The organism is Anaerocolumna jejuensis DSM 15929, assembly GCF_900142215.1.
Taxonomy (GTDB): Bacteria; Bacillota; Clostridia; order Lachnospirales; family Lachnospiraceae; genus Anaerocolumna; species Anaerocolumna jejuensis.
This window is the reverse complement of record NZ_FRAC01000023.1, coordinates 1-57,671: the sequence shown is the minus strand read 5'-3', so window position 1 is coordinate 57,671 and position 57,671 is coordinate 1. Positions and strand designations below refer to the sequence as shown.

General features: G+C 40.8%; 37 protein-coding genes, 7 tRNA genes, 1 rRNA gene and 1 pseudogene (1 of these 46 running past the window's edge). 10 read left to right on the top strand and 36 right to left on the bottom strand.

What is annotated here, in order from left to right; translation table 11 throughout:
• Positions 1 to 169, top strand: the 3' portion of a protein-coding gene (locus BUB77_RS20400) for a YaaL family protein (RefSeq protein ID WP_073278695.1). 53 nt of this gene lie to the left of the window's left edge; only the last 169 of its 222 coding nucleotides appear in the window; its start codon lies off the left edge, out of view; its stop codon occupies positions 167 to 169.
• A gap of 203 nt (positions 170 to 372) precedes the next feature.
• Here the strand turns inward: BUB77_RS20400 and BUB77_RS20395 are convergent, their stop codons facing one another.
• From BUB77_RS20395 to malQ, 6 genes are all read right to left on the bottom strand, one after another.
• A complete protein-coding gene (locus BUB77_RS20395; protein ID WP_084124518.1) occupies positions 373 to 2,148 on the bottom strand; it encodes an alpha-amylase family glycosyl hydrolase in 1,776 nt (591 codons plus the stop codon).
• Between the two features lie 262 nt (positions 2,149 to 2,410).
• Positions 2,411 to 3,286: a sugar ABC transporter permease gene (locus BUB77_RS20390; protein WP_073278694.1), complete on the bottom strand. Its 876-nt coding sequence runs from the start codon at positions 3,284 to 3,286 to the stop codon at positions 2,411 to 2,413.
• Positions 3,286 to 4,674, bottom strand: coding sequence for a carbohydrate ABC transporter permease (locus BUB77_RS20385; RefSeq protein WP_073278693.1), 1,389 nt, complete (start codon positions 4,672 to 4,674; stop codon positions 3,286 to 3,288). Before BUB77_RS20385 ends, BUB77_RS20390 begins: the two co-directional genes overlap by 1 nt.
• Before the next feature lie 109 nt (positions 4,675 to 4,783).
• On the bottom strand, positions 4,784 to 6,097 hold the full coding sequence (locus BUB77_RS20380) for an extracellular solute-binding protein (RefSeq protein ID WP_073278692.1): 1,314 nt from the start codon (positions 6,095 to 6,097) through the stop codon (positions 4,784 to 4,786).
• Positions 6,098 to 6,344: 247 nt separating this feature from the next.
• On the bottom strand, positions 6,345 to 8,678 hold the full coding sequence (locus tag BUB77_RS20370) for a glycogen/starch/alpha-glucan phosphorylase (protein ID WP_073278690.1): 2,334 nt from the start codon (positions 8,676 to 8,678) through the stop codon (positions 6,345 to 6,347).
• Positions 8,679 to 8,693: 15 nt separating this feature from the next.
• Positions 8,694 to 10,196, bottom strand: coding sequence for a 4-alpha-glucanotransferase (malQ, locus tag BUB77_RS20365; RefSeq protein ID WP_073278688.1), 1,503 nt, complete (start codon positions 10,194 to 10,196; stop codon positions 8,694 to 8,696).
• 582 nt (positions 10,197 to 10,778) lie between these two features.
• Between malQ and BUB77_RS20360 the strand changes: the two genes are divergently transcribed.
• A complete protein-coding gene (locus BUB77_RS20360; RefSeq protein ID WP_073278686.1) occupies positions 10,779 to 11,777 on the top strand; it encodes a LacI family DNA-binding transcriptional regulator in 999 nt (332 codons plus the stop codon).
• A gap of 207 nt (positions 11,778 to 11,984) precedes the next feature.
• Here the strand turns inward: BUB77_RS20360 and BUB77_RS20355 are convergent, their stop codons facing one another.
• The 4 genes from BUB77_RS20355 to BUB77_RS20340 form a co-directional block, all read right to left on the bottom strand.
• Positions 11,985 to 12,464 carry a flagellar export chaperone FliS gene (locus BUB77_RS20355; protein WP_073278685.1) on the bottom strand — a complete coding sequence of 160 codons (480 nt, stop codon included), beginning with the start codon at positions 12,462 to 12,464 and terminating at the stop codon, positions 11,985 to 11,987.
• A gap of 78 nt (positions 12,465 to 12,542) precedes the next feature.
• Positions 12,543 to 14,003 (bottom strand): flagellin N-terminal helical domain-containing protein, encoded by a 1,461-nt coding sequence (locus BUB77_RS30725; RefSeq protein WP_073278684.1) that lies wholly within the window; start codon positions 14,001 to 14,003, stop codon positions 12,543 to 12,545.
• A gap of 17 nt (positions 14,004 to 14,020) precedes the next feature.
• Entirely contained in the window at positions 14,021 to 17,374 is a 3,354-nt protein-coding gene (locus BUB77_RS20345; RefSeq protein WP_073278683.1) for a DUF6240 domain-containing protein, read from the bottom strand.
• A gap of 514 nt (positions 17,375 to 17,888) precedes the next feature.
• A complete protein-coding gene (locus BUB77_RS20340) occupies positions 17,889 to 19,184 on the bottom strand; it encodes a M18 family aminopeptidase (RefSeq protein ID WP_073278682.1) in 1,296 nt (431 codons plus the stop codon).
• 162 nt (positions 19,185 to 19,346) lie between these two features.
• Here BUB77_RS20340 and BUB77_RS20335 point away from each other — a divergent pair, with 162 nt between their 5' ends.
• The gene (locus BUB77_RS20335; RefSeq protein WP_073278681.1) at positions 19,347 to 20,084 is read left to right on the top strand and encodes a DUF8091 domain-containing protein; all 738 of its coding nucleotides are present in this window, start codon (positions 19,347 to 19,349) and stop codon (positions 20,082 to 20,084) included.
• A gap of 454 nt (positions 20,085 to 20,538) precedes the next feature.
• A complete protein-coding gene (locus BUB77_RS20330; protein WP_073278680.1) occupies positions 20,539 to 21,039 on the top strand; it encodes a hypothetical protein in 501 nt (166 codons plus the stop codon).
• A gap of 116 nt (positions 21,040 to 21,155) precedes the next feature.
• Here the strand turns inward: BUB77_RS20330 and BUB77_RS20325 are convergent, their stop codons facing one another.
• Together BUB77_RS20325 and BUB77_RS20320 are read right to left on the bottom strand one after the other, a co-directional pair.
• The gene (locus BUB77_RS20325) at positions 21,156 to 22,322 is read right to left on the bottom strand and encodes a DUF3810 domain-containing protein (protein ID WP_073278679.1); all 1,167 of its coding nucleotides are present in this window, start codon (positions 22,320 to 22,322) and stop codon (positions 21,156 to 21,158) included.
• Between the two features lie 21 nt (positions 22,323 to 22,343).
• A complete protein-coding gene (locus tag BUB77_RS20320; protein ID WP_073278678.1) occupies positions 22,344 to 23,225 on the bottom strand; it encodes a sigma factor in 882 nt (293 codons plus the stop codon).
• A 347-nt stretch (positions 23,226 to 23,572) separates the two neighbouring features.
• Between BUB77_RS20320 and BUB77_RS20315 the strand changes: the two genes are divergently transcribed.
• Positions 23,573 to 23,959 (top strand): hypothetical protein, encoded by a 387-nt coding sequence (locus BUB77_RS20315; RefSeq protein ID WP_073278677.1) that lies wholly within the window; start codon positions 23,573 to 23,575, stop codon positions 23,957 to 23,959.
• 89 nt (positions 23,960 to 24,048) lie between these two features.
• Positions 24,049 to 25,023, top strand: coding sequence for a S1 RNA-binding domain-containing protein (locus tag BUB77_RS20310; protein ID WP_084124514.1), 975 nt, complete (start codon positions 24,049 to 24,051; stop codon positions 25,021 to 25,023).
• A gap of 134 nt (positions 25,024 to 25,157) precedes the next feature.
• Here BUB77_RS20310 and BUB77_RS20305 read toward each other — a convergent pair whose 3' ends face one another.
• The 3 genes from BUB77_RS20305 to BUB77_RS20295 are packed head-to-tail and all read right to left on the bottom strand — an operon-like array spanning position 25,158 to position 28,559.
• Positions 25,158 to 25,673, bottom strand: a complete 516-nt coding sequence (locus tag BUB77_RS20305; protein ID WP_073278676.1) for a PTS sugar transporter subunit IIA — start codon at positions 25,671 to 25,673, stop codon at positions 25,158 to 25,160.
• Between the two features lie 30 nt (positions 25,674 to 25,703).
• On the bottom strand, positions 25,704 to 27,164 hold the full coding sequence (locus BUB77_RS20300; protein WP_073278675.1) for a family 1 glycosylhydrolase: 1,461 nt from the start codon (positions 27,162 to 27,164) through the stop codon (positions 25,704 to 25,706).
• Positions 27,165 to 27,167: 3 nt separating this feature from the next.
• On the bottom strand, positions 27,168 to 28,559 hold the full coding sequence (locus tag BUB77_RS20295; protein WP_073278674.1) for a PTS transporter subunit EIIC: 1,392 nt from the start codon (positions 28,557 to 28,559) through the stop codon (positions 27,168 to 27,170).
• A gap of 383 nt (positions 28,560 to 28,942) precedes the next feature.
• Here BUB77_RS20295 and BUB77_RS20285 point away from each other — a divergent pair, with 383 nt between their 5' ends.
• Positions 28,943 to 29,935: an AraC family transcriptional regulator gene (locus BUB77_RS20285; RefSeq protein ID WP_073278672.1), complete on the top strand. Its 993-nt coding sequence runs from the start codon at positions 28,943 to 28,945 to the stop codon at positions 29,933 to 29,935.
• 499 nt (positions 29,936 to 30,434) lie between these two features.
• On the opposite strand, the pseudogene BUB77_RS20280 reads toward BUB77_RS20285, so the two are convergent.
• The 3 genes and pseudogenes from BUB77_RS20280 to BUB77_RS20270 form a co-directional block, all read right to left on the bottom strand.
• Positions 30,435 to 31,076, bottom strand: a pseudogene (locus tag BUB77_RS20280) (GTP pyrophosphokinase); the annotation flags it as partial.
• A 325-nt stretch (positions 31,077 to 31,401) separates the two neighbouring features.
• Complete coding sequence (locus BUB77_RS20275; protein WP_073278670.1) at positions 31,402 to 33,774, bottom strand: YhgE/Pip family protein; 2,373 nt, start codon at positions 33,772 to 33,774, stop codon at positions 31,402 to 31,404.
• Positions 33,761 to 34,282, bottom strand: coding sequence for an Rrf2 family transcriptional regulator (locus tag BUB77_RS20270; RefSeq protein WP_073278669.1), 522 nt, complete (start codon positions 34,280 to 34,282; stop codon positions 33,761 to 33,763). The genes BUB77_RS20275 and BUB77_RS20270 overlap by 14 nt, the downstream gene beginning before the upstream one ends.
• Before the next feature lie 775 nt (positions 34,283 to 35,057).
• On the opposite strand from BUB77_RS20270, the gene BUB77_RS20265 reads away from it, so the two are divergent.
• Both BUB77_RS20265 and BUB77_RS20260 read left to right on the top strand, forming a co-directional pair.
• Entirely contained in the window at positions 35,058 to 36,791 is a 1,734-nt protein-coding gene (locus BUB77_RS20265) for an ABC transporter ATP-binding protein (protein ID WP_073278668.1), read from the top strand.
• A 43-nt stretch (positions 36,792 to 36,834) separates the two neighbouring features.
• Positions 36,835 to 38,607, top strand: coding sequence for an ABC transporter ATP-binding protein (locus BUB77_RS20260; protein WP_073278667.1), 1,773 nt, complete (start codon positions 36,835 to 36,837; stop codon positions 38,605 to 38,607).
• Positions 38,608 to 38,697: 90 nt separating this feature from the next.
• Here BUB77_RS20260 and BUB77_RS20255 read toward each other — a convergent pair whose 3' ends face one another.
• From BUB77_RS20255 to BUB77_RS20230, 5 genes are all read right to left on the bottom strand, one after another.
• Positions 38,698 to 40,233: a response regulator gene (locus BUB77_RS20255; RefSeq protein ID WP_073278666.1), complete on the bottom strand. Its 1,536-nt coding sequence runs from the start codon at positions 40,231 to 40,233 to the stop codon at positions 38,698 to 38,700.
• The gene (locus tag BUB77_RS20250; RefSeq protein WP_170866700.1) at positions 40,214 to 42,046 is read right to left on the bottom strand and encodes a sensor histidine kinase; all 1,833 of its coding nucleotides are present in this window, start codon (positions 42,044 to 42,046) and stop codon (positions 40,214 to 40,216) included. Before BUB77_RS20250 ends, BUB77_RS20255 begins: the two co-directional genes overlap by 20 nt.
• A gap of 186 nt (positions 42,047 to 42,232) precedes the next feature.
• Positions 42,233 to 44,029 carry an extracellular solute-binding protein gene (locus BUB77_RS20240; protein ID WP_073278663.1) on the bottom strand — a complete coding sequence of 599 codons (1,797 nt, stop codon included), beginning with the start codon at positions 44,027 to 44,029 and terminating at the stop codon, positions 42,233 to 42,235.
• An 89-nt stretch (positions 44,030 to 44,118) separates the two neighbouring features.
• Complete coding sequence (locus BUB77_RS20235) at positions 44,119 to 45,036, bottom strand: carbohydrate ABC transporter permease (RefSeq protein WP_139241255.1); 918 nt, start codon at positions 45,034 to 45,036, stop codon at positions 44,119 to 44,121.
• 20 nt (positions 45,037 to 45,056) lie between these two features.
• Complete coding sequence (locus BUB77_RS20230) at positions 45,057 to 45,998, bottom strand: ABC transporter permease subunit (protein ID WP_073278661.1); 942 nt, start codon at positions 45,996 to 45,998, stop codon at positions 45,057 to 45,059.
• 304 nt (positions 45,999 to 46,302) lie between these two features.
• Here BUB77_RS20230 and BUB77_RS20225 point away from each other — a divergent pair, with 304 nt between their 5' ends.
• A complete protein-coding gene (locus BUB77_RS20225) occupies positions 46,303 to 49,113 on the top strand; it encodes a glycoside hydrolase family 2 TIM barrel-domain containing protein (RefSeq protein ID WP_073278789.1) in 2,811 nt (936 codons plus the stop codon).
• 165 nt (positions 49,114 to 49,278) lie between these two features.
• On the opposite strand, the gene BUB77_RS20220 is transcribed toward BUB77_RS20225, so the two are convergent.
• The 13 genes from BUB77_RS20220 to BUB77_RS20160 all read right to left on the bottom strand — a co-directional run.
• Positions 49,279 to 50,721: a sensor histidine kinase gene (locus BUB77_RS20220; protein ID WP_073278660.1), complete on the bottom strand. Its 1,443-nt coding sequence runs from the start codon at positions 50,719 to 50,721 to the stop codon at positions 49,279 to 49,281.
• Positions 50,711 to 51,394, bottom strand: coding sequence for a response regulator transcription factor (locus tag BUB77_RS20215; RefSeq protein WP_073278659.1), 684 nt, complete (start codon positions 51,392 to 51,394; stop codon positions 50,711 to 50,713). The genes BUB77_RS20220 and BUB77_RS20215 overlap by 11 nt, the downstream gene beginning before the upstream one ends.
• A gap of 315 nt (positions 51,395 to 51,709) precedes the next feature.
• The gene (gene tkt, locus BUB77_RS20210) at positions 51,710 to 53,695 is read right to left on the bottom strand and encodes a transketolase (RefSeq protein ID WP_073278658.1); all 1,986 of its coding nucleotides are present in this window, start codon (positions 53,693 to 53,695) and stop codon (positions 51,710 to 51,712) included.
• A gap of 21 nt (positions 53,696 to 53,716) precedes the next feature.
• Complete coding sequence (gene fsa, locus BUB77_RS20205) at positions 53,717 to 54,370, bottom strand: fructose-6-phosphate aldolase (RefSeq protein WP_073278657.1); 654 nt, start codon at positions 54,368 to 54,370, stop codon at positions 53,717 to 53,719.
• Between the two features lie 369 nt (positions 54,371 to 54,739).
• Complete coding sequence (gene namA, locus BUB77_RS20200; RefSeq protein WP_330392645.1) at positions 54,740 to 55,777, bottom strand: NADPH dehydrogenase NamA; 1,038 nt, start codon at positions 55,775 to 55,777, stop codon at positions 54,740 to 54,742.
• Between the two features lie 912 nt (positions 55,778 to 56,689).
• Positions 56,690 to 56,762: transfer RNA gene (locus BUB77_RS20195), tRNA-Lys, on the bottom strand.
• A 33-nt stretch (positions 56,763 to 56,795) separates the two neighbouring features.
• Positions 56,796 to 56,868, bottom strand: a tRNA-Phe gene (locus tag BUB77_RS20190).
• Positions 56,869 to 56,918: 50 nt separating this feature from the next.
• Positions 56,919 to 56,992, bottom strand: a tRNA-Met gene (locus BUB77_RS20185).
• A 22-nt stretch (positions 56,993 to 57,014) separates the two neighbouring features.
• A tRNA-Tyr gene (locus BUB77_RS20180) sits at positions 57,015 to 57,096 on the bottom strand.
• A gap of 30 nt (positions 57,097 to 57,126) precedes the next feature.
• A tRNA-Thr gene (locus BUB77_RS20175) sits at positions 57,127 to 57,199 on the bottom strand.
• An 11-nt stretch (positions 57,200 to 57,210) separates the two neighbouring features.
• Positions 57,211 to 57,283: transfer RNA gene (locus BUB77_RS20170), tRNA-Val, on the bottom strand.
• 13 nt (positions 57,284 to 57,296) lie between these two features.
• Positions 57,297 to 57,370 (bottom strand) — tRNA-Asp (locus BUB77_RS20165).
• Between the two features lie 51 nt (positions 57,371 to 57,421).
• A 23S ribosomal RNA gene (locus tag BUB77_RS20160) occupies positions 57,422 to 57,671 on the bottom strand; the annotation flags it as partial.

Genomic DNA, 57,671 nt, shown 5'->3' with positions numbered 1-57,671 from the left:
AATCCAAATGACAAAGCTTGCTCTGGAATCAGCTTATTCCAATTTTGAGAATGTGGTAGATCCTGATTTAATCGACTGCTATATTTATGAAGTGAATGCTGTCCAAAAAAGATATAAATTTCTCTTAAAACAGGCAAAAATAATGGATGATGAATACAGTGCCATCTAGAAACATAATTTTAGGACGTAAGAGGAAATCAGATGAGACAAAATATTTTATGGTAACAGCATGGCTGATATGTCATGCTGTTTATTAAATTGCAAAGAACCCTGTATGATAGGAAAATCAACATCTTTCATACAGGGTTTTTATATTAGGAAACTGTTCAGACAGTAAGATGAAAAATGCAGCGCATTTTTCAAACCATTCCTTTATTCCAATATGCCAATAGAATAGGCCGGCAGTGTAACCACCCCATCCTTTAGCTCTGTTCTTGCCCCTTCCGTATCCAGGGAGCCAAGAAGCTTACTGACCTTAAGCGGCCTTACATCTATCTGCTTTGCCTCCTGCGAAAAATTATACAAAAGCAGAATCCTGCTGCCTTTATATGTCTTTGTAACAGCCGTAACGTCCATGTCCGTTACGGAGGTTACAACCTCAACCTCACCTCTTGCAATACCGGGAATGGCATTTCGTAAGGCAATGGCCTTCTTATAATAATTGTACAAAGAAGCATAATCCTTTGCCTGTTCTTCCGCACTTCCAAGGGGATAGGAGGGTTCATCCATTCCCGCAGGGCCCTTGGTCATTCCGGCAGAATCGGTATCCGACCAGTACATGGGAGCCCTTTTATCCTCATCTTTTCTGCTTCCCGTCATACCAATCTCTTCTCCGTAATACACAAAGGCATTCCCTGTCATTGTCAGATTCATACCGGCTGCCAGCTTTAGCTTATCCAGACTGCCTGCAAAATAGCCATAGGCCCTGGCAGTGTCATGGTTGGTGAAAAAGGGAGCATCAATGCCATTGGGATTATATTTTTTAATACTGTCCTGTACCTGCTCTAAAGCCTGTGCAAAATAGATACCTGGAGAAGACGTTGCCCTTCTGTTAACCGTCTTTGCAATGATTCCGGCTTCTGTCGCAAAGTCAAAGTCAAATACACTGTCAATCCCGCTCTTGTAATACTGGGAATACTGGGATAAGTTCGTCCAGACCTCTGCTACTATGTAATTGTCTTTCTTTTTATTCTTAACAAAGGTATTTAACCAGGAAAGGACCTCATTATTTTTACCCGTATTTTCGGAAAAATAATGAAGGGCGGCATCCAGCCTGAAGCCGTGAACTCCCATCGCAAGCCAATAGCTCATTATGTCCTCGATATCTTTTCTTAAGGCCTTATTATCCAGGTTTAAGTCCGGCATATTCCTGCTGAACTCTCCCTCATAATACCAGTCCCCTGTTCCGGTACTGTGATAGTTCTTTTTAGCAGAGCCGCCTTCTATAAAGTTATAATATCCAACATAGGGATTGTGCTCTCTGCAAAGCTCCTTATGAGTACACTTTTTCTTCCCGCAGGGCTCTATACCAAGACTTTTTACTGCGGACTGAAACCAGGGATTCTGAGTGGATGTATGATTGAGCACCAGGTCCAGAATGACCTTGATTCCCCTCTTATTGCACTCTGCTATCAGACGCTTGAAATCATCCATAGTACCATATTGGGGGTCAATGTTATAATAGTCTTTAACATCATATTTATGGTAGCTGTCGGAGGGCATTACCGGCATAAGCCAGATTCCGTTCACTCCCAGATCCGTTGTTGTCTTTGGGTCTCCGTCATTGAGATAATCCAGCTTATCGATCAAGCCATTGATATCTCCAATTCCATCACCATTGCTGTCATAATATGAATATAGGAACACCTCATAATAGGTTCCGTAATTATCATTTAGTTTTACCGGCGTCAATGCTGCCAAATCCTCTGCTGCCCCTTCCTCAGCCTTTTGGGTACCGGAGTTTGCAGGATTACCGGAGATCTTATCCGTCCCTTCCCCGGTACCGGCCTTTTCCTTTGTTCCTGATTCCTCTCCCTTTTCAATAACAGGATTGTTACTTTCCTTGACAGCAGCCTTATTTCCGGAACAGCCTGTCAAAAAAAGTGCCATTAGTAATGTAATACAAAGTCCATATATAATTCTCTTCATTTAACCCCTTTCCAAATATTAGCCCATTAAATTAATATCTATGAATTCATCTTCAATTTGAAAAATACATTGTATTTTTCAAACTATACCCCTGCAGACCTGGCTGAGCCAGGCTGTTCATACCAAATAACACAAAAAGCCGCTGTAAAACTATTTCAATTTACACAGCGGCCTTCCATGATGATATCTTATTAATAATGATTTTGCTCAAGTTAAACAGTATCCATTTACATTCTTTCGAACCAGGTAAATGCTATCAATACTATCCCTTAACGGCCCCCGACATTCCATCCACATAGAACCTCTGGGCATATAAGAACAGTATTGCAATCGGTATGGAGATAATTACACAGCCCGCAAAGAAAGTTGTGTAATAATACTGGATAAACTCTTTCTGGAGCATTGTCCATAAGCCGATAGCGATGGTATAATATTGCCTGTCCTGACCCAGAATTACCTTTGCGAAAATATAATCCACCCACGGAGCCATAAAAGAAGTCAGCAGGGTGTTTACTATAATCGGCTTTGACAACGGAATGGTAATCTTTTTAAATACCTGAAATTTCGTTGCACCATCAATATAGGCGGCTTCATCAATTGTTTTAGGTATTGTATCAAAGAAGCCTTTGGCGATATAAAAGCCCAGACAGGAGCCGGCCGAATATACCAGAACTAATGCAAACAATTTAAAAGGACCGTTTTCCAGGAGGCCTAGCCCCTTTAGAATATAATAAACGGCTATCATTGACATAAATCCGGGGAACATTCCCAGTATCAGTGCAATATTCATAAGCTTTTTACGCATTTTAAAACGCAATCTCGATAATACATAAGAAATCGAAAGTACGAAAAATGCTGATATCAGGCAGCTTGCTATTGCTACCAGGAGGGTATTCATAAACCATTTTGTAAACACAAGGCTCCCTGCCTGGGAAAATAACTTATGGTAATTATTCAGTGTATAGTTTTTAGGAAAGATATAGCTTGTATAAGTACCTTTTTCCGCACGGAAGGAGGTCAGTATAACAAAAAAAATAGGGAGGACCCAGATGAATCCGGTAATAGCAAGAAAGATATGAACAATTAAATTCTGAATAACCTTTTTCATTGAACGGGCCGCATTTATTTGTCTGCTCATTATTGGAACGCCTCCTCATCTTTATAGGACCCCGTACGGCGGTATGTTAACAAGGATGTTACCGCAAGTATGATAAATACGATAATACCGATAACTGCTCCATAGCTGTACTCCTTATTCGTAATCGTCATCTTATAGAGCCACGTAACCAGCAAATCTGTCTTGCCCGCATAATAATAATCCAGTGTTTGCGGGCCTCCTCCTGTTAACAGGAATATAACATTAAAGTTGTTGATATTACCCGTAAAAGCAGTAATCAGACTTGGAGTTGTTACAAACAGCATATACGGTAAGGTAATTTTCATGAAAGTAACAAAGGCATTTGCACCGTCAACCCTGGCTGCCTCATATAAATCCTTTGGGATATTCTGCAATATACCCGTCGTACTAAGCATGGTAAAGGGAACGCCAATCCATATATTAACACAGATTATTGTGATTTTTGCCAAAGTCGGGTCCGTCAAAAATGGAATTGGCGTACTGATTAATCCCAGGGTCCGCAGAAATGAATTTACGGGGCCATTTGTATTAAAAATTGTGCTCATAGTCAGTAAGGAAACAAATTGAGGAACAGCAATTGACAATACAAACAGGAACCTCCAGAAGCTTTTAAAATGTGTTCCCTCGCGGTTAATAATAAGTGCCAGCAGCATTCCCAGAATATAACAGGAAAAAGTAGCAATTACTGCCCATATGATCGTCCAGGAAAATACCGGCCAAAAAGTTTTCGCTAAATCTCCTCCGGTCTTGAACATTGCAATAAAATTATCAAAGCCTATCCAGTCAAATAAATTGCCCGGCGGCTGATGCTTCTGGTCATAATTTGTAAATGCAATGAGAATCATAAAAATCAGCGGTATAATGGTAAAACATAAAACACCTAAAATAGGAATAAACAAAAGCGCTTTATGCAGATTTTGCTGTCCTAAAGATTTCAGATCATCACCAAAGGTGGGAACAGGTTTCTCAAGTTCTATTCTCTTCTGTGTATTATAAGCACTTTTTACAGAAGAAACCAAAACAAATAAAAATGTCACTGTCAAAACAAAAGTTATAACGCCGTATAGAAGGCAGAGCATGGAGTTATCTCCCACAGCGTACTCATATATCTGCTTCTTCTCATTAAAAACTTCTTCCTGCAGATTCGTTCCAAGTGTTATCATGTCACCAATTGCCTTAAATCCTTTATTAAGCATATAGGACAGATAAGCAGCTTCCATGCCCAATAACAACAGACCGCGTATAATCTGTTTGTGAAGGATATTTCCCAGACCAAAGACAACAGCAGATAATTTTGTTATTATATTGCCCTTCATAAATGCAGTACCAAAGCTGGTATCATTATAAGAGGCTGATTTCTCAGTTGTTTTATGCTTTTTGCCGGCCATCTTCTTCCTCCTTATTTTCATTAACCTCTTCCGGTTTACATATCAGAAACGGAATGCCCGGTTACCAGGACATTCCGTTTCTGCATAACATCTTAATAATTCCGTATAATTATTCTACCTTTAAGGTCTTTACGAAAGTATCAAGCTTTTCCTGCGCATTCTTTTTATTAAAATCACCACTTCTGATTTCCGTAGCAAAGCCAGTGATATTCGGCCAGAATCTTGATGTAAATTCAGCAGAGTTTGGCTGTAATACGGACGCCATATTGGATTCCTGTACAAGAACTGATGCAACCGGATCTGCCTGTACTTCAGCTGATTCACTTACTGCCTTGTTGGTAGGAACCTGTGCTGTTTCTACAAAGCGCTGTTTCTGCATTTCTTCACTGCCTAAGTATGCTGCAAAGGCTACCGCTGCCTCAGGGTACTTCGTCTGAGCATTGACGCCGATACATTTTGAACCATAGAAGCTCTTTAACTGATAATCTTTCCCATCAGGATTGAAGGTAGGAATAACGGCAAGACCTAAATCATCCCCTAAAGCATCCTTGTATAACTGGTAGTTCCAGGAACCGTCAAACCAGGCACCAAGTTTATGAGCTCCTGCTAATTCAGATATGTTTACATCGTCTGCATAAGCACATTTCGGATTCTTAATTAAATCAATCATGTAATTTGTTACTGCCAATCCTGTTGCATTATTCCAATTGCAGCCTGCTGCAAAATCAGTAGCACTGTCACCATAGATTGATAAGCCTGCACCATAATACCAGGCAGCTAATTTCCATCCTCCGGCTGAATCAAAGCAGAAATTATATACGCCATCGGAGGTTTTCTTTGCCATAATACTCTCCAGTGACTTAATATCGTCAGTTGACAGGAGGGACTTATCATAATACATAAAGAAGGTGTTATGTGTGAAAGGAATTGCATAGACAGCATCATCAATGGTAACCGTATTTACTACCTGCTCAGTCATAGTGGTTTTTACCATTTCTTCTGTTGAACCGCCAAGTCTTGCAATAGCACCTGCATTTTTAAGCTCCTGTAACTGGTCATTTGCGAAAAAGAATACATCACCAGCTGCCGTAACATCCTTTAAGATCTCATCTTTTGCTGTATCTTCTCCCTGAGTCTCTACCGTAAATTTGATATTCCATTCAGGATGCAGAGCCTGGAAGGATTTGCACATGGAATCAATGGTGCCCGGCTGAATCTGATTTTCAGGAGCCCACACTTTTAAAGCTACATCCTCAGCTTTGGCAGGAGCCTTCGTTTCATCAGGGGCTTTCGTAGCCTGTGCGGAATCATTGGTACCCGTTGAGCCGGTATTTTTCCCCTCATTCTTACCGCATGCTGCAAAATTACTGATTACTAACATGGTAACCATAAGTAACGCAAGAAGTCTTGATACTTTTTTCATAATTCTACCTCTTTCCTTTTTTACATATTGCCAAGTTAATAAATAACTCAGCCTTATTATAGATTAGGCAATCAAATGCCATATATCTGCAGGAATTATACCTTCTCCCTGCTGAATCAATATGCCTTAAGACATATAAATTCCCCTTTTCAATGCCATACATAACCCAGGCAGGCTTAATATAGTGCATAATAAACTTTCAAAAAATTAAAATTCAATTACGCACGGTATTATTAAAGCCACTACCTTATTTCCATATCTCGTTGTAATATTCCTTTATGGTTCTGTCACTGGAGAACAAGCCTGCATTGGCCGTATTGATGAAACATTTTCTGTGGAAATGGAACGTATCCTTATATTCCCTGTTAACGCGGAGCCTTGTGTCTGTGTAGTCATCAAAGTCCAGAAGGAGGTAATAATGATCCGGCTTATGCCAGCTTGCTCCCTCTAAGATAGCACTGTAGAGCTCCTTAAACATTCCCGTTCCGTTATCCTCAAAGGTTCCGTCAATTAAAGTATCCAGCACCCTCTTGATTCTGGGATTGGCTTGATAAATCTTGGCAGGATTATAAGTATTCTTAACAGCCTCAATATCTTCGACCCTTGCACCAAAGATGTAATTATTTTCTTCTCCGGCCTGCTCTACTATCTCAATGTTGGCACCATCATAGGTTCCGAGGGTAACGGCACCGTTTAGCATAAACTTCATATTACCGGTTCCTGAGGCTTCTGTGCCTGCGGTTGATATCTGTTCCGAAATATCAGCGGCAGGTACCAGCTTTTGTGCATAAGAGACATTATAATTGGATACGAATACCACCTGCATCAGGTCCTTTACTTCGGGATCGGAATTAATGAGCTTTGCAATTTCATTAATGTATTTGATAATTCCCTTGGCCCTGAAATATCCGGGTGCTGCTTTCGCACCAAACAGGAACAGTGTAGGAGTAAAATCTTTTATGCTTCCATCCTTAATACCAAAATAAATATCCATAATGGAAAAGGCGTTAAGGAGCTGGCGCTTATATTCATGAAGCCTCTTAACCTGAATATCGAAAATAAAGTCAGGATTAATCTGGATGTTCTCCTGTTTCTTTATATAATCAGCAAGCTGCTGCTTCTTAATATGCTTTATATCTGCAAACTGCTTAATAACCTGCTTGTTATCCTTAAATTCTTCCAGCTTCTTCAGGCTATCCAGATTCAGAATCCATGAATTTCCTATCCTGTCGGTAATGAAGCCGGACAGCTCCATATTGGAAAGGGAGAGCCATCTTCTCTGGGTAATTCCGTTGGTCTTATTCTGAAAACGTTCCGGGTAAATCTCATACCATTCCTTTAATACATCCTTCTTCAGGATTTCCGTATGTAGTCCTGCAACACCGTTGGTGGAGTGGCTTGCAAATACTGCAAGTCTTGCCATATAAATCAGGTTTCCGTCAATGATGTTATAAATCCTTTGCTCTGCTTCCGCTGTCTTGCCAAAGGTTTTCAACTCCTTTATCAAGGCTTTCTGCAACAGCTGAACATATTTATAGACCCCTGGAATTACGGAACGGAATAAGGAAATGCTCCATTTTTCCAGCGCCTCCGCCATAACCGTATGGTTCGTATAGGCAAAAGTCTCTCTTGTAATGCGAAATGCCCTGGCAAAGGATAGCTTTTCTTCTTCCATCAGGATTCGAACAAACTCCGGTATTGCCACCACGGGATGGGTGTCATTTAGCTGAATCGCATATTCATCCTGGAAATGGCTGAAATCATCCCCGTATTTCTCTTTATATCTTTTTACCATGTCTCTTATGGAAGCGGCTGCAAAGAAATACTGCTGCTTTAAGCGAAGCTTTTTGCCGGCATCGGTAGAATCATTGGGATAGAGAAGACTTGAAATTGCCTCCGCTTCATCCCTGTTTTTTACTGCCTTCTCATATTTCTGCTCATTAAACAGTTCAAAATCGAATTCTTCTATAGGCTCTGCCTGCCACAATCTTAAATAATTTACGGTATTGCCGCCGTATCCGATTACCGGCGTATCATAAGGGACTGCATAGACCGACTGGTTCTTAAAATCAATCCGTATCTTCTCCTTATCCTTTCTGACAGACCAGGGATCCCCGAATCTCTGCCAGTCATCGGGCATTTCCCTTTGGAAACCATCTTCAAAATACTGCTTGAACAGACCGTATCTGTAACGTATTCCATATCCGTTTAAGGGAATCCCAAGCGTTGCGCCGGAATCCAGAAAGCAGGCTGCCAGTCTTCCCAGTCCTCCGTTGCCCAAAGCGGCATCCTCAATATCTTCAAAAATCCCGATATCCAGGTTATTCTCACCCATCATTTCGGCATAGGTATGATAGAGGCCGCTGTTTAAAAGATTGCTGTATACCAGTCTTCCTACCAGAAATTCCGCAGAGAGATAGGACACCTTTTTACTGCCTGCATCCTTATCCCAGTCCTTTTTGATCATCTGCATTACTGCTTTGGAAACAGCGTGGTAAAGCTCTGTGGTATCTGCTTCCTTAATCGTCTTACGGTAATCCAGTTCCAGTATGGTGCTTACATATTGTTTAAAATTTTCCATGCTTTTACCTCGTAATTATTTTGCTCTGGCATAAAGACAAGCCAGGCAATAAAGTTTCTTACAATCAATTTCCTGATACTGTTCCTTCTTAAACCGCCACTTCCAATTGCCTCCCACAGTGGAAGGGAAGTTCATTCTGGCAGAATTATCAAGCTTTAAGAAATCCTGCATCTGTATAATGGCTGCATCCGCAACACTTGCATATGCCGCACGGATAATTGCGTCCGGCAGCATTCTAAAATCCGTGACCTGAAAATACGTCAGAAGCTTCTCTAATTCCTTCCAGCTTTTCTTCTGCAAAAACCCTACAAGGGTTTCATTATCATGAGTACCTGTATAAACCGCAAGGTTAGAGGTTTTATAATTGTGGGGAAGATAGTCATTGTCCTCCGGTCCGTCCAGACCGAATTCCAGGACCTTAATTCCGGCAAAGCCGGTTTCCTGAATCAGCTTCTTTACCGGCGGAGTCAGTACCCCCAGATCCTCCGCTATAATCCTGGCATTTCCAATGGATTCCGTGAAAACATCTGTAAGCTTCTTCCCCGGTCCGGTTTCCCATTTCCCTTCCACTGCCGTGGGACAGCTTACCGGTATTGCATAATAATTCACAATTCCAATGAAGTGGTCCACACGTATCACATCATAAAGAGCCGCAAGGCTCTTCATTCTTTCTCTCCACCACTTAAAATCCTGCTTCTCCATAACATCCCAGCGGTATAAAGGGTTTCCCCAGCGCTGCCCCTCTGCAGAAAACATATCCGGCGGCACTCCTGCAACATGAATGGGTTTCTTTCTCTCATCCAGCTCGAACAGATCACCATGAACCCATACATCGCTGCTATCCATGGAAACATACAGGGGAATATCCCCAATAATAGAAATTCCGTTATCGGCAGCATATTTTCTTACCTGCTTCCATTGCTCCTTGAACTTAAACTGTACAAACTTCCAAAAATCAATTTCTTCCGATAACTGCTTTTCATATCTCTCAACCGCTTCTTTTTTTCGAAATGCGATGTCCTGCTCCCAGAGCTGCCATTCCCTGTTCTGGAAATGGTTTTTTAATGCCATATAAAAGCTGTAATCATGCAGCCAGAATTCATTTTCCTTCAGGAATTCAGAGTATTCCCGGCTTCCTCTGTGCCTGCTGTTATGAAAGGCTTTCTTAAGAACTTTAAAGCGGGCATTGTAAATTCTGGCATAATCTACTTCTTCCTCTTTCTCTCCCCACTCTGCAGAAACCACCTCTTCCTTTGCCAATAGTCCTTCTTCTATCAACATATCCAGATCAATAAAATAAGGATTTCCTGCAAAAGCTGAAAAGGACTGGTAGGGGCTGTCTCCGAAGCTGGTGGGTCCCACCGGGAGGACTTGCCAGTATGTAAATCCGGCTTCCTTTAAAAACTCAATAAATTCAAAACTTTCTTTACCCAATGTACCAATACCATAAGGTGATGGAAGCGCACTTACCGGCATCAGCACCCCGGCTCCCCGTTTTAAACCACTATAATCCGTCATGTCTGCTCCTATCAATTCGGTTATGTATCCTGGAAAGTGGGTTCCATATGGCATTACAATAACCCTATTGTACCTAATTCCATATTTCCATCCACCCAGGCTGAGCTGTACCGCTCATAGTTCATCCAATTATTTTCGATAATTTTCGAAAATCTAAATATAGATTAGCATTACTGACTGGTTTTGTCAATAACGTTTTTTATATTTATGGTCAATATTTATATTTTTTTAAGCATAATCCTAATTCCATTTGTCAATTTTTCTTGACATCTTTATTTTTAACTCTGTTTTTACAGGTAAAACCATTGATTAAATATAAAATTCTGCTTCTTTACTCCATTATTTTCGAAAACTTACTTTTGTCTAACCGATAGTCTTAAAAAATGAGGTTATATTTTATTTGTATAAAAATTCAGAACAGCTACATGATAATTCCCAAAAATCAATTGCCTATTGAAATGTACAATTTTTGGGGTTATACTTAGGCTATTAGTGCGAATTATTGAAAAGCATAATTCACAGCATACATGTAGCTAGTATGTACAATAAAGTAATCAATATTACTGAACTGGAGAGAGATAAATGGCAACTATCAAGGACATCGCCAATAAACTTGGAATAGCAGTCAGTACCGTTTCAAAGGGGTTAAATGGTGCCAGCGACATCAGCGATGACATGCGTCAGCTTGTATTAGATACCGCTGTTGAGATGGGTTATGCATCTAAGAAAATGAGAACCACCACCACTCGTAAGGTATGTATATTTATCGAAAATATGGACTACGAAAACATCGACCAGTTCGGTTATGATATTATCGTAGGCTTTAAATTATCTGCCGCCAGACGTCACTGGGAGGTTACTGTTGTCCCCTCCAGCCTGACTCTCCAGACAGAGGAAAAATATGATACCTACATGCTGAAAAACGGCTACAGCGGTGCTTTTTTTCTGGGCTTTACCTTACATGACGACTGGGTAATGCAGCTGAATAAGACTACTGTCCCTTCGGTGCTTCTGGACAATTACATAGAGAGAAATAACCATGTGGGATATGTAGGTACGGACAGTGATGAAGGTATTGACCTGGCAGTTGACCACTTAAAGGAGCTTGGCCATAAGAAAATTGCATTTCTTAACGGTTCCAAGAATTCCATGGTATCCGACCAGCGTTACAGCGCTTATGTAAACAGTATGAAAAAGCATGGCCTTTCCCTGGATGAAAATCTCATAGAATTTGGTTACTATGTACCGGACTGCGCCAAATATCATGTGCCCTCCTTTCTAAAGAGCGGAGCCACAGCCATCATCTGTGCCAGCGACTTAATAGCTTCCGGTGTTATTGCAGAGGTTAAAAAGCACGGGTTAACGGTTCCGGATGATATCAGCGTCATAGGCTTTGATGACCTACCGATTGCAGCACAGCTTTCTCCGCCCCTTACCACCATAAGACAGGACCGTATTGATCTTGGGAAAAGTGCCTTTTTGCTGTTGGACGGTTTAATCCACAATGTGTCAATAAGCAAGCTCCTTCAAAGAGCGAAATTTATTAAACGCCAGTCCACCGCTCCCTGTAAAATCAAATAAAATATCATCAATTTTTAGATACTATGAAAAAAGTGCACCAGCAAATGTTAGCCGTTAATATCTAACATTTGCTGGTGCACTTTAAGTTATCTGTCCTTATATATTTATTTCAATTAATCTTCTAAAATAAAAGAATATTGCTCTACTTGATCTCCTTAATCAGGTGTCATCCTCTCCGGTCTTCGGGAATACTCATCTACTTTACAGCTATGCCATAAATCCCCTGTTTGCCTGGTTAGGATCCACATAGGTCTCATTCAGGGTGCCTCTTCCATAGGTCAGGCCGGCATATATCTGCCCCGTATTAGCCATAACGGGCCCCGATTTATCCTGGGGGGCAATCTTGGAAAAGCCATCCATCAGAGTTCTTAATACTTCCTCTGCGTCATCAAGAGCTTTTACATCTTTACCATAGTAGGCGTCCGTCAAAAGCTTATTGACAAAAATATAAAGACTCATCAGATTTAAAGATATCTCATACTGAAAATCAAGGGAACCCATAAGCTCATTTAAGAACTTTTGCCCATGTTTTATATCATACAAGGCTTTTTCGTCATCGCCCTTGCGAAAGTATTCTCTGGCTGCTGTAATATCCGTTAATAATACCTCATACATAATAACCACCAGTTCTGTCTTGGAAGCCTGCGTAATTCTGGCGGCAAAGGTTTTCGCCAAATCTTTCTCCATTCTCCATTATCTCCTTATCTATCAGAACAGCAGAGCACAATTTCTCCTGGAAATCACGCTCTGCTATCTTAAATTCTATCAGCTCTGCAGAAGTGTTAATACTGTCTGAGGTCTTTGATTTGCCTGGGCAAGCATGGAAGTTCCCGCCTGTGCAAGTACATTCAGCTGGGTATAGGTTGCCATTTCCTTGGCCATATCCACATCCTCGATGCGGGAAAGGGCTTCTGTCATATTCTCTGAGGTAGTATCCAGATTGGATATGGAGTGCTCCAAACGGTTCTGATAGGCTCCGAGCTTGGCACGGATGCCAGTAACCATATTGTTGGCATCCTCAAAAGTACTGATAGCTGCTTCCGCTCCCTCCTGGGTACAGATATTTACCAGGCTGATGCCAAGAGTTTCAGGATTTACCTTGGGAAGTCTTACTTCCATTGTCTGGTTTTCATTGGCACCGATTTGCAGTTTCATAGGACCGGAATTAAGAACAGTGGCAGTAACCGTTACATTGCTGCCTGTTACTTTTTGTGTATCAAATATCATTTCAAATCCATTGGAATCCGATACGGTCACCAGATTTCCTTTTACGGAGGCTGTTGCTGTAGATGAAAAACCGGAATCCGTCACACTTGTTAACGGCGATGTCACTACAGCATCCGTTCCGATGTACTTTGTACCTGTGGCAACTGAACCTAATCCCAGTGCCGTCGCCAATGCCGGATTGTCGCAATTAATACTAATGTACTTGTCAGAACCGTATTCTTTTGTAGTAAATTCCAGGTGTTGACCTGCGGCAGGAGCATTACTGACTTTGGTACAATCAATATTTGCCGAATCACAAACATCGCGGATTTTTTGGTATACATCATCTAACGAATCAGTGCTTTTTATTTCAATCTCATTCCCGTTGATATTAATCTTACCTTCAGGGGTCTTTGTGGTCGGTGAAGACGGGCTGTAAAAGGAAGTATCTACTGTTCCTGTTGTAGCAGGTGTGGATCCGGTATTTATAGTTGCCTTACTGGCAGGTGTGGCAATTTGAATTTTGTAGTATTTACTTGGAACCGTATCGGATACGGAAATCAATTGAACATTGGGATTATTCGTAAAAGACTGTCTGTCAATACTTCCGTCTAAGAGGGTCTTTTTATTGAATTCCGTTGTATCGGAAATTCTCTGGATTTCCTGTTTTAACTGGTCAATTTCCGCCTGTATGGATTTTCTGTCTTCAATTTTATTTGTACCGTTGGATGCCTGTACGGATAGTTCTCTCATTCTTGCTAACATGGCATTTACTTCGTTCAAGGCACCTTCTGCTGTCTGAATAATGGATATACCATCGGAAGCATTTCTGGAAGCCTGGTCAAGGCCGGCAATCTGAGTTTTCATTTTCTGGGAGATGGCAAGCCCGGCTGCGTCATCAGCTGCCTTATTGATACGGTATCCGGAAGAAAGCTTTTCCAAGCTTTTATCGAGATTTTTATTTGTCCTTACTAAATGGTTATTTGCCTTTAATGCTGAAATATTATGATTGATTCTCATTCGTTTCTCCTTTTCCCTTAGTATTCATTTTCTATATTTTTTATCTGTAAAATAAATGTCTTCGCAAGTTTTAGCAGAGTCTTTGTATCGGCTGCTTCTACCTCATCTTTTGGCTTGTAATTGTTATATCGGCCGTTTTCGTTAAAAGAATTACCTATTCCATAATTGATTTGCCTGATTTTTGTATCCTGGCTAGCAAAAGCTTCCCTCAGTTCTGCGTCATTATTCTGAACAGCATCAAGTCCGGATCTGTTTTCACAGGCAATAAAGGCACTTACCTCATTATTCTTGACCGACAGGCTCAGTTCCAGCTGTCCAAGCTTATCAGAGGGGATGCTTACTGCCAGCTTTCCCGTATCTCCTGTGTTCTTTAAAAGCGTCACATTTACACTGGTTATACCTTCCGCAGTCATAAGAGGTATCTGGTAATTCTCCTTGGAAGCCATCCGGCTTATAAACTGCATGCCGTTGCTGATTCGCTTTAATTCTCCAATATCCTTTGAGGTTAAATTACCCTTATCGTAATAGCCTTTTAACAATTCAAGAACATTGTTTTCCATATCGGTATAGGCTTCCATGACCTTCTGTGAATCCTCAAGACTGCCAATCAGCTTATCCGAAAATTCCTGCAAGAAAGCATCCGTATTCTCTGCTCCTTTTAATTCATCACTGCCCTGAAGCTCCCTGTCCTCTGCCACATTGCCGCTGTTATCGGTACCATCCTCTTTCTCTATGTTCTTTCCTGCAGCCAGCTCCGAAGGATTTTCCCTTCTCTTTAGCAGGTTATTTAATTTATGAAAGACGGTGTTACCCTTTTGTAAAAAGTCACTGGCGGATAATAGATTTGTCAAGGTAACCGGAACCTCTCCCGCTTTCAGCAGATTTTCCGCTTCCTTTCCGCTTCCGACAGCTTCTTTTATTTCCTTTAATTTTTCACTGTAATAGGAATTGTCCGTGTCTTCCTTCTGTTCAGCCACTTTTTCCAAAAGCTGCTCTAAAGGCATATTTTCTATGGTCCCGGGATCCCCTATATTCTTAAGTCCTTCCGGGGAGAGATTTTCCCTTAATTCCCTCAGCAGTTCTTTCCCATAGGCTGCCTTTGTTCCGCTGTTCTTTGTATAAGCGGTATTTATCTGCTCTGTTATGGATTCATTCCTGGTATTGTATTGTGTAAGGGTGCCGAAGTCATCATCGATGTCAGCTTCTATTCCGCCGCTGTTCTTTGTTCTTACCGCCGTTAACAGGTTCTTAAGCGTAAGGTCCTGGTCAGCCTTTATCACCGCACCAAGTGCCGCACCGTCGGATTTTTCCACTGTATTCATAAGTCTGTAAATGCCGATAAAGGATTTCTTCTCTTCCTCACTGATTCCATTATTCTTTTCGAGCTTCCACAGGAACTTGCTAAAACGTTCCTCGCCGCTGATTCCCATTTCTTCCTTCATGGTATTTATCTGGTCATTCAGCTCTTCTATGGGCATATCCACAGGATTGATTCCCTTGCGGATAAATTCCACCGCAACTGAAGGATGGAGACTCTTCATTACATTGTTGACCTGGGCATCATGAAGCTTTACCAGGTCTATATTTTCGGCAGTTACGGGCATATTATTATAGCCCAGGATACGAAGAGCCCTTTTATTCGCTTCTGTAGCTTCCAGGCCCACCTCACTTAAAAGTCCATCGGAATTCGTGAAGGCCTTTGCAATGGAGTCTCCCATATCACTCCTTGGCTTTGTCATAAGGGTCTCATAGCTCTGAGAGGCAGCATTTCTTTTATAATCATTCCCTGTTGTTGCAAGGGTATCTGCTGTTTCCTGCTGCCAGGTATGCAGTGTGCTTCCTAAGAGGGCTGCCGGAGCACTCTTTAATTCCTCCATTCTTTGGAGGCTTGCCTTTACTGCCTCGACATTTTCATTGCTTTCACTGACGTTGCCTTCCTTTAAAAGGCCCCGGTAATACCTGTCTTCCACTTCCTTCAGACCCTCTACTATTTTTTGTAAAGAATCCGTCTCTATGTGAAATCCTCTCTTAGACAGCTCCGCACCTGCTTCAGTGGTCATCTTCAATCGAATTTCTTCAAGTCTTCTTCTCACTGTTACTGTCTTTATATCAAACCCATTATCCGTACCATCAGAACGGGCAGCGTTGCCTGAGGCATCAGCCACAGCATTTGCTCCGGCTTCAACTGCTGCTCTTGCGGAAGAACTGTTTGCAGAAGCACTGGCTGCTGGTCCGGCTGCTTTGCCGGCGGTACTGCCCTCTTCCAGCTGCTTTTGCTCTTTATACAAATCTCTAATGGATAGTTCTTCTATTTCCTTATCGTTACGCTTCAAAACAGCCGTCTCTATGGCCGCATCGCTGATATTATCAATATTTTTTATTGCCTGCTCCGTCTGTCCCTGTGCTAAAAAGCTAAGGGAAGGAGACTTTGTATCCCCCTGGGCAAGAGAGGCAGTTATCTTATCCGTAATATCCTCTTTTGTCAGGTCCGATTTCATCCTGTTTAAATCCCAGCTTGCCCAAAGATTGTTTTCCGTGATTCCAAGATTATGTCCAAAGAGCCATTTTGCACTGTTTAACGTATCCTCGTTCACAGGAAAGCCCGCATCCTGGATAATCTTTTCTGCCTGGGGTTTAACGCTCTCCCACTGGCTTTCATTCACGGTGTCCGCTTTAGCCTTTGAGGCACTGTAGCTGGCTTTGTATATATTGTCCAGCGTTGGCTCCATTCTGTTTTTAATCAGATAATACTTGGCCTGGTCGGACATTGAAAGTACTGTATCCGCCTTTTCCTCAGCATCGGATATTCTTATCACATTTTCTTTTGTTACCGGTATGTTGGAAGCCTTCAGCCTGTCAATAAGCTCCTTGTTCTGGGAATAATTAAGGGCCATACTCTGCTCTGCTTCTGTCTCTTCCACAAGCTTTGTTTTCTGGTCTGACACGCTCTCTCTTTCCATATCTCTCTGGGTCTTTATTCTTGCCAGCATTCTATCCAGACGTTCCAACTCAAATTTCTCAAAGGACATGCCTTCCTCTTCCAGCTTCCTGTAATCGTCTTCTGTCATCTGCTCTGGGGATTTTGCAGAATCCTTATCCGAGGCCTGTGTTTCCTTTTTATATACGGTATCCTCTTTCGATACCTCTTTTCCCATATCCTCGACGTTGTTCTGAAGGGTTTTATCATCCCCTTCGGTATAAACAGCTCCGGCAGAGGCAGTTTTCGAAACGGCAGAAGAACTCCCCTGTCCTTTTGTTGTTTTCTTTGCTTCTTTTGTCCCTTCCGTTTTCTTATCCTGAAGCTGTGTAAAAGAATCCGGGCCTGTTACCGCCTTGGAAGTATTTTGGTCTGAAATTGTATTGATGCTCATTTCTTCCTCCTGTTTTGCAGCTTCTGTTGCTGTAAAACTTTATCTGTAACGCTGGTTTGCCACATTTTTCATTTTATTATATTTCGGACAGGATGGGACTTTTCTTAAGGGATTCCTTTAAAAGATAAAAAATCAGACTGGAAGCACCTGGATAATATATATGAGAACTGCATGAAACATGGGGTTTTACAGGGTGTTAAATATTGATTCGGGTGTCAGAATACCATACATATAAAATATATACCTGGGGTATAAAATTACATAGATTGAGCTTAGATTAACTTAAATAAAAATAAAGTAAGACCAAATGAACCTGTATCTTTGACTTCCAATACACGTATCCATTCAGCCTTACTTTATTATAGCCTTTGCCCTCTCACGTTCCCCAACGCGCTTCCAACCTCTAGTACAATACCTTCTCGTATTGACTTAGCTAAGTATAACTCTTTTTGTGCGTTTTGTCAATATATTGTTTATTATATTAGTTCTGTTGGCTATTTTCACAACAAATGCATTACAGGCTAAAAAATGTTACCATTAATTTATCCAGATATGCCTGATCTTTTGTACCCATTAATTCTCTGGAGGAATGCATTGCCAGTAAGGGAATTCCAATATCCACCGTCTTCACAGGAAGCCAGGAGGATATAATAGGTCCTAAGGTTCCGCCCCCGGGCATATCCGAGCGGTTGACGAACTTCTGGTATTTAACCTTTCCTGCCTCGCACAGCTGCTGTACTATGGCAATGGCCTCCGTATCAAAGGTATATCTTTGATTGCTGTCTATTTTAAATACAATGCCTTCATTTAGAGCCGTATAATTAGTTGGGTCATATTTCTCCGGATGATTGGGATGTACTCCATGAGCTACGTCTACCGAAAGCAGGAAGCTGTCCGTAATCTGTGAATACAGGCTGTCTTCCGAAAGCTTCAGCCCTCTCATGATCTTTTCCAGTAAAAGGTTCAGGAGGGCAGAATCCGCACCCTGCTTTGTCTTGCTTCCGATTTCCTCATTGTCGTAAAGAGCAATCAGGTTGATGCCCTCTTTTCTCTTTCCTTCCGTAATTCCCTTTAATAAGGACCATACAGAAGTAAGGTTATCTAGCCTTGGGCAGGATACGAAATCCTCCTTCAGACCGACAAAGCCGCCCTCTTCGCAGTTATAGATATACATGTCATAATCAAGGATTCTGTCCTTCTCCACTCCCAATTCCTTTGCAAGAAAGCTTAAAAAGAACTTTTCGTCGGAAATATCCTCCTCTAACATAGAAAACAGGGGAAGTGTATCAACCTGCCTGTTTAACTCAACTCCCTTATTCACTTCTTTATTTATATGGATTGCAAGGTTTGGTATGATGAGGATGGGCTTTTTCATATCTATAATCCTCATTTCCGGGTGGAAGGGGTCATCACTTCTTAAGGCGACCCTGCCGGCCAGGGAGAGGGGACGGTCCATCCAGGTATTTAAGATAGGGCCTCCGTATACCTCTGTGTTTAATTTTCTATAGGCACCGCTTTTTATATCCGCATTGGGCTTCACACGAAATCCCGGATGATCCGTATGTGCTGCCGCTATACGAAAATTCTGTCCTTCCTTCCAGTTGTTTCCTATTGTAAAAGAAAAGAGGGAGGTTCCGTAAGGCTTTATGTAATAGCCCTTTCCCTTTTCCAGCTTCCAGTTATTCTTTAAATCAAGCTCCTCAAAGCCCTCCTTCTTCAGATACTTTATTCCTTCCTCTACAACATGATAGGGTGAAGTAGCTTCCTTTATAAAGGACAGAAGCTCTTTCGCACTTTCTTTCGCTTTCATTTATATTCCTCCTGGTAAAATTATCTTTAACTATAGCCTTTCCATTATTATAGACCACTTAAGATTAAGAAACAAGGCAGATTTACTCTTGACCTATCTACGCCGCTGTTTTATCCTTAAGGTAATAAAAAACAGAAAAAATACCCGAAAGAGGAGGCCGCTATGGACACCCTTTTGTTTCAGCAAGCCATTGACACGGTCATCAACCGTCCCAGAATAGAAAGCGGAATCGGCACCCTTGGTGAAAAGACCATACATGCGGTACTAAAAAATTACCTGGCACCGGATCAGCTGAACCATGAAATCAAGTTTAAAAAATATTATGCAGATATCGTAACACCGGAAAGAATTATAGAAATCCAGACACAGAACTTTGACAGGCTTAGAAATAAGCTTCCCCTGTTCTTAGAGGAACGCCCCGTTACCATTGCTTATCCCATTGCCCATACCAAATGGCTCCTATGGGTGGATAAGGAATCCGGAGAAATCAGCCCGAAAAGGAAATCCCCGAAGACCGGAAGAGCTTCTCAAATCCTTCCTGAGTTATATAAAATCAAAGATTACCTGTCCGACCCCAGGCTGACCATTCATATATTATTTATAGACCTGGAAGAATATAAATTCTTAAACGGCTGGAGTAAGGATAAGAAAAAAGGTGCGGAAAAAGCAGACCGCATACCCATAAGCCTTCACAGAGAATTATTTCTTAAAAAGCCCTCTGATTATGGGCTGCTGCTGCCGGACGGCTTAAATACTTCCTTCGTTGCTAAAGAATTTGCAAAAGCCACCGGTCTTGGCGGCATTGCACTCCATTCTGCCCTTAAGGTGCTGCTTCAAATGGATGTCATTGAACAGACAGGAAAGAAGGGACGTGCCTTTCTTTATACAAGAAAATTTTGAATGATATTTTCATGAAAATGAAAGGATTTAATAATGTCATATATATTTTCTTGTGATTATGAACCAAAACAAGCGAAAATATATATGAAAGAAAATCAGTTAAAACGAAAACTCTTTCTTTCTGCTGCTCTTAAGGGTTTGGATTATTTGGGAATGATTGAAAATAACCAAATTCATTTTTGTATATTAGATAAACGATAGACATAAGCGTCTATTTACTATCGTAGTAGTTATTTATATGATTAATGTATTATTATTTTCATTCCGGATTGAATATATTAAGTTGTAGTAACACAAGTAGCAAATTTCTATTTATCACAATTATATTAATAGTTGTTGTTTATAAATTATAGAAATATTTATAAAATGTTAATCATACATATTTCTATTTTTATAAAGTTTATAAGAAAGGAAAAGTGTGATTGTTGGACTTTGAATAATCATACGATAAAATATGAAAAAAACTAAATCAATTATTTTATTAGTCTCAATATTAATAATTACTTTTACAATAGGATGGTATTCTAAGGCTCAGCATCATGAAACGATTCAAAAACATTATAATGGCAGAGAACTTAGTATTGGAGTTATTGGTAACACACCGGAAATATGGGAAAAGCAGATAAAGTTTACTGAAATGCAAGTATCTGATTTGGAAAAAGTCAATTTAACTAGCAAATTCGATGCCATCTTTATTGTGAAAGATAGCATGATAGAAGGTATAGAAGCCCAATATACTAACTATATGACAAAGTATAAGATACCGTTCTTTTTTTGTTCCATTAAAGAGGGCGATAATTCTCAAACTTATATTGGTCTTATTACTACAGATAGTATGAACAGAACAGTGACTTATAATTTACAGCCAAATAAAAATAATAAAACAAATATTAAGAACATGTACTCACAGATTTTTAAAACAATAGCGGACAACAATTTTTTTCCTGGAGCATAGGCACTTAGAATTCATACATTTTGTAAGCGTTTCTAAGCGGTTGCCTCTGCTTTTGTTATAATAACAATCCTAAAAAGAGGTGCCCTCTATATCAGATAAGCACCTCTATTTGATGACTATTCTTGTTTTGCCTTGTATTCCGCAAGCAGCAGATCCACCATCCGTCCGTAGCTCTTTACCCCATCGGACTGATTATTGGCCTTTAAATAATTATCATTAACAGCATTGGATGCAGTACTTATTACCGTATCCTCAAATTGTACCCAGTAATAATACTCCTCCCTTAAATCCGCCTTCATTTCCGTTGTATAGGTGTCCTTCACCTTCTCATAGTACTCCGGAGATTGGCTGTAGAGCTGATTGCCAGCATAGGTAAGGGCCAGCATAAGTCCGCTGTACTGAAGGACCGGATTATCGGAATTGCTGCATACGAGATAGGAAATAAAATTCGCCTCATCCTCCCTCATAAAACCTCTTAAGTGGGCCATTTCATGACCCATGGTAGCCGGAATACTGTAATCCGGCACATCGGTATTTACATTTGCCTCCATGGTAAAGGGCCAGAATATTCCCGTAATCTCCATGGCTGACATAATCTTCGAAGAGTCCACGGCTTTCACAGATTTGTAATCTCCCTCTAGTTCAGGGTATTCCTTTCCCAGCTTTTCATAGGCAGCAGCCTCTGCGTTAACAAGGTCCTTCCAGTTGCTTTTATCGATATTTGCACTGCCGTCCCTGGTGAAATCTCCACCGTCTTTCTCAATAAGGGTTCTGGCCTTAGCCGCCCTTTCAGAAAGATTAAGGGTCAGGTTATATAAATCCTCCACCGATGAGGCTTCGATATCATAGCCGCTTATCTGTGCAAAGGAGTATCTGTGATAATTAATACCGCCCATAAATACGTAAAGAAAAAATAAAACACTTGCAATACCTGCAATGTCTATCAGAAAAAGTGTCATTATATAGCTGACTGTCCTTCCGCCTTTTTTCCTTTTTACAATCTGATATATTAAAAATCCGATACCCAGGATAACAATGAGAGGTATCAGCTTAATTCCTGCTTCCATCAAGGAAAAGGGAACTTTATCTGAGAGGAAGCTTACCGCATGAGAAATCCCTTTATATATCTTTCTTGCAAATAGTAACTCGGCAAAATCCGTGTTGACCTTTGCAAGCCATAAAAAGAAATAGGCAATGGGTGCCAGGAGCAGCAGATATACCCTTTTTTTGCTGAAAGCCTTGTACCACTTTGCATTTACCTGCTGTACGTCATTCTTAAGCAATATACATCCCCCCTACTTCCTTTAATCGTGCTTTTTACTTAATTTTACTCCATCTACGGACATATTGATAATGTCAATTAATTCCTCTTCGGATATTTTTACATACCTTGCCAATTCATGAATGTTGCCCTCTCTGCCAAGTTCTTCCTTGAGATTCTCCGAAGCTTTCCTGATATAGCTTATCTTATCTATGATTTCCTGTTCAAAGCTGCTGCTTTCGCCGTTTTCATAGATTATCTGCTCCATGGAATTTCTTACATAGCCTTCGATAAATTCTGTTTCATTCTCTAAAACCGTATCGGTATAAAGAGTCTCCACAGCACACAAAAGTCCAATATTTCCCTCCTGTATCAAATCCTCCAGGGTAACCCCCCTATTCTGGTAAAGCTTTGCAATCTCTATGACCTTCGGAAGGTGTACCTCAATAAAGCGCTCCTTCACACTGTCCTTTTTCTCTCTGACAGCCTGAAACAGTAAGGTAAGCTCCGCTTCATCCGCCTCCTTTACCGCCTCCAGATCCTTTAAATACATCTTAAGATACTGTGAATCCACGTTCTGAGCCGAATTTTTCTCCCTTAGCTGCTCTTTCCTTTCTTCCTCCTGCAGTGCTACATCATCTGCAGGTTGCAGCTCTTCCTCTGCTGCTGGCTCCTGGCTTTGATCCTCTTCCTCTTTTTCCCGCGGCGCTTCTTTATATTCCTCAAAAACCTTTGTTTTTACATATCCCTTTACCGTAATGTGAGCTGCTGCCAAATAGGCAAAGATATGCTCATACTGCTCTTCTGACAGGCCCATATCACCAAAAAGCTCTTTGATCTCGTTCATTCCAAGCTCATTTCCCTGTACTCTTGCAACCTCTAATACATCCTTTAACATTTCCTGAAATTTATCTTTTCCTTCCATAATGGACCTCTTTTCCTGAGACTTCCCCCAATAAATACGGCCAGCCTGGTTCTTGCTTTAAATATCTGTCATTTGCCGCCTGTTTATCTGGGTTTTCTATAAGATTACTACTATTTGAATTTTATATTATATTACAAGCCATTGCAATAGGCAGCTATATTTTGGGCAGGGAGAAGGCAGAAAGGAATCTTATGAAGGAAAATTTTAGGATATCCAAAGATACCATAACTGCGTTTTAAATTAAATATTAATATTCTTGCTTTCTTTCTGCATCTCCGATAAACTATACCTTATAAAATACTAGCAGCATATAAACTTTTTGTTTAGGATAAAGGATGAATTGCCCGATGGAATTAAAAGTGTGTAAAAATTGCAGAAGATTGTTTCAATATATTTACGGCCCTGAAATATGCCCCGACTGCGTCAAGGCTCTGTCCAAAGAAAAACCCGAAGAAGCAGAACAGGACCTTACCAATGCAGTTGTTACCAGGGATATAAATAACGAGAAGGAATTGTTCGAAAGGGTGAAAGAATATATTATAGCCCATCCCAAAGCGACCATCTCCGATATTTCCGGCGCTATGGATGTAACTCCAAAGCAGCTGTTTGAATGGATTCGGGAAGAAAGGCTGGAATTCTCGGAAGACTCCAAGGATGCATGGTTCGAATGCGAAAAATGCGGGACAAAAATCAAAAGCGGCAGATTATGCAGCCGCTGCAAAGGCTTACGGTAGGCTGGAAAGCATCCTTTAATCACAGCTTGCCTATGCTCCGCCAATACGTTATACTGTTTATAAATAATGATATAGGAAGGAGATTTACAATGAATGACAAATTTGACGTAGAAACCGAAGAAGTAACTGCCGAAACAGAGACCGCCCCTACAGAGGCTGTTCCTTCCATGAAGGAATTTGAGGACCAGATAAGCAAATCCCTTCATAAGATAGAAGAAGGCACTCTGGTCAAAGGCACTGTTATCGGGATATCGGATACTGAGGTTACCGTCGACTTAGGATACTATGCAGAGGGCATCATTCCTTTAGAGGAACTCAGCAATGACCCCAGATTTTCCATCAAAGGGGATGTGACAGTTGGTGAAGAGATTTCCGGCGTTGTTATCAGAGAGGATGACGGAAAAGGAAATATTCTCTTATCCAAAAAGGAAGCCGATGACATTCTTTCCTGGGAAACCTTAAAGGAATACCGGAATAACAAAAATATATTAAAGGTTAAGATTGCCCAGGCCGTAAATGGCGGTGTAACCACTTTCCTCCTTGGAATCCGTGCCTTTATACCTGCCTCCCAGTTATCCTTAACTTATGTAGAGGATTTGAATACCTGGGTGAACAAGGAAGTGGATGTTCAGGTCATTACCGTAGAAGAAGATAAGAAAAAGCTGGTCCTCTCCGCCAAGGAAGTTGAAAAAGACCTTGCAGCCAAGGATAAGCTCAGTAAGATATCCCACCTGCCCATCGGCCAGGTAACAAAGGGAACTGTTGAAAAATTAGCTCCTTATGGCGCTTTCGTAAATTTAGGAAATGGATTATCAGGTCTTGTTCACATCTCCCAGATAGCGAACAAGCGTATTAAAACTCCCGGTGAGGTTCTAAAGGAAGGACAGGAAGTAGCCGTTAAGATTATTGATGTCAAAGACGGTAAAATCAGTCTCAGTATCAAAGCGGTGGAAGAAAAAGCGGATGTTTCAGAAAGTATAGAAGAAGCTCCCTTTGAGTACAGTTCAGGAGAAGAAGCATCAACCGGACTGGCAGGCCTCCTTTCAAAAATCAAGCTGTCATAAAAATTGCAAAATTTTGCGTTTTAGTAATAAAAACCACCTTTCGAGTAAGAATAGGTAAGAAATGCTATCCTTATTCGAAAGGTGGTTTTTGTCTGGTTTTATTTATCTAAAGCTATAGATTATTGAAAATATGCTTACTTATCAACATGAAATATTTTCTGGCCAACGTACACATGTCCATATTCTTCAAAGTTAAATTCTCTATATTCATCCGAATTTGTTACACACACTGCAGTCGCAGCTTTATATCCGGCTTTTTCAATCTGTTTTATATTAAACTCCATGAGAAGCTCGCCGGCCTTAACATGAGCACCGTTCTGCGTTCGCTTTATAAACCCTTTTCCTTTTAATTCAACGGTATCAACGCCTACATGAATTATTATTTCCAGTCCGTCATTACTGATAAGACTAATAGCATGTAATGTATCAAAAATATTATAAACAATCCCATCAAAGGGAGCCCTTACTTCCCCAACTGCTGGTAAAATTCCAACCCCTTTTCCTAAAATACCTTGGGCAAATACATCATCAGGAAAATCCGCAAGTTCAATCATAACACCTTCCATAGGTGCATATACGCAAAATTTTTCTGTATCAATTTTCATATCTTTATCATTGCTATTTTTTTGCAGATTCTTAAATAAATTCATATATAACACTTCCTCAGCAATTAATATTTTCTATCTCAGATCATCTCCGTTGGTGGCAATACATTTCTTATACCAATGAAAGGAATCTTTCTTATAGCGTTGATTCGACCCATGTCCGGCATCATCACGGTCCACATAAATAACCCCATACCGCTTGCTCATTTCCAAGGTTCCACAGGATACGATGTCTATTATTCCCCACATTGTATAGCCAAACAAATCCACTCCGTCTGCAATGGCTTCTTCCATTTGGCGGACATGTTCACGCAGATACTCTATCCGGTAGTCATCATGCACCCCTTTATCTGCTTCTAAGATATCCTTTGCGCCAATCCCATTCTCTGCGATCATAACCGGTAATTGGTATCTATCATACATTTGATTTAAGGAAATCCGTAATCCTATAGGATCTATCTGCCATCCCCAGTCACTGGATTTCAAATATGGGTTCTTCTTACCGGAAAGAAGATTTCCGCTGGTAATCTCATAATTTGGATCATTGGAAGAAAGCATTGACATATAGTAACTGTATGCCAGAAAATCTACTGTATTTTCTGATATCAATTCTATATCACCACTTTCTTTCTCGATATCCACACCAAGTTCTTCAAACATTCGTTCCGTGTAAGAAGGATATTTTCCCCTGGCCATAACATCCGTATAAAAGTAGTTTTTATAATTTTCATCCAAAATACTCTGCATTACATCATCCGGTTTACAAGTTGCCGGATAAGAAGTAAACCGTGCAATCATTCCTCCTACCTTAGAACCAGGCAGTATCTTATGTGCTGCCTTAACAGCTAAGGCATTCGCTACGAACTGATGATGTGTACATTGGAAAATCGCATGATTATACTCTGCTTCCTGGTCTTTGATTAAGCAGCAGCCATTCCACGGATTAAATCTGGAACAATTTATCTCATTGAACGGAAGCCAGTAGTCCACCAGATCACCAAGTTCTTCAAAGAGTGTTATGCAGTATCTCTCGTAATATTTTACCGTCTCTCTGCTCTTCCAGCCACCGTATTCCGTAACTAAATGCACCGGTATGTTGTAATGAAGAATCGTTGCAAATACTTTGATGCCCAAACGATGACATTCTGTAAATAACGCCTTATAAAATTGTATTCCTTGCTCATTTGGTTTTGGGTCATCTCCATTGGGATAAATTCTTGCCCAGTTAATGGAAGTGCGAAAAAGCTTCATTCCCATCTCGTGGAAGAGTTTTAAATCCTCCTTCCAGGTATAATAAAAATCTATTCCTCTGCGAAATGGATACATTTCCGTATTCTCCGCCTGCATTGCATTTGTAAAGCGTTGGGCAGTCATGTTTATATTCCGGTTCTCCTGCCGCATTTCATTTTCCCATGCCGCATCAAAATAACGCAAGTCCTGTGTATCCAGGCCTTTATTACCGTCCTGCCATGCACCATCTGCCTGTGAGGCGGCAATAGCGCCGCCCCATAAAAAATCTTTTGGAAATCTACTCATAAACTATGCTCCTATTTCTTTTTGTATTTTGCTGTCTCTTTTAATCAGAATGTAGGTTACAAGAAAGGAAATAGTAAAAGATACAACAACACCAGCGATTGCCATAATAAAGTTCATATTATTTTTAGGATCAATAAAAATTGCTATTGTGGTAAGCCCGGTCGGACCAAAGGTAATACGCTTTACCCCGGCAATACCACAGACAATACCACCTGCCAGTCCGCCGCAAAGTGCTCCCATAAACGGTTTCTTCAGTTTCAGGTTTACCCCATACATGGCAGGTTCCGATACTCCAAGTAATGCCGTTAGGCTGCAGGAGCCTGCCATTGCTTTAAAATCGGTATTTTTCGCCTGTAACATGACTGCAAATGCAGCGGCACCCTGTGCGATGTTTGCAGCCAGAAATCCGGCTCCAAGCATATCATAACCACTGGCTGCTATGGCTGACATAACCAATGGAATTGTTACTACATAGTGCATACCTAACATAATGACAATCGGCGCCGCCACACCAAAAATAATCGGCAAGGTCCATGGTGCCTGTGTCTGAATTACATTCAGCACATATTGAAGACCATTTCCTACTATCGTTCCTAATGGCCCAACAACACAGAAGGCAATTGGAACCATAATTAATAAGGTAATAAGTGGCTTTAAGAAAAAGCGAACAGCTTTCGGCGTAATTTTATCGGCAAAACGCTCTATATAAGATGCGACCCATATGACCAGGATTACTGGTATTACGGTTGATGTATATTTTGCAAGGGTCACAGGTACTAACCCAAACAGTCTGACCGGATCTCCCTTCTCAATCATTGTCATATAGGCTGGATGAATCATCATAAGCCCAAGCATCATACCCATCATCGGGTTCATCTTAAACTTTTTGGCTGCAGAATATGCCAGCATAATCGGTAAGAAATAGAATGGTGTATCACCCACAAAGGATAAGATCTGGTATGTTTGTCCCTTGCTGTTCATAATTCCAATTAAGGTCAAAATGATTAACAAGGTTTTAACCATTGCTCCTCCGACAATTGCCGGCAGTATAGGTGTAAATATCCCGGAGATAGTATCCAAAATCTGAGAAAATTTACTTTTTGCAATATCATCCTTTTCTACGATATCTAATTCTTTTGCTGTAATATCGCTTCCAAGCATTGATACAAGTTCTTCATACACATGAGACACATCCGTTCCAATAATCACTTGATGCTGGCCCCCGCTGACAACACTTCCCATTACTCCTTTTATTCTCTTTAATGCATCTTCTTGATACAATTTCTCATCTTTCAGGTTAAATCTTAATCTTGTTGCACAATGAGTAAAACTTTTAACATTATCGGCCCCACCGACATTATTTAGAATTTCAATTGCTACTTTTTTGTAGTCCATATAATCTCCTCCCTGTCGTTACAAAACTTAACTGATTTTTCTTGATTTTTACTCTGTGCGAGCTGCCAAACCCAATGCTGATATTGTGCTCAAAAACAATATCGCTTCTTTCATTTAAAGCCTCCTGCTTATTTACTTCGATAGTAAAAAATAACATATTTCCATATCATAGCCCTTGTAAGGATAGCTACTCCTGTGCTACAATCAAGTCAAATATTTAACTTATGCTTACAGTATATTTCATTTAGAATTGTTTTCAATATTATTAATCCATCTATTAAATATCAAAAAGTAAGATTTTATAGCATACCGCAGACAGGTCTGTAATAGGTAATGTACACAAGAATTTTGTGCCGCCCTATGCGGTGGAATGAGAGGAAAATATGACAGCTGAAGAACTTGACAGCTTTCTAAGGGAACCCAGCGAACGTGAAAAGTTCTATCGTGCAAATCCAGGCGCACTCAGTCCTTCCTATCGTTTTATGGAACGTAAATTTATAAATGGGCGGGAAGTCCTTTGTTTCCAATTACCAGAGTTAAAAGCAAATGACATCCTGATTCGAAAGGACTCCCGGTATGTTCCGGTTCCATATTACATCCATACAAATGTGAACATGAATTATATTTACTCCGGCAGCTGCTCCTATGAGATTGACGACAAATCCATCACCTTAGAGGCAGGCGATGTCTGTATCTTCGATCGTGACGTCATCCGCCACAAGCTTAAAACCGGAGAAGATGATATTATAATCAATATCAGTATGAGTAATGAATTTTTTTCAGACAGTTTTTTTAATCATTTAAAAGCACAAAGTATCATGGCCAGTTTCCTGCTCTCTGTCGTGTCCAATAACGATAGTCATGACCAGTACCTGATTTTTCGAACCAACCATTCCGATCAGATTCGTGAGCTGTTTTCAAAACTTTTGCTTGAATATTTTGATATCAGGTTATATCGTAAGGAAATTATGAAAAGCTATCTTGTGATTATCATAATTGAACTTTTACGATTGTATTCCGTAAATAATGGAGAACATCTTATCCAGATTTCATCCAATGTTTCAGATAATCTACTGGATATCATGCATTATATTGAAATGCATTATGCAGACTGTACCCTTAGTGAAGTGGCGGAAAAGTTCAGCTATCATCCCAAATATCTGTCCACATTAATTCACGAACGCACTCGCAAAACTTTTAAAGAAATTCAGACACGCCAACGCATGATAGTTGCATGTTCCATGCTGGAAAATACGAGCCATTCCATTCAGCATATTGCTTCTGAAGTAGGAATGAGCAATCTGAATCAATTTTATAAATGCTTTCAGGAGCAATATCAGATGCTTCCGAAGGAATACCGAAAATTACATTCCTGACAATCCATGTTTTACTTTATAATCATAGGATTATCCTTTTGCATCCTCTGATATAGCAGAAGTGTAAGGCCTGACCCAGAACAAGTGATAGTTATGTTAAAGAAAGCCTTTATAAAAATAGCGTATAAAAAAAGGGCGTATTACAGTAAATTGCTTTTTGGCTGTAATACGTCCTTTTCATTATGCTATTTCTAGTTATCTACATCTTATCCATTTCTTCATTCATCACATTGTGCTTAAAGAACCGGAAGAATTTGCTCTTTTCCTTTGATTCTTCCACCTTTTCCAAGGCTTCCTCCAGGGAATCGGGCTGCTTGCTTACGGTTTCCTCAAAAAGCTCTTCATACATTTCCTGCCGGTCACTTTGACTGCCCTTATCCTCCGGTCCGTATTTTTCCTCCTGCCCTTCCTCTTCCTTTATGATATCCTCCTCCACTACCGTACCATAGGACTCTCGTATCATATTTTGAAAGGTTTCCGATACCACTTCCCTGTAATGATCCATTTCACTGTCAGGATTGAACAATTTTATTTCTTCATTCAGTGAAAGCATCTTATGGTCAAGAAATGATACAATTTCCGCACATTCCTTTAATTCCTTCCGGATACGTTCCGGTGCATTTCCCTCGAACTTGTAATAAATCTTATGCTCCAGGCTTGCCCAAAAATCCATGGCAATAGTCCTTATCTGTATCTCGACCTTGACATTGATCATGGTCTCTGAGAGAAATATGGGTACCGATATAATCATGTGGTAGCTGGTATATCCATTTGGCTTCGGACAGGTAATATAGTCTTTCACCTTCAGGACATTTACATCACTTTGTGCTGCAATCAAATCTGCTATGCGGTATATGTCCGAAGTAAAGGAACAAATAATACGTATCCCTGCAACGTCATTTATATATTTTACAATGTTTTCGACCGTTAATTCCCTGTTATTGTGCCGTAACTTTTTAGCGATACTCTGAGGAGTCTTTATTCGGGAAGTAATATGTTCTATTGGGTTATACTGATGATTTAATTTAAATTCATTGTTTAATATTTCCAGTTTTGTATTAACTTCCTTTAAAGCAGAGTCATACATCAGTATGACTTTCTTCCATTCATCTTCTTCGCTATAAAAAATAGGTAAATCCATTTTGTCCTCCTTGAACAAGGAGAGTCCCTGTTTCAATATTATTGGAAAGTACTTATATCTCTGTTTCACCAATCAAACCAATTATAACACAGAATTATGAACAATCTTTGAATATGGTAAAAGTTAATAAAAACTTTATCTTTTTTAAATGTTTTTATAACAAACTGAATGATAAAAATCATTATATATTAAGAAACCGGTAAGCAATACACAATGTATTGCTTACCGGCCTCCTGTTACTCCAGCAATGATACGACCCGTTTTTTACATTTTAAAGGGTATATCCTGCTTTCCTATTTGATAATGGTTCTTATGGTCATACTCCTTAAAGAGAGGAATCTGCATAAGAGTAATCTGAATCCATTAATTTCTGGTTATCATCCAGCTGGGAAATTCCATCCTTGCTTATCTTCTTTAATACTGTCATGGAAACAAGTAAAAGAAGAGCGGATACTACGGCTATCATAGCCAATACAAGTAAGCTTGAAACAAGAACATGATTTCCTAATCCACCGCTGATGGCCTCACGGAAACTATAAATAGAGTAGGTCATAGGAAGGAAAGGATGGATAACCTGGAAGAACTTATAGGTTAACTGCATCGGGAAGGTACCGCCTGCTCCTGCAAGCTGAAGTACCAGGATAATCATGGCAACAAAACGGCCAGGGTTATCAAAAGCAACGGATAATGTCATAATTAAAAGCATATATGCATATGCGGTAATTAGTGCCGTTGCAAAATAGCTTCCGGTTGATGCCGCATCAACACCGAGTAAATTCATAACTCCTGCTTCTACTACTGCCATTACGGTTGCAGCCGCAATACCGACTGACAGCTTGGATAACCACCACTGTACAACCGGCTTGCCCTTTATGGCAACCTTTCTGATAGGATAGATAAAGTTAAATAACATACATCCTACATATAGTGACAGGGATAATACATAAGGTGCAAGTGCATGACCGTAATCCGGTACCTCTGAATATTTTGTCTGCTCTAAAGAACTGGGTGCTGCTATCATATCAATGGTTGCATCGGAGGCATCAAAGGACTTGATTGTATCAGCTCCGTCCTGTAAACCATCGTTTAATTTGCCTGCTCCATCGGATATATCAGTAAGGCCGTTACCAAGCTTCTTGGAACCGTTTGCCAGCTTGGCTGCTCCGTCGTGAATATCTCCCGCACCATTTTTAATCTGGCTCATACCGGACGAAAGCTTGCTGTTATTCTGTGTCAGTTTTGTAAGTCCTGCTGCCAGATCATTAGAGCCTCCGGCTATCTGGCCGATACCGCTGTTTAAATCAACGGCCTTTGCGTTTAACTGGTCCAGACCCTGAGACAACTGTAAAACGCCTGCTGTATAGGAATTGACACCGTTATTAAGACTCTTTGCGCCGGCATCCAGCTTGGAAAGACCTGCTGTCAAGGCAGGAGCCTGCTGTGATACGGCACCGATTGTCTTATACACCTGATCGGTACCTGTTACTAAAGCCGGAGTTTTCTGGGAAAGTGTATCTAAGCCCCCTGAAATCTGGCCTGCTGCTGTTCCTATGGTATCATAACCGGCTAAGAGCTTTGCAGCACCCTGCAGAACCATTGCCTGCTGCTCCTTTGGTAACTTGCTGAAGGTATTGATATCCAGATATTTTGTTACACCGCTTACCTGATCCTTTGTAGGAATTCCGGAAGCTAAGGATTTTGCTCCTGTATTCAGGGTGGAAACTGCTGTATTAACAGCTGTCATACCATCGGCAAGCTGTTTGATTCCATCAGCATTGCTTCCTAAAGAACCGATGGTTGTGCCAAGTTCTTTATTAAGCTGTGATACACCGTCAGAAACCAGTTTAGCTCCCTGCTTTAAATCCTCAGAATTTTTATTAAGGGTATTTGCTCCCTGTGCTGCCTGCTTTACAGCGCCTGTGTAGGTCTTAATACCTGACTGGTATGCTGCCAGACCTTCTTTTAATTTCTTGGCACCGTTATTTGCTGAGAGAACACCATTAAGATAAGTACTTAATCCAAGACTTAAGGAATCTGTTCCATCGCTGAAGGTAAGGCTTGCTTTGGATAATTTATTCAGATTGCTGTAAAGCTCATCATTGCCGTCCTTTACTTTATCCACACCGTCTTTAATCTTTGCGGATGCATCGGCAGCCTCTGTAATGCTTCCTCCCATATCATCCACTTTATTGAATATGGCTGATACATAAGCCTTTGTCACCTTCTCGGAGACATTGTTCTTTAATTGCTTAATTGCTTCCTCACTGAGTACTTCACCTAAATAGTTCAGTCCGCCATTGGTTTCATATTTGATTACCATTTGAGTCGGATTATCGGAAAGTACGGTAGAGGCATTCTCGGAGAAATTCTCCGGGAAGGTTACTATCATATAATATTTTCTGTCCTTTAATCCCTGCTGTGCTTTTTTACTGTCTACGAATTTCCAGTCAAGGTTATTGTCATCCTTTAACTCATCAACAATATCATTTCCAACTGATAAAGTCTCACCTTCGAATTCTACGGACTTATCTTCATTTACAACTGCAATGGGAAGATTCTCCGTCTTTCCGTAGGGATCCCACATTGATTTTAAGAAAAAGGAGGCGTATAGCAAAGGAATACTGCAAATTACAATAAAGGACACCAATAATAATTTATTTTGCCTGATCTTTTTCCATTCTGTTCTAATCATTTCCATGAATACTTTTCATCACCTTTCTTATCAATAAATCGGGCCTGTCGTCCTGATTCCAATTAACTGGTACGATAGGCCTGCTGCCCAACGTCTCCCCCAGTAACTGGCTGACGGTTTTTCCTCTCAAGGCTTCCCTGTATAACATATCAGCTTCGGCAAAAGCATTCCTCATAACAACCGTTCCCTGGTTGGCCAGAACCTGTTTATCCTCGAATACCTTATCAATAAGGCCCGTATCCGGGTAGGTTCGAATTCTTCCCTCCAGGGCTTCTACTATATCCAGAAGGTTTATTTCTTCGGTTTTTTTTGCCAGTGTAAATCCCCCGTTGTTTCCAGATACCGAATTCACCATTTTTGCTACTACCAATTTTCTTATAATCTTTTTCGTATACGTCAGGGAACCTTTCAGACGTTTATGGATTTCCTCTGACCCTACGGGTATGGTAAAATCCTGTGTTGCGAGTAACGCAATAATACAAACTGCCTGCTCGATTCCTCTGGTTAATTTCATTTTTTCGCCTCCTTCGATGATATCTTTTATCCATTATGGACATTTGAAATCTACAATGGAATAATACTCTTTCTTAATCTGACTGTCAACAACATTAATGACAAAAATTATCTTCCGAATTTGATTTTTTTATACATTATTTTTAAGTCGTAATTTTACAGTTTGTCCCACAGAATTTTTCACAGGGCTTTTCAAGGGTTTTCCCCCTGGTATCTCAAGGGACTCTCTTGGGATTCCCTTGAGATTCTCTGAAGGTTTTCTGAAGGTTCCCAAGGAATTCTTTGGAGATTATCAGTGGATTCTCTGGAGATTGCTAGTGGATTCCCAGGAATCTCACAATGGGTTCTCTGGCAATTCCTAAGGTGTCCCAGTAAATTTCAGTGAGTTCTCTGGCAATTCCTAGGGGTTTCCCAGTAAATTCCCAGTGGATTCACCTGACGTTCTCTATGGAAACCTCCATTCCCTGCTTGTTCTTCTTATATTTAATATTTTTTAAAAAATATATCAATTTAACAAAATTTTGGTTGACAAATATTACTAGGGTGTTATAATAGAAAAAGACTATAAAAGAAAGTGAGGTAAAAAGATATGACTAGTGGATTTAGCGCTGCAGAAAATAACAATAATAAGTTAACCTTTATTACCTCAACACAGGATTCTTTTATATAGTGTAGCTGCCGTTATATACCGGCTTACGCACAAACTATAAATGGATTTTTGTCGCCGTGGTAATAAACCACGGCTATTTTTTGTCCCAAAATAGGGAGGAGGATTTATGAAAATATCGAGTTACATCAAAAAATATTGGTATATGTACACCTTTGCCATAGTCTGTATGATTATAGCGACTGGTTTAGATATGCTGTCACCGCAGATTTTAAAGCATATTATCGATGATGTTATCGTAGGCGGAAAGATTAATCTGCTTACAACATTTTTACTTATTATTCTGGGGATAGGGGTAGGAAGAGCAGTATTCGGGTACTTTAAGGAATTGCTCTTTGACTCTGTCAGCTCCAAAATCGGAGCCGACATCAGAAGAAAGCTTTTCAATCATGTACAGGGCCTGTCCCTGGATTACTTTGATAAAAACAATACCGGTGAATTAATGTCCCGTCTGAAGGATGATGTGGATAAGGTATGGGCCGGTGTGGGCTTTATCGGAATGTTAGTGGTCGAGATTGTAATACATATCTCCCTTGCCCTTTACGGTATGTTTTCCTTAAGCCCCGTGCTTACCATTATTCCTCTGGTCGCCATGCCCATCGTCGCTTTTTTTTCTATTAAGATGGAAAAGAAGTTAGACAATATTTATGAAGAAATCAGTGAGGAAAATGCGAAATTAAACCTGGTTGCCCAGGAAAACCTGGCAGGTGTCAGAACCGTAAAGGCCTTTGCAAGAGAAAAATTTGAAATTTCCAAGTTCTTATCCCACAACAAACGCTATTATGAGCTGAATATGAGGCAGTCCAAGGTACTGATCAAATACAATCCGTATTTTCAGTTCATTACAAGGCTGTTACCTGTAACCGTTATTGTTGCTGGCGGTTTTCTGGTTATAAAGGATGACCTTTCTCTGGGTAGTCTTGGTGCCTTTGCCGAATATGCCAACAACATCGTCTGGCCAATGGAAATGTTAGGCTGGCTGTTCAACGACCTGGCTTCCGCAACAGCTTCCACCAAGAGAATCAACAAGATCATGAAGGAAGCACCCACCGTTGTTACCAGGGAAGATGCCATACCCCATGAAAATACTTCCGGAGATATTACCTTTAACAACGTCTCCTTCGCCGTAAATGATGTCAATATCCTGAAAGATATCAGCTTCCACCTGGAGCAGGGAAAAACCCTTGGAATTATGGGTGCCACCGGCTCCGGCAAGACTTCTGTAATCAACTTGCTGCAGCGCTTTTATGAAACAACAGAAGGTGAAATCAATCTGGATGGCATCAATATAAAGGATTTATCCCTCTATGACTTAAGAAAGAGCATGGCACTTGTCATGCAGGATGTATTCCTGTTCTCCGATACGGTCAATGAAAATGTCAAGATGGGAAACCGCCCTCTTTTAGACGACCAGGAGGTCATCCATGCCCTTGACAATGCACAGGCAACGGATTTCATAGAAAGAATGGATAATCAATACGAAACCATCATCGGAGAAAGGGGTGTCGGCCTCTCCGGCGGTCAGAAGCAAAGAATCAGTATTGCAAGGGCTTTAGCCAAAAAGACGCCCATACTTATTATGGATGATTCAACCTCCGCTCTTGATATGGAAACAGAGCACCTGATACAAAAGAGCTTAAATGATCTTTCCGATACCACGAAAATCATCATTGCCCACCGTATCTCGGCTGTTCGAAATGCTGATGAAATCATCTTCCTGGAGGATGGTGCCATAGCTGAGCGGGGAACTCATGAATCCCTTCTTGAGAAAAAGGGCCTCTATTACCAGACCTTCATGGCCCAATACGGAGACTATCTGGAGGATGCCTCCCTTGCCGTCTAATAGAAACATAAACAGAATACTCTGCCTCAAAGGAGGAATATAAATGGCTGTTAACTCAGTAAGGGCTGATGAAAAATCCGTCGGCCCTGGTAAAGTAAATACACTCTTAAGGCTTTTCAGTTACCTGCTGGTCTATAAGAAAGAAATTATTTCCGTACTGATTATTATGGCAGGCACCGTGACAATCAGTCTTATTAACCCACTCATCATCGAGCATGCCATAAATGTAAATATAGCAGATAAAGATATGAACGGACTGCTAAAGCTCGGTATATTTGCTGCCGTAATGAATATCGCCTATATTTTTTTGGTAAAGCTACGTATGCTGATCATGGCAAAAGTAAGCAATACGGTGCTTTTAGCCATAAGGCAGGAGCTCTATACCCACATTCAGAAACTAAGCTTCAGCTTCTTCGACAGCAGGCCCACCGGAAAGATACTGGCCCGTGTTATCGGAGATGTAAATTCCTTAAAGGATGTTCTTACAAACAGTGTCACGACCCTGATACCGGATTTTATCACCGTGATGGCAGTAGTTGTCATCATGATGGCAAAGGACTTCCGGCTGGCACTTGCGGCTTTGATAAGCCTTCCGCTGTTGATAATCGGTATGTGGCTGATTCAGGTATATTCCCATGTTAAGTGGCAGACATACCGCAAAAAGAACTCGAACCTGAATGCCTTTATCCATGAAGATTTGTCCGGTATGCGTATTATCCAGAGCTTTACCGCAGAAAAGGAAACCGCCTCTGCCTTTGACTCCATGCTGACAGAGCACAGAGGTGCCTTTATGAAGGCGGTCTACCTAAGTGACGGCTTTGGACCGGTCATTGATTTCTGCTGGGGTATCGGCACCGTATCCCTATTCTTTTATGGAATAAAGATGACAGGAGATCATATAGCAGTAGGAACTCTGATAGCCTTCAGCTCCTATATCTCCATGTTCTGGCGTCCTATTATGAACCTCAGTAACTTTTACAACCAGCTGGTGACCAACATCTCCGGTGCAGAAAGAATTTTTGAAATCATGGATACCCAGCCGGACATTAATGACACCGTTAAAGCAACGGAGCTTCCGGAAATCAAGGGAGATGTCCGTTTTGAAAATGTAACCTTTGCCTATGATATGGACACCCAGGTATTAAATAACGTAAGCTTTCATATCAAGCCCGGTGAAACCATCGCCTTAGTCGGCCCCACCGGTGCAGGAAAGACCACTGTGGTGAATCTGATCAGCCGATTCTATGATATACAAGAAGGTACCATATACATTGATGATTATAATGTCCAGGATGTATCCATTGAAAGCCTGCGTATGCAGATGGGTATTATGACACAGGATAATTTCCTCTTCTCCGGAACCGTAAAAGATAATTTAAAGTACGGTAAGCTGGATGCCACCGATGAAGAGATTATCGTTGCCGCCAAGGCAGTTAACGCTCATGACTTCATTATGAAAATGGAAAAGGGCTATGATACGGAATTAAAGGAAAGGGGAGCAGGACTTTCCGCCGGGCAAAAGCAGCTGTTAGCCTTCGCCCGTACCATGGTATCCATGCCGAAAATCCTGATACTGGATGAAGCAACCTCCAGTATTGACACACATACGGAGGTCCTGGTACAAAAAGGAATCGAGGCTCTGCTAAAGGGCCGTACCTCTTTTGTTATCGCTCACCGCCTTTCTACCATACAAAAGGCTGACAGAATCTTTTACATTGATAACGGCGGTATCGTAGAAGAAGGAAGCCCCAAAGAGCTTCTTGAAAGAAAAGGTGCCTACTATGATTTGTACATGGCACAGTTTAAGAATATATAATACCCCTGAAGCTGTTATATCAGGAAACATGCGCCCGCCGGACGCACTTACAATGGGAGCCGTTTTAATACTAAAACGGCTCCCATTTATTTAATTATTACAGTGCTGCGTCCTGTAATTGCCTGGCGTATAATTCGTATATTTCTTAAATTTCCGATAAAAATACTCAACATTCTGATAACCGACCAGATTGCAGATATCCGGGATCTTAATATCCGTGTGAATTAACATGTCCTTTGCCTTATCCAGCCGTTTTCTTTCGATATAAAGATTGAAATTCGTTCCTATCCTGAAATACAGAAGCCTGCCAAGATAGGCCGGATTGTAGCCGAATAAATCCGCAATCTTTTCCAGCTTCAGCTCTTCATTATAATGAAGGTCAATATAATTCAGGACTTTTTCAATGATTTTCACCTCGGAAGATTTTTTCACATAGTCACAGAACAGGGTGAACCGGTCTTCCAACAGGTTGATTATTTCATATAACGTACTGCAGGTACAGATTTGATTAATCAATTCATTCTCATTGAACTCAATAAATTCCTTTATATAGGTTTCATTTAGCAGAGCCTTTAGCTGCACAATGCAGTTAATCATAATCTGATATATCTGCTCAACATTAAAATCCCGGTTCTGTAATACACGGTACAATTTATGGGCTGTCATGCTAATAAGTGAGGTGTTCTTATCCAGTATTGCCATATATATGCTTTCGGTAAATTCTATTGGGTTCAGCTTTTCGGCAGAGACAAGCTCATCCTTGCCGGGCAGGTCATTTAGGAACACCGGCTTATTATCCTTATAATAAAAAAACCTTCTGTTGGAAATATTTTTTAGCTTTTGATAGTTTTCAGAAAAATCCCTTACCTCACTGAAGGTATCACTGATAATTACAAAGGGCTGTAAAAGTCCCTCCTGTTTGGCTTTGCCCAGCCAGATTGGGATATTCGCCGTAAAATGCTGAATGGCTGCCCTGCCTTTTATCAGAATAACAAGGGAGTTATCGATCATTAAAAATTCCGCCGGGTGATGGGAATATACCCTTTGCCAGTAATTATAATAAAACCTGCTGTCAATATCCCGGTAGCAGGAATAATCAAGCATGGCCAGTTGAAAGGGGGGCTCATGAAATGTCAGCCCATAATCGGTGAAACTCTCATCCAGCCTGGGCATGGAGTCGGTAAGCAGGTGCTTCAGAAGCATATCCTTGGCGTTATGCAGCTTTTGGCTGTTGTATAGTCCCGATAAATTTTCCTCTTCGATTTTCTTTCTGGCCTTTAAAAGGGCATCTATCAATTCCTCTTCATCAATGGGCTTTACCAGATAGGATTCCACGCCGTAGCGTATAGCTGCCTGTGCATAGGCAAAGTCTGAAAAGCCGCTTAAAATTATAATTTTTCCGTGGTATCCCTGCTGCCTCACTATTTCTGCCACCTTTACACCGGATAATTCGGGCATTTTTACATCCAGTATTACCAGGTCGGGATTGTTCTCCATAATCTTTTCAACTGCTTCTTTGCCGTCTGAAGCCTCATCACATAAGGTAAAGCCCATTTCAGACCAGTCAATGATTGTTTTCAAGCCTTCTCTTACGATAGGCTCATCATCAGCTATTATAAATTTCATGATAAAGCCCCCCATTTTTTATAAGTGTATCATAATCCACCTGAAGCGGGAGATACACGGTTATAATTGTAAACTGATTTTCCATGGTTTTTATCTGCAAGCCGTATTTTTCACCATAAAAAAGCTTAATACGCTGCTGCACATTATGGAGGCCAATATGGCTTTTGGATTTATTACCCGGGTCGTTGATGCTTATCAATAAAGCATTTAAGGTATTTTCACTCATTCCCAGTCCGTTATCCGTAATGGACAGAATTAAATACTCCTCACTGGAGGTAATATCTATTACCACCGTTCCTCCTGCTTTTTTGCCTTCCAGTCCATGTACAAAGGCATTCTCCACAATGGGCTGGATAAGCAGAGGCAGTATCATATAATCCTTTATAGCCGATTCATTGTCCTGGGTTATCTGGAAATTGACCCTGTCTCCGAAGCGGTAGTGTTGGATTTCCATATAAATATTGATGTATTCCAGCTCCGAGGACAACAGCACCAGAGAATTATCCGCTTCGATGTTATGCCTCATAAATTTTCCCAGCTGCTTTACGATACGTGCGGCATCATATTCTTTGTTAATGGATAACTGCATCCGGATGGTTTCCAGAGTATTATACAAAAAATGAGGGTTAATCTGATTGGTCAGCAGGTTAAATTCCATCTGCTGCTGGTAATTCAGCAGCTTCTGCCTTAACAGCTTATCCTCATATATTTTTGTATTCAGCTGCTGGATGCTGAGGATCGTCTTCTGCATATCCTTAAATAATTCCCCCAGCTCATCCTGGCTGTTAAAGTTATCAATGATATTGAAGTCTCCGTTTGCAATTTTATTCATTTCCCTTCGCAGTATCAGAATACGCCTGTTAAATGCAATGGAATATCCGACTATCATGAGAAGAGGAACCATAAAGCTGAGAAGGATGACTTTAATATTCAACAGGATTGATTCAGTAACATGGCTGATAGCCAGCGGGTCAAAGGTGGTTATCTGAAAGACGGACTTGCTTTTGGGAGCGTTCTGGAGCGTTGAATAGGCAAGGGTATCCTTTCCCTGGTATTTCAAGGTATAGGGTGTGTTCAACTGAATATTGCCTGTCTGGTAAAGCTCTTTAAGCGGACGTCCAATCTCATTGTAATCGTTGGAGTAAAAGGACATGGCATTATCGATACCTAAAATGGTGTTAATGGAATTGCTGTTTATGATGAACCTCATGTAATTGGTACTGATACTGATCGACATTATGGCATAGTCCTTTGTATTGGAAAGAGGCATTCTGCGAATCAGCCGCAAAGAGCTTTCCGCATCCGCAGTATCGTCATACACCCACAGCAATTTTCCCGGACTGTCCTTTACCTCCTTGTACCAGTTACTGGAGGCTGTCTGCCCATCCACTCTGACAAAGCTGCCGCTTGTAATGAGCGTTTTGTTGGTTACATAAATCTGTATGTTGGAGATTTCCGTGTAGCTTTTTATAATGGAATCAATGGCTTCATAGCTTCTGTAGGCCTTGTATACCGCTTCCTCAGAAGCATAGTTTTCTTTCAAAAGTTTTATAAGGTCACGGTCATATAGAATGGAGTCTGAAATATTAGTTGCCAGATATATGGTATTAAATAAAATATTCCGGACTCTTCTGTTTTCTGCTGCCACCTGGTTATTATGCTGTGCCATAATCATTTTTTTCGTGGAATATATCATGTAGCTGCTCAAAAGAGTCAGCGGTAAAGTTCCGATAATAACATATACCAGCAATAATTTATACATTATTTTTAAGCCAGATATCCGGCGGACAATATTCTCTAGTAATTTCTTCATGACCTTCTCCATTCCATACAACTTCATCCTTTAAGTATGGTACTACATTAAGCAGGACCGGTAAATGATATTTTCGGACAATTATCATAATGTCTGCGGGGAACTCCGGTTTAAAGGACATGTTTTCCTATAAATAGTAAAGGCTGCCACATATAATCTATGGCAGCCCTCTTTTCTTAATACCTGTTATTTATTTTCAGCTGCCACAGCCTCAGCACGAGCTTCTCGGAGTCCTTCCAATTTCTTTAAATCTGCTGCAAGGACATCCTGATAGCCTAACCCCTCCAGCTGGACTTTCATGTCGGACCATAATGCATTGAAATCTTTCTCACTATCTGCAAATACCATCTGCCAGGATACATTCTGGATTAAATCGCCGCACTGGGACCTCTTCGTAGCTAATTCCGTATCCTCGGAGGGAGCAAAATAAGCACTTCCCGGAGCGACCTGTACTAACTTGTTCTTCTGTAAGTATTCGGCGGCATTTTTTGCACCGAAAGTTTTTTCGTAATTTTCATCCAGCAAGGTCTTTGTGCTTTCCAATACGGAAGTCCAGTCAGCAATTGCGAATTTTTCCCCGGTATCCGTATCCACAGAAGTTGTTGCAAGGAAATTAAATCCAAGTTGCGGTCTGCCGTCCTGGAAGGTACCTCCGCCATATTCCTCCGGCATCTTGGTAGTACCGTCATCCATACATTTGTAACCAAAATCCGTCAGCTCAGGCTTGCCATTCACAATGTCCCAATTTAAGCCCTTAATCCCTGCGGAGCCCGGTGTATAATAAATATACTCATTGGAAGCCATCCAGTCCACGAATTCAAATACGCGGTCCGGATATTTTGTCTTTTTGCCGATGGCAATTGCCAATTGAGTATTTCCATATCTGTTATAACCGTCATTTACAAGCTTCTGATCCTTAACCGGAATGAAAGCCATACCTTTTCCGGCTTTTTTGTTCTCAAGCTTATTATAAGCGCCTGCAAGCCATGGCCAGAAAGAAAACAGTGTCTGCCCATTCTGCATTTTTGCATATACCGTATCCCAGTTCTGAGAACTTGAGTCAGGGTCAACCAATCCCATCTGATTAGCATCAAATAACATTCTTAAAGAATTATGATATACGCCGTTATCATCAGCTATCTCAGAGTAAGAGGTAGCATCTGCGCTTGGGAATACAAAGCCGGCTTTACCTTCATCATAGCCATAGAGAAAGGCGTATTTGGAAGCTACCGCCATGTAATCGCCATCCCAATCATCAAATAAGGAAAAAGCATATACTTTCTTGCCGTCATCCGTCGTAGGATGAGCATCCTGCATCTGTTTTAGTACCTTCAGCATATCTGCCGTATTCTTCATTTCGGGATTCCCAAGTTCATTGTAATAATCCAGTCTCATAAAGGTTCCAACATAGGGTGCCTGGTTTTCAAATACAGGCTCCGTAGCCTTACAGGTAGCGCTGCCGGATAATGCATAAATCTTGTCGGAACCGATAAATTCCTTGGTAGCCTGTATGGACTGGTCAAAATTTTTCAGATTCGTGCTTTTTGCATAATAGTCGCTGATATCAAGTATGATGCCAGACTCCACGCAGTCCTTCATTTTAGCACGGTCAATAATAACGATATCCCCCAGATTGCCTTCTGCAGAACGTGTCTGGTATAAGGTGTCCCCGCCGCCTGCAACATTAGGTGCAATAATATTCAGCTCAATATTGAACTTATCCTTTACAATTTTTGCAAACCAACCGCTCTGTATACCCTGGTAGTTCGTCTGTGCGGAGAATACATCCAGCGTTATCGGTTTTGAATGGTCAATTCCGCCGGATTCTCCGGATTTACCTGCTTCTGTTGATGTATTTTCCTCTGTAGGTGTGTTATCCCCATTTGTTGTTACTTCTTTACCGTTTTTCGAGCAGCCTATCATTGTAAACAGCAATACAATAATCAGCACTCCGGCCAAAGATTTCTTCATAGCCATTTTCATAAAGTACCTCCTGGTTTTTATTAATAAACTTGCACCCGGACACCTGCATAGGATACCAGTGAGCGGACAAGGTTTATTTTATTATATCATCATCCTTTTACCGAACCAATCATGATGCCCTTGATAAAAAACCTTTGAAAAACAGGATATACCAGCATAATTGGAAGAACTACAATTACGGATACGGTCATCCTCACGGAGGTTGCCGTTTGTTCCGTTGCCGCCGTCCCAATGATACTGCCGATGGAGCCGGCATTGCTTTTAATCAGATTTGCCAGGGAACTTGCCTGGTTTATGTATTTATATAGAATATACTGCAATGTATACAGCTTATCATCTGTTACCAGGATCAATGTATCCTGGAAGGAGTTCCAGTTACCCACGGCAGAAAAAATGGCCACCGTGGCAAGTATCGGCTTGCAAAGAGGTATCATTATCCTCCGGAATACCGTTAAGATACTGGCCCCGTCAATCTCAGCCGCTTCCTGTAAGGACTTGGGCGTTGATTCCACATAGGTTTTTACCAGGATGATATTAAAGGGTGATACCATGCCCGGAATGATATAAGCCAGAAAATTGTTGGTGAGATTTAAGTTATTCATTGTGATGTACCAGGGAATAAGACCCGCACTGAAATACATTGTGAGTATGGTAAAGCGGTAGAGGAACTTTCTTCCCGCCATCTTATCCTGTGTAAACATAAATCCCAGAAAGCCCGAAGCCAGTACCGACAGAACTGTGCCTAATACGGTTCTGGTAAATGAAATAAAGGCGGCATTTCCCAAACCGGGAATTTTAAATACTTCCTTATAGTTTTCCAGGTGCATCTGCCTTGGCAGAAATATGATATCTCCGTTAGCGCTTAGGTCATTGGCACTTATGGTATTGATAATCAAATAGTAAAACGGATAGATACACAGAAAGGTTATTATCGTGAAAAATATGTATAGAAAGATATCCAGTACCGAAATTTTTTTATGTTTACTTTTATATAATTGCTCCATCATTACTTCTCCCTTCGCAGCTGCTATATTATTGTCTCACCACGAAAAGCTTTGGACATCGAATTTACAGTGAATAACAACGTAACACTGACGATACTTTTCATAATGCTGATTGCCGTAGCTAAGGAATAGCTGCCGGACCCCATTCCCAAATTGTATACATACAAATCCAGGACCTGTATCTGGTTCTTATTAAAGGCATTCTGGAATACATAGTACTGCTCCATACCGTTATTCAGGAAATTGGCAATGCTGAGAAGCAGCAGAACAAAAAAGGTAGGCAAAAGACTGGGCACCGTTATATGCCATTGGAGGCGCATTCTGCCTGCTCCATCGACCTTGGCAGCTTCATAGAGCTCCTGGTCAATGCCGGCAATTGCCGCTAAATATAAGATTGCGCTCCATCCAAGGCCTTTCCAGGTTCCGGCTAACCACATGGTCAGCCAGGTGTGCTTGCTGTCCTGCAGAAATAGAATCGGCTCTTTGATCAGTCCCAGGGACTGCAAAAGGTTGTTTACCATGCCAGAGCTTGAGAATAAGGAAAATGCCAGGGAATAGACCAGAATCCAGCTGATGAAATTCGGAAGTGTGGTTAAGGTCTGCACGGATTTCTTGAACCACTTGCATTTGAGTTCTGATAAAAATATTGCAAATGCCATTGGCAGCCAAGAAAACAGAATTCCCAAACCGCTCATTGCAAAGGTATTTTTCATAACATCAAATATAATTTTCCTTTTGGTCTGGTTTTCAAATAAGGTGCTGAACCATTTAAGCCCTACAAAATCGCAGTCTCCCAATGATCTTGGCGGTCTGTAATCAAAGAAGGCATAAATCCATCCGTACAATGGATAATAGCTGAATATCAGTGGAATTAACAGAAAAGGCAAAACAAGCAAAGATAGCTTTATGCCGTATCGCTTTTTTTTGTTTGTGAAATAACCAATAAAATTTCTTGCAAAACTCATGCCGATCCTCCTGTGCTGTTTAATCACCTTGGATTATATAATAAATATTTTTATTAAACATTGAAAAAATTATATATTCTCTTTGTACAAATTAGACACTTTGCATCCTATGAAATTTAGTGATTCACAACAAAGGATTATTTTGATATACTGAAAAAAAATATCTTTCACATGCCAAATCTATTTATTAGCTCTTTGACAAAAGGAAAATACAGCAAAATAAACAAAGCCATAAAATATTATACTGGAAGCAGACCCACCTTTCCTGTTAATGGAGGATTGGGCAGCTTTAAGAAAGGAAACCATGGGAAAGATTGACTTATGCGGAAGCTGGGGCTTTTGCCTGGACGGAGAAAAAGAAGGTATCAAAAGGGAATATTATAAAGGAAATCTACAGGATACCATAATACTTCCGGCCACGGTATCAACAGCAAAAAAAGGGAAGCTATCGGAGGATGTCCCTGAAGAGCAAAGAAATACTGGTTCGCTGACGGACCCTTATTTTTTCGAAGGATATACCTGGTATACAAAAACAGTAGAATTAGCAGATTTAACAGACAGGGAGTTCTTTCTGGTGCTGGAGAGAACCAGGATATCCCATGTCTGGATTGGAGAGGAGCATATCGGCAGCAACAACAGTCTTTGTACCTCCCACCGGTATTGCATAACCCCCTATGTTAAAAAGGAAATGAAGCTTACCATTATGGTGGATAATACTCCCGCCTCCTATCCTGTTGCCGGAGGGCATATGACCTCCGTGGATACGCAAACTAACTGGAACGGTATAACAGGCGAAATATACATAGAAGAGCTGAGCTCCATTTTCCTTAGCAATGTCAGGATATACCCTGATGCTGCAGGCAGGCTTATTAAAGTAAGAGCCGTTTTAAACGGGGCTGAAAAATGCCGGGTAAGAGCTAACGTTGCGGGAGAAGGAGAAGCCTTGGGAGGAAAGGATTTTGATTTATCTGCCGGTGAAAATCTGTTTTCCTGTGAACTGAAAGAAACAGCCCTTACCTGGAGCGAGCATACGCCAAACCTTTGCCGCCTTATTCTTACCCTGTTACCGGAAGGGCAAAGGGAGAAGGACCTGACTTCTGCAGAATTCAGCTATCCCTTCGGATTAAGAGACTTTAAGGCAGTCGGGCATTATTTTGAAATCAACGGCAATAAAACCTTTCTCAGAGGAAAGCATGACGGGCTTATCTTTCCCCTTACAGGGCACCCGCCCATGGATTTGGACAGCTGGCTTAGAGTTCTTGGCACTGCAAAAGAATATGGCATTAACCATTACCGTTTTCATACCTGCTGCCCGCCACGGGCATGCTTTGAAGCCGCTGATATTCTGGGCATCTATCTGGAACCGGAGCTACCCTTCTGGGGTACTGTAACGGAAGAAGGGGATGAAAACCATAATCCGGCGGCCCAGCAATACCTGATTGAGGAGGGCTACCGCATTCTGGACGAGTTTGGCAACCACCCCTCCTTTGTTATGATGTCCATGGGAAATGAATTGTGGGGCAGCAAAAAAGCTATCAATCATATACTGAAGGGATATAAAAGCTATGATGACAGGCATTTATACACCCAGGGCTCCAATAACTTTCAGTTCATGCCCTCCATACTTGACCAGGAAGATTTCTTCTGCGGAGTACGTTTTTCCAGGGACCGGCTGTTTCGCGGCTCCTATGCCATGTGCGATGCACCTTTGGGGCATATACAAACCTCAGCCCCCGATACGGTACATAACTATGACAGCCTGATACGTCCGGGAGAGGTATTGACAGGAACAGGGAAGGACGGAGAAGTAACCATCCAATACGGCACCGGAACCAAAACGGTAAAAATGGAGGATTCAGAGGAAGTAATACCTGAAATACCGGTGGTGTCCCATGAAATAGGGCAGTATGCCATGTATCCGGATTTTTCGGAAATCAGCAAATATACAGGGGTACTGAAGGCAGAAAATCTGAAAATTTTTCGGGAACGGCTAAAAGCCAAGGGAATGTTACACATGGCTGATGCCTTTTTTAAAGCATCGGGAAGCTTTGCAGTCGATTGCTACAAGGCTGAAATTGAAACAGCCTTAAGAAGCAGGGAACTGGCTGGTTTTCAGCTTCTGGACCTTCAGGATTTCAGCGGGCAGGGTACAGCCCTGGTAGGGATTCTAAATGCTTTTATGGAGAATAAGGGTATCCTCACTTCAGGGGAGTGGCGGCAGTTCTGCTCAGACGCAGTGTTACTGGCGGAGCTTCCGGGCTTTGTGTATGCCGCAGGAGAAGAGATTACGGTGGGAATAAAGCTTGCCCTTTTCCGTTTGACCGCACTCCCCTCCCCGGTGGTCGAATTATGCCTCCTGGATGGAGATAATGTTATTCTTAAGAAGGAGCAAAGTCTGAGAGATGACTATGGAAACGGAGTATACAAGCTCTGTGACTTCACAGTAAACTTACCTGAAATACAAAAGCCCCGTAAGCTTACCTTACAGATCAGCTTAAAGGACCAGGATATAGAAAATCACTATGATTTGTGGGTATATCCGGAAAGAAAGCCAGACGCGGCACATAATGACGTTATCATAACTGAAAGTCTTGTGGAAGCTATTGAAAACCTTGAAAAGGGCAGGCGGGTCATCTTATATCCGGATTTCCTGACGAAAGAAAATTCCATACCGGGAACATACTGCACGGATTTCTGGTGCTATCCCATGTTCCGGTCCATCTCTGAAAGTATGGACAGACCGATACCCGTAGGCACCCATGGCCTGCTGATAAAAAAGGAGCACAAAATATTCAGGAACTTTCCCACAGAAGCCTATACTACGGCACAATGGTATGACCTGATTTCCGGTTCCAGAGCATACATCCTGGAGGAAAGTACTATTGAGCCGATTGTGTGGACCATTGATAATTTTGAGCGAAATCATAAGCTGGGTAATTTATTTGAAGTAAAAGCCGGAGAGGGAAGGCTTCTTGTATGTACCCTTCATTTGCAGGAATCAAAGAAGAGCCTCCCTGCAAGATGGTTTGAATACTGCCTGATGGAATATGCAGGCTCTGATGATTTCCAGCCGGAGAATGTAATTGACCTTGAGAAACTAAAAGAGATGAAGTAAAAATATGCTCCCTTATGCAGCAGCTCTGGATTGATTAAACTGTCTGCTGCAATGGGAGCATATGAATTATTAACCGTGAAGCCTGGTTTTCTCATTACCTTAATATCAATTTTCTTCTTTCTGCTTTCAAAACGAGTACGGGGTGCGGACAAAAGCCTGGACTCTCTAAAACCGCTTAGGAAGGGTTATTGTAAAGCTTGTCCCCTTTGTCAATTGCGAACGAACCTTGATTTTGCCGGTATGCCCCAGCACGATCAGCTTTGCAATAGATAACCCAAGTCCATGACCGCTTATTTTAGCGTTCCTTACCTGGTCAGAGCGGTAAAACCGTTCAAAAATATTATCTACATCCTTTCTTGTCATCCCTATACCGGTATCCTTTACCGTAATCACACAGTCTCCGTCATCATTTTCACAGGTAATGGTTATGGTATCCCCTTCATTGGTATATTTTACAGCATTATCGATAAAGATACGGATAGCCTGCTTTAATGCCTGCTTATCGCCATATACCTCCACATCCTGCATTATGGGAGCCTCAATGATACGGTTCCTTATCACAAGCTTCGTTTCCTTTACCATTTCCTCCACTACCTGGCACATATTGAACTTTTTCTTATCCAGCTTTAAAGTCTTTTTATCATGCCTTGAAAGAAACAGCAGCTTTTCCACCAGGTCCTGCATGAATTTGGCTTCATTGTTAATTGCATCTATGGATTCCAGCATGACCTCTTCGTTGCCGGTTCCCCAGCGGTTTAACAGATTTGCATAGCCCTGTATAACAGCAATGGGAGTGCGAAGCTCATGGGATGCATCCGATACGAACTGCTTCTGGCTCTCATAGGATATCTCCAGCCTGTCCAGCATATTGTTAATCACCGCAGCCAAATCCTTAAGCTCATTCTTCGTTCCTTCCACATTAAGTCTCCGGCTGTCCAGATTATTTACGGTAAGGCGGTTGGCTGTTTCCGACATCTCATAGATAGGCTCTAAGAGGCCTCTGTCGCTTTTCTTCCCCTGCCTGGTAATGACATATACAATAAACAGGTATAAGAGGCCCATCCCCAGAAGCAGGCTGTAAAGCTCCTTCAGGCTTGCAGTAAGGTCATACTGTGTAAGTACACTTACCTTCCTGTCCTGAATGATTTCTTCCTTCTCCTCCTCTACAATAACAGTAAGAGGTCCTTTTTCTATCACACCGTCTATATATATCCTGTTAAAGAGCTTCTTCTCATTACTTAAATCGCTTTCTAAATTATTAAAAAGAATCTCACCGGATTTATCATCCTTTACCCTGTAATGTATACCTAAAAACTCTCCGGTACTGCCATAAACGCCGGAGCTCTCCGTAAATCCCGCCTTAGCTGCCTCCTCGAACAGAATATCCCCTTTATCCTGGAGCCGTACCTTTTCAAGCCATAAAAACAACACAGAAAAGAGGCAGAGAAATAAAAAACCATTTAGCAGGAGAAGCTTAAGATAGTTAAGGGATATCCGAAAAGCAATGGAGAAGCGGAAATTTCCAAGCCACTTCTCTCTCCTTTTGCGAAAGGGAAGTACAAACTTTATCAGAAGCTGTCTTAAGGTTTCCTTTAAATTAACCTTCATCTTTAATAATATAACCCACTCCTCTCACTGTATTAATTAACCGGACACCGTATTTATCATCTATTTTCTGCCTCAGATAGCGAATATAGACATCCACCACATTGGTATCTCCCAGATATTCGTAATCCCATACGTTATTGAGAAGCTGTTCCCTTGTAATGGCAATGTTTTTATTACGCATCAGATACTCCAGCAGCTCATACTCCTTCTTTGTCAGTATCAGTTCTTCCTCCCCGTAAAAAGCGCTATGCCCTGATAAATTAAGCTTAAGCTTACCTATCTTCAGTATATCCTGCTTTGGCTGCGTCTGCTTTGTATGGCGGTTTAAAGCAACACGAATCCTTGCAAGAAGCTCCTCAATGGCAAAGGGTTTTGTCATATAATCATCGGCGCCGATATCAAGGCCAGCCACCTTATCGGTAACGTCATCCTTTGCTGTCAGCATGATGACAGGTACATCCGATTCCATACGAATTCTTCTGCATACCTCAATCCCGCTGATTCCAGGCAGCATAATATCCAAAAGCACCAGATTGACATCCTTCTGCAAAGCCTTTTCCAGCCCTGATCTTCCATCAGGAGCTATATCGACCTCATACCCTTCATATTTTAATTCAAGCTCTACAAACCGGGCTATTTTACTTTCATCTTCTACGATCAATATCTTAGGCATATAACTCCTCCTACATTAATTTTACAACTATTTTTATTCTATCTGTTAGCATGTATATTTGCAATAACCTAATATTAAAATTTTATTAGAATTGATCAAAGAGTTCTCTCTTCAGCTTTCCTTCCCTATTCTTAATACTCTTTTCAAACTTTATTATCATTTTCTACGGCTCCCCAATAAAAAATATGAGTATCAAAAGCAGCATTCTTATGGCTACTTATGATACTCATATCTATAATTCTTAACTTCAATTAATTATATCATTATTTATAAATAAATCTAAACTTGCATTATTTTTTCTTATTTTACTACTCTTTATAATACTGATTTCACCGTAGCTACAACATTTTCTGTGGTAAAACCAAACTTCTTAAACAACTCTCCTGCAGGAGCAGAAGCGCCGAAGCTCTTCATAGTAACAGTAGCTCCGTCAAGTCCCACATACTTGCCCCAGCCAAAATCAGCTGCTGCTTCCACGGCCACTCTTGCTCTTACATTCTTAGGAAGAACCTTCTCTTTATACTCCTTGCTCTGCATATCAAAAAGATCGGTAGAAGGCATGCTGACAACTCTTACATCAATACCTTCTTTCTTAAGCTCTTCCTTTGCCTTTACACTGATTTCTACTTCAGAACCGCTTGCTATAATAATAGCATCCGGTACCTCTTTTTTAGAAGGTGCAATAACATAGCCGCCCTTTAATGCTTCTTTACTGGAACCGGCATACTGAGGCAGATTCTGACGGGTTAAGACAAGGGCTGTAGGTGTCTTCTTTGAAGTAATGGCATAATACCAGCCCGCAATGGTTTCCGTTGCATCAGCAGGTCTGAATACAGTAAAATTAGGCATGGAGCGCAGCATTGCAAGCTGCTCTATTGGCTCATGGGTGGGACCGTCTTCTCCTACACCAATACTGTCATGGGTCAGAACAAAGGTCGTCGGAAGTCCCATAATAGCAGAAAGTCTTGCCATGGGCTTTACATAATCACTGAATACAAAGAAGGTAGAAACAAAAGGCTTTAAGCCACCGTGAAGTGCAAGACCGTTTCCGATTCCGGTCATGGCAAGCTCTCTTACACCAAAATGCAGATTACGTCCGCTATAATCCTCTTTGGAGAAATCCCCCTCATCCTTCATATAGGTCTTTGTAGATGGGGAAAGGTCAGCAGAACCGCCAACAAAACCCGGTACCAAATCCTTAATACGGTTAATTACCATACCGGAGAGATTTCTGGTAGCCTCCGGCTTATCTGGAAATGCCCAGAATTCCTGATTTTCAAGAAGATCTTCGCCGATATTTTCGTCATGGTACTTGTCCCAAAGCTCTTTTAATTCCGGATAAGCCTTAACATATTGTGCAAACATCTGATTCCACTCAGCCTCGGCCTTTTCGCTCTTTTTATTAATTTCCTCTATGTGCTGGTATACTTCCTCCGGTACATAGAAATCTTTATCAACAGGAAAACCTAATTTTTCTTTTAAAGCTTTTACATTATCTGCTCCAAGAGGCTCACCGTGAGCGCTGGCCATTCCTTCTCTTGGAGAACCAAATCCGATTTTTGTCTTCACCGTAATTAACGCAGGCCTTGTGGTATCTGCTTTTGCTGCTTTGATTGCTGCGCTGATTTCCTCCAGATTATTTCCATCCTCCACAACCAGGGTCTGGAATCCAAATGCTTCAAAACGCTTTGCAACATCCTCGCGGAAGGCAATATCCGTATTTCCTTCAATAGAAATCTTATTGGAATCATACAATACAATCAGCTTGCCAAGTCCTAAGGTTCCTGCCAATGACATTGACTCATAGGATATACCCTCCATCATACAACCGTCGCCGCCTAATGCGAAGGTATAATGATCTACCACCGGATATCCTTCTTTATTAAATTTAGCTGCCAGATGGGCCTCTGCCATTGCCATTCCGACTGCCATTGCCATTCCGGCTCCAAGAGGTCCGGTAGTGGCTTCCACACCAACCGTATGGCCATACTCCGGGTGTCCTGGTGTTAAAGAATCAAGCTGTCTAAAGGAAGCAAGATCTTTGGTAGAAAGATTACCATAACCAAACAGGTGAAGTAAAGAATATAATAAAGCAGAACCATGGCCGCCAGATAATACAAAACGGTCCCTGTTAGACCATTTAGGATCTTTTGGATTGTGATTCATGTGGTTAGCCCATAACTCATAAGCCATTGCTGCTGCTCCCAAAGGGAGACCCGGATGTCCTGAATTTGCTTTCTGTACTGCATCTGCAGCTAATACACGCAGTGAATTAACTGATAATGTATCAATATTACTCATTTTTTTCCTCCTAAATCCTGCTTATTCTCCAAATACTGCTCTATAGTCTTTTTGAAATTTCTCTATTCCCTGGTCCGTTAAAGGATGCTTTGTACATTGCTCGATAACACTGTAAGGTACAGTTGCGATATGAGCACCTGCCAAAGCACAGTCTGTAACATGAATGGGATTACGAACACTTGCTGCAATAATTTCCGTTTCTATTTCATGGATATCAAAAATATCTGCGATAGTTCTGATCAAATCAATACCAGGTGTTGAAATATCATCCAGCCTTCCAAGAAAGGGTGAAACATAAGTCGCTCCGGCTCTTGCAGCCAATAATGCCTGGTTTGCTGTAAATATAAGCGTAACATTCGTCTTTATTCCTTCGGAAGAAAGTACTTTGGTAGCCTTCAGTCCCTCTACCGTCATAGGAATTTTTACAACCATATTAGGATGGATTTTAGCAATCTCTCTTCCTTCTGCTATCATTCCCTTAGCATCAACCGTAGTTGCTTTCACTTCCCCGCTGATAGGTCCGTCCACGATGGCAGTTATTTCTTTAATAACTTCAACAAAATCTCTGCCTTCTTTGGCAATTAAAGAGGGGTTTGTTGTAACTCCGCAGATAACACCCATTTCACTTGCTTTTTTAATGTCTTCAACATTTGCTGTGTCAATAAAAAATCTCATAAACATGTCCTCCATGATAACAACTTAATTAGTCGTTATATTAAATTATTTTAGATTATTTTAAAATAATTTTACTCTATCCGCACTTCACCGATTACATACACAAATATACTATAACATTTTCTTTATTGCAATAGGATTACGCTCAAAAAATAAAAGTTATTTTAAATAAAACTATTTTATTTTAGAATAAATTAAATTATTATATTTAAATATGAAATAAAACAAGTAAGAACTATTATAATTTCCATATCTATTCATTATTTATCCAATAATAAATTTATTCTATCATAATTATAATCTTATCTTTTATCTAAAATATTCACTCATAGAACATCTATGATATTTACCAGCTTTTGAAGAATGTCACTACTGTTTATGAAAATAAAAACCCCTTTTATACTGCTCAGGATAGTCCATCTCTATTTTCTTTTCATAGGCCGTATTTAATACCCAATATGGATTCCTTAATAATTCTCTTCCAATAGCAACTAAATCCGCCCTATTGCTGCATATAATTTCTTCTGCCATATCCGGCTGAGTTATCAATCCTACTGCAATGACCGGCACGTCACATTTGGCCCTTAAATAGCTGGCAGCCTCAACCTGGTATCCCGGATATGGATGGATAACCGCATTTACCACGCCACCGGAACTTACATGCAGAATATCGAAAAGTGAACGAACTTCATGAATAACCTCAGCCATTAACCGGGGAGTCATCCCTTCCGGAAGATAGTCATCTGCTGATACTCTGACAATAATGGGTTTTTGAGCCGGCCAGACCTTTTGAATTTCCAGAAGTATTTCTCTTAAAATTCTGGTTCTATTAACTGTATTTCCACCATACTCATCCGTACGTTTATTGGAAATGGGTGATAAAAACTCACTGATTAAATAGCCATGTGCAGCGTGAATTTCAATCGCATCAAACCCAGCTTTATCTGCCCTTATTGCTCCTTCTTTAAAAGCCTTTACAATCTCTTTTATCCCGTCTTCCGTTAATTCATGGGGTACGGGACTGCTTTCATCAAAGGGTATGGCACTGGGTGCAATTATCTTTTCATCAGCTGCCGTACACTTTCTTCCAGCATGTCCAAGCTGTATCGCTATCTTACTTCCCTGCTCATGGCAAGCTTGTACTATTTGCCTTAAGCCTGAGACTTGGCTATCTTCCCATAAACCCAAATCTTTTTCCGAAATACGTCCATTAGGAAGTACTGCAGTTGCCTCCATAATTATAAGGCCAACGCCTCCCACAGCTCTGGACACATAATGGGTAAAGTGAAATTCATTTGCATATCCGCTTTCATCGGATGAGTACATACACATCGGCGGCATAACAATTCTGTTCTTCAGCTCTAAATCCTTTATCTGATATTTTTCAAATATCTTAATAGTAAACACCTCCTATCAATGTTGTATTTCATTAAAAAAGTGTCTCTCTGCTGCAAATAAAAATGTTCGTATCTATCCTGTTGCCATCTACCGAAGGGCCAAGACTTCATACCAAATTAATTATACTCTATAATTATAAAAAATAATATTCCTTCTTACTAATTCTTTTTAAATTATAAAAACACGGTAAGCATACTTTACTCCCACACACTCCAAACAAGTAAACTTTCCAAATGCATGGATATTATAATACAATCAGCTCCGTAAAATTCGCTTCACTTCACTTTTATACCCCAAATATATATAAACGATACATGAGAATTAGCTTATGGCACACGAATCAATATTATTATTTAAATTACTAAATACTTCTTGATTAATATATATTATCCTATATATTATCCTTATTACCAAGCTATCCATCCTGAAGTAAATAATCCAGTAAATAATCCTCAAATGGCTATCTGCATCTAAAAATTATTCTTATTCTTTAATTATCTGGATATAAAAAAATAAATATACTAAAAATCTACTCAATTCTAGAAGGCTTTCCACATTTACCATATAATTATAACCTTTTATGTGGATAAACCTTCTTATAGCAAATGTCATTGTAGATAAAAGTATGAAATTACAAATACGAATCAAAATATTACCTTGATATAAAGTTAAGGAACCTAAATGGATTTTTATGAACAAATCAATGAAATATAAAATTCCTGGACAGGTCTATACAGAAATCAGAAATTAATTTATGAAATATGCTATAGATGTATTGAAATCTAATATGACTATACTACTATACAACTTGAGGTTAAAATTGGATAATCATCATAGTTGATATAATATCTATTCTATAAATATTGAACCACAACAAAAAGCACCTACATACTTTTAAATAATGTAGATGCTGCATCTTCATGAGACATCCGGGATTCGAACCCGGGACACCTTGATTAAAAGTCAAGTGCTCTACCAACTGAGCTAATATCCCATATTTATTAAGAATAAAATTCCCAATAAAAAATGCCCAGAGCCGGAATCGAACCAGCGACACGAGGATTTTCAGTCCTCTGCTCTACCGACTGAGCTATCTGGGCAAGGCCTACTTCATAAACTCAATTAAAACGAAAACCAAACAGTTTTCTGATTGCGGGGACAGGATTTGAACCTATGACCTTCGGGTTATGAGCCCGACGAGCTTCCAGACTGCTCCACCCCGCGATATTATTTTTTTTAGAACAAATGGATGGAGAAGGATTCGAACCTTCGAAAGCGTCGCTAACAGATTTACAGTCTGCCCCCTTTGGCCACTCGGGAATCCATCCATATTTTTTTTACGAGTGTTTTTACACTCAAGCCGACGATCGGACTCGAACCGATAACCTGCTGATTACAAGTCAGCTGCTCTGCCAATTGAGCCACGTCGGCGTTTAGGTAAGTGGGACCTATAGGGCTCGAACCTATGACCCTCTGCTTGTAAGGCAGATGCTCTCCCAGCTGAGCTAAGATCCCATATTATTACCAACGACCCAGAAGGGACTCGAACCCTCGACCTCCGCCGTGACAGGGCGGCGCTCTAACCAACTGAGCCACTAGGCCAATACTTGACATTCACTAACACATTAAATCATCCGAATAAAAAACCATTTTTAGGTCAAGCCCTCGACCTATTAGTATTAGTCAGCTACATGCATTACTGCACTTCCACCTCTAACCTATCCACCTGATCGTCTTTCAGGGGTCTTACTAGCTTATGCTATGGGATATCTTATCTTGAGGGGGGCTTCACGCTTAGATGCCTTCAGCGTTTATCCCTTCCCGACTTGGCTACCCGGCCATGCACTTGGCAGTGCAACCGGTACACCAGAGGTCAGTCCAACCCGGTCCTCTCGTACTAAGG

Coding starts and splice junctions, on each gene's coding strand:
- BUB77_RS20395 (WP_084124518.1), bottom strand. CDS start 2,148: ATGAAGAGAATTATATATGGACTTTGTATTACATTACTAATGGCACTT.
- BUB77_RS20390 (WP_073278694.1), bottom strand. CDS start 3,286: ATGAGCAGACAAATAAATGCGGCCCGTTCAATGAAAAAGGTTATTCAG.
- BUB77_RS20385 (WP_073278693.1), bottom strand. CDS start 4,674: ATGGCCGGCAAAAAGCATAAAACAACTGAGAAATCAGCCTCTTATAAT.
- BUB77_RS20380 (WP_073278692.1), bottom strand. CDS start 6,097: ATGAAAAAAGTATCAAGACTTCTTGCGTTACTTATGGTTACCATGTTA.
- BUB77_RS20370 (WP_073278690.1), bottom strand. CDS start 8,678: ATGGAAAATTTTAAACAATATGTAAGCACCATACTGGAACTGGATTAC.
- malQ (WP_073278688.1), bottom strand. CDS start 10,196: ATGACGGATTATAGTGGTTTAAAACGGGGAGCCGGGGTGCTGATGCCG.
- BUB77_RS20360 (WP_073278686.1), top strand. CDS start 10,779: ATGGCAACTATCAAGGACATCGCCAATAAACTTGGAATAGCAGTCAGT.
- BUB77_RS20355 (WP_073278685.1), bottom strand. CDS start 12,464: ATGGAGAAAGATTTGGCGAAAACCTTTGCCGCCAGAATTACGCAGGCT.
- BUB77_RS30725 (WP_073278684.1), bottom strand. CDS start 14,003: ATGAGAATCAATCATAATATTTCAGCATTAAAGGCAAATAACCATTTA.
- BUB77_RS20345 (WP_073278683.1), bottom strand. CDS start 17,374: ATGAGCATCAATACAATTTCAGACCAAAATACTTCCAAGGCGGTAACA.
- BUB77_RS20340 (WP_073278682.1), bottom strand. CDS start 19,184: ATGAAAGCGAAAGAAAGTGCGAAAGAGCTTCTGTCCTTTATAAAGGAA.
- BUB77_RS20335 (WP_073278681.1), top strand. CDS start 19,347: ATGGACACCCTTTTGTTTCAGCAAGCCATTGACACGGTCATCAACCGT.
- BUB77_RS20330 (WP_073278680.1), top strand. CDS start 20,539: ATGAAAAAAACTAAATCAATTATTTTATTAGTCTCAATATTAATAATT.
- BUB77_RS20320 (WP_073278678.1), bottom strand. CDS start 23,225: ATGGAAGGAAAAGATAAATTTCAGGAAATGTTAAAGGATGTATTAGAG.
- BUB77_RS20315 (WP_073278677.1), top strand. CDS start 23,573: ATGGAATTAAAAGTGTGTAAAAATTGCAGAAGATTGTTTCAATATATT.
- BUB77_RS20310 (WP_084124514.1), top strand. CDS start 24,049: ATGAATGACAAATTTGACGTAGAAACCGAAGAAGTAACTGCCGAAACA.
- BUB77_RS20305 (WP_073278676.1), bottom strand. CDS start 25,673: ATGAATTTATTTAAGAATCTGCAAAAAAATAGCAATGATAAAGATATG.
- BUB77_RS20300 (WP_073278675.1), bottom strand. CDS start 27,164: ATGAGTAGATTTCCAAAAGATTTTTTATGGGGCGGCGCTATTGCCGCC.
- BUB77_RS20295 (WP_073278674.1), bottom strand. CDS start 28,559: ATGGACTACAAAAAAGTAGCAATTGAAATTCTAAATAATGTCGGTGGG.
- BUB77_RS20285 (WP_073278672.1), top strand. CDS start 28,943: ATGACAGCTGAAGAACTTGACAGCTTTCTAAGGGAACCCAGCGAACGT.
- BUB77_RS20275 (WP_073278670.1), bottom strand. CDS start 33,774: ATGGAAATGATTAGAACAGAATGGAAAAAGATCAGGCAAAATAAATTA.
- BUB77_RS20270 (WP_073278669.1), bottom strand. CDS start 34,282: ATGAAATTAACCAGAGGAATCGAGCAGGCAGTTTGTATTATTGCGTTA.
- BUB77_RS20265 (WP_073278668.1), top strand. CDS start 35,058: ATGAAAATATCGAGTTACATCAAAAAATATTGGTATATGTACACCTTT.
- BUB77_RS20260 (WP_073278667.1), top strand. CDS start 36,835: ATGGCTGTTAACTCAGTAAGGGCTGATGAAAAATCCGTCGGCCCTGGT.
- BUB77_RS20255 (WP_073278666.1), bottom strand. CDS start 40,233: ATGAAATTTATAATAGCTGATGATGAGCCTATCGTAAGAGAAGGCTTG.
- BUB77_RS20250 (WP_170866700.1), bottom strand. CDS start 42,046: ATGAAGAAATTACTAGAGAATATTGTCCGCCGGATATCTGGCTTAAAA.
- BUB77_RS20240 (WP_073278663.1), bottom strand. CDS start 44,029: ATGAAAATGGCTATGAAGAAATCTTTGGCCGGAGTGCTGATTATTGTA.
- BUB77_RS20235 (WP_139241255.1), bottom strand. CDS start 45,036: ATGATGGAGCAATTATATAAAAGTAAACATAAAAAAATTTCGGTACTG.
- BUB77_RS20230 (WP_073278661.1), bottom strand. CDS start 45,998: ATGAGTTTTGCAAGAAATTTTATTGGTTATTTCACAAACAAAAAAAAG.
- BUB77_RS20225 (WP_073278789.1), top strand. CDS start 46,303: ATGGGAAAGATTGACTTATGCGGAAGCTGGGGCTTTTGCCTGGACGGA.
- BUB77_RS20220 (WP_073278660.1), bottom strand. CDS start 50,721: ATGAAGGTTAATTTAAAGGAAACCTTAAGACAGCTTCTGATAAAGTTT.
- BUB77_RS20215 (WP_073278659.1), bottom strand. CDS start 51,394: ATGCCTAAGATATTGATCGTAGAAGATGAAAGTAAAATAGCCCGGTTT.
- tkt (WP_073278658.1), bottom strand. CDS start 53,695: ATGAGTAATATTGATACATTATCAGTTAATTCACTGCGTGTATTAGCT.
- fsa (WP_073278657.1), bottom strand. CDS start 54,370: ATGAGATTTTTTATTGACACAGCAAATGTTGAAGACATTAAAAAAGCA.